The sequence below is a fragment of the Phocaeicola massiliensis B84634 = Timone 84634 = DSM 17679 = JCM 13223 genome, from assembly GCF_000382445.1.
In the GTDB taxonomy this organism is placed as follows: domain Bacteria; phylum Bacteroidota; class Bacteroidia; order Bacteroidales; family Bacteroidaceae; genus Phocaeicola; species Phocaeicola massiliensis.
The window spans coordinates 2,769,503-2,811,187 of sequence record NZ_KB905472.1; the positions used below are offsets into that span (position 1 = coordinate 2,769,503).

At 40.9% G+C, this 41,685-nt stretch carries 33 protein-coding genes, 1 tRNA gene and 1 rRNA gene; 9 read left to right on the forward strand and 26 right to left on the reverse strand.

Features of this window, described 5'->3' with window-relative positions; translation table 11 throughout:
* Position 1: 1 nt before the first annotated feature.
* Together HMPREF1534_RS07545 and trpS are read right to left on the reverse strand one after the other, a co-directional pair.
* A tRNA-Val gene (locus tag HMPREF1534_RS07545) sits at positions 2–76 on the reverse strand.
* A gap of 199 nt (positions 77–275) precedes the next feature.
* Positions 276–1,370 carry a tryptophan--tRNA ligase gene (gene trpS, locus HMPREF1534_RS07540; protein WP_005941284.1) on the reverse strand — a complete coding sequence of 365 codons (1,095 nt, stop codon included), beginning with the start codon at positions 1,368–1,370 and terminating at the stop codon, positions 276–278.
* A 100-nt stretch (positions 1,371–1,470) separates the two neighbouring features.
* On the opposite strand from trpS, the gene HMPREF1534_RS07535 reads away from it, so the two are divergent.
* Together HMPREF1534_RS07535 and carB are read left to right on the forward strand one after the other, a co-directional pair.
* Positions 1,471–2,250, forward strand: coding sequence for a hypothetical protein (locus tag HMPREF1534_RS07535; RefSeq protein WP_005941286.1), 780 nt, complete (start codon positions 1,471–1,473; stop codon positions 2,248–2,250).
* 241 nt (positions 2,251–2,491) lie between these two features.
* The gene (carB, locus tag HMPREF1534_RS07530) at positions 2,492–5,713 is read left to right on the forward strand and encodes a carbamoyl-phosphate synthase (glutamine-hydrolyzing) large subunit (protein ID WP_005941291.1); all 3,222 of its coding nucleotides are present in this window, start codon (positions 2,492–2,494) and stop codon (positions 5,711–5,713) included.
* Between the two features lie 485 nt (positions 5,714–6,198).
* Here the strand turns inward: carB and HMPREF1534_RS07520 are convergent, their stop codons facing one another.
* Complete coding sequence (locus tag HMPREF1534_RS07520) at positions 6,199–6,444, reverse strand: NVEALA domain-containing protein (protein WP_005941296.1); 246 nt, start codon at positions 6,442–6,444, stop codon at positions 6,199–6,201.
* 531 nt (positions 6,445–6,975) lie between these two features.
* On the opposite strand from HMPREF1534_RS07520, the gene HMPREF1534_RS07515 reads away from it, so the two are divergent.
* Positions 6,976–7,896, forward strand: a complete 921-nt coding sequence (locus HMPREF1534_RS07515) for an ABC transporter ATP-binding protein (protein ID WP_005941299.1) — start codon at positions 6,976–6,978, stop codon at positions 7,894–7,896.
* A gap of 12 nt (positions 7,897–7,908) precedes the next feature.
* Positions 7,909–9,162: an ABC transporter permease gene (locus HMPREF1534_RS07510; RefSeq protein ID WP_005941300.1), complete on the forward strand. Its 1,254-nt coding sequence runs from the start codon at positions 7,909–7,911 to the stop codon at positions 9,160–9,162.
* A gap of 226 nt (positions 9,163–9,388) precedes the next feature.
* Here the strand turns inward: HMPREF1534_RS07510 and HMPREF1534_RS07505 are convergent, their stop codons facing one another.
* Together HMPREF1534_RS07505 and HMPREF1534_RS07500 are read right to left on the reverse strand one after the other, a co-directional pair.
* Positions 9,389–10,990, reverse strand: coding sequence for a beta-N-acetylhexosaminidase (locus tag HMPREF1534_RS07505; RefSeq protein ID WP_005941301.1), 1,602 nt, complete (start codon positions 10,988–10,990; stop codon positions 9,389–9,391).
* A 40-nt stretch (positions 10,991–11,030) separates the two neighbouring features.
* Positions 11,031–11,531 carry a TlpA family protein disulfide reductase gene (locus HMPREF1534_RS07500; RefSeq protein WP_005941302.1) on the reverse strand — a complete coding sequence of 167 codons (501 nt, stop codon included), beginning with the start codon at positions 11,529–11,531 and terminating at the stop codon, positions 11,031–11,033.
* Positions 11,532–11,618: 87 nt separating this feature from the next.
* On the opposite strand from HMPREF1534_RS07500, the gene yaaA reads away from it, so the two are divergent.
* Both yaaA and HMPREF1534_RS07490 read left to right on the forward strand, forming a co-directional pair.
* Positions 11,619–12,386, forward strand: coding sequence for a peroxide stress protein YaaA (gene yaaA, locus HMPREF1534_RS07495; protein ID WP_005941303.1), 768 nt, complete (start codon positions 11,619–11,621; stop codon positions 12,384–12,386).
* A gap of 107 nt (positions 12,387–12,493) precedes the next feature.
* Positions 12,494–13,693: an OmpA family protein gene (locus tag HMPREF1534_RS07490; protein ID WP_005941304.1), complete on the forward strand. Its 1,200-nt coding sequence runs from the start codon at positions 12,494–12,496 to the stop codon at positions 13,691–13,693.
* A gap of 220 nt (positions 13,694–13,913) precedes the next feature.
* On the opposite strand, the gene mutL is transcribed toward HMPREF1534_RS07490, so the two are convergent.
* From mutL to tig, 14 genes are all read right to left on the reverse strand, one after another.
* A complete protein-coding gene (gene mutL / locus HMPREF1534_RS07485; RefSeq protein WP_005941305.1) occupies positions 13,914–15,794 on the reverse strand; it encodes a DNA mismatch repair endonuclease MutL in 1,881 nt (626 codons plus the stop codon).
* Between the two features lie 21 nt (positions 15,795–15,815).
* A complete protein-coding gene (locus HMPREF1534_RS07480) occupies positions 15,816–16,112 on the reverse strand; it encodes a hypothetical protein (RefSeq protein WP_005941306.1) in 297 nt (98 codons plus the stop codon).
* Between the two features lie 2 nt (positions 16,113–16,114).
* Positions 16,115–17,785, reverse strand: a complete 1,671-nt coding sequence (locus HMPREF1534_RS07475; protein WP_005941307.1) for an OstA-like protein — start codon at positions 17,783–17,785, stop codon at positions 16,115–16,117.
* Positions 17,786–17,804: 19 nt separating this feature from the next.
* Positions 17,805–19,166: a peptidylprolyl isomerase gene (locus HMPREF1534_RS07470; RefSeq protein ID WP_005941308.1), complete on the reverse strand. Its 1,362-nt coding sequence runs from the start codon at positions 19,164–19,166 to the stop codon at positions 17,805–17,807.
* A gap of 4 nt (positions 19,167–19,170) precedes the next feature.
* Entirely contained in the window at positions 19,171–20,043 is an 873-nt protein-coding gene (locus tag HMPREF1534_RS07465) for a peptidyl-prolyl cis-trans isomerase (protein WP_005941310.1), read from the reverse strand.
* A 36-nt stretch (positions 20,044–20,079) separates the two neighbouring features.
* Positions 20,080–21,450, reverse strand: coding sequence for a peptidylprolyl isomerase (locus HMPREF1534_RS07460; RefSeq protein WP_005941312.1), 1,371 nt, complete (start codon positions 21,448–21,450; stop codon positions 20,080–20,082).
* Between the two features lie 12 nt (positions 21,451–21,462).
* On the reverse strand, positions 21,463–22,938 hold the full coding sequence (gene guaB / locus HMPREF1534_RS07455; RefSeq protein WP_005941314.1) for an IMP dehydrogenase: 1,476 nt from the start codon (positions 22,936–22,938) through the stop codon (positions 21,463–21,465).
* A 114-nt stretch (positions 22,939–23,052) separates the two neighbouring features.
* Complete coding sequence (locus tag HMPREF1534_RS07450) at positions 23,053–25,182, reverse strand: GDSL-type esterase/lipase family protein (protein WP_005941316.1); 2,130 nt, start codon at positions 25,180–25,182, stop codon at positions 23,053–23,055.
* 451 nt (positions 25,183–25,633) lie between these two features.
* Entirely contained in the window at positions 25,634–27,247 is a 1,614-nt protein-coding gene (locus HMPREF1534_RS07445; protein ID WP_005941318.1) for a M56 family metallopeptidase, read from the reverse strand.
* A 17-nt stretch (positions 27,248–27,264) separates the two neighbouring features.
* Entirely contained in the window at positions 27,265–27,621 is a 357-nt protein-coding gene (locus tag HMPREF1534_RS07440) for a BlaI/MecI/CopY family transcriptional regulator (protein WP_005941320.1), read from the reverse strand.
* Positions 27,622–27,789: 168 nt separating this feature from the next.
* The gene (gene recQ / locus HMPREF1534_RS07435; protein WP_005941322.1) at positions 27,790–29,970 is read right to left on the reverse strand and encodes a DNA helicase RecQ; all 2,181 of its coding nucleotides are present in this window, start codon (positions 29,968–29,970) and stop codon (positions 27,790–27,792) included.
* 156 nt (positions 29,971–30,126) lie between these two features.
* A complete protein-coding gene (gene clpX, locus HMPREF1534_RS07430) occupies positions 30,127–31,374 on the reverse strand; it encodes an ATP-dependent Clp protease ATP-binding subunit ClpX (RefSeq protein ID WP_005941324.1) in 1,248 nt (415 codons plus the stop codon).
* Between the two features lie 36 nt (positions 31,375–31,410).
* Positions 31,411–32,082 carry an ATP-dependent Clp endopeptidase proteolytic subunit ClpP gene (gene clpP, locus HMPREF1534_RS07425; RefSeq protein ID WP_005941325.1) on the reverse strand — a complete coding sequence of 224 codons (672 nt, stop codon included), beginning with the start codon at positions 32,080–32,082 and terminating at the stop codon, positions 31,411–31,413.
* Positions 32,083–32,260: 178 nt separating this feature from the next.
* Positions 32,261–33,616 (reverse strand): trigger factor, encoded by a 1,356-nt coding sequence (gene tig / locus HMPREF1534_RS07420; protein ID WP_005941327.1) that lies wholly within the window; start codon positions 33,614–33,616, stop codon positions 32,261–32,263.
* 383 nt (positions 33,617–33,999) lie between these two features.
* Between tig and HMPREF1534_RS07415 the strand changes: the two genes are divergently transcribed.
* Entirely contained in the window at positions 34,000–34,248 is a 249-nt protein-coding gene (locus HMPREF1534_RS07415) for an RNA recognition motif domain-containing protein (RefSeq protein WP_005941332.1), read from the forward strand.
* 96 nt (positions 34,249–34,344) lie between these two features.
* Here the strand turns inward: HMPREF1534_RS07415 and lptB are convergent, their stop codons facing one another.
* Complete coding sequence (gene lptB, locus HMPREF1534_RS07410) at positions 34,345–35,169, reverse strand: LPS export ABC transporter ATP-binding protein (RefSeq protein ID WP_005941334.1); 825 nt, start codon at positions 35,167–35,169, stop codon at positions 34,345–34,347.
* A 128-nt stretch (positions 35,170–35,297) separates the two neighbouring features.
* Here lptB and HMPREF1534_RS07405 point away from each other — a divergent pair, with 128 nt between their 5' ends.
* The gene (locus tag HMPREF1534_RS07405; RefSeq protein WP_018452432.1) at positions 35,298–36,041 is read left to right on the forward strand and encodes an MlaE family ABC transporter permease; all 744 of its coding nucleotides are present in this window, start codon (positions 35,298–35,300) and stop codon (positions 36,039–36,041) included.
* Positions 36,038–36,814, forward strand: coding sequence for an ABC transporter ATP-binding protein (locus tag HMPREF1534_RS07400; protein WP_005941337.1), 777 nt, complete (start codon positions 36,038–36,040; stop codon positions 36,812–36,814). Before HMPREF1534_RS07405 ends, HMPREF1534_RS07400 begins: the two co-directional genes overlap by 4 nt.
* 217 nt (positions 36,815–37,031) lie before the next feature.
* On the opposite strand, the gene der is transcribed toward HMPREF1534_RS07400, so the two are convergent.
* From der to rrf, 6 genes are all read right to left on the reverse strand, one after another.
* Positions 37,032–38,345, reverse strand: a complete 1,314-nt coding sequence (gene der / locus HMPREF1534_RS07395; RefSeq protein WP_005941342.1) for a ribosome biogenesis GTPase Der — start codon at positions 38,343–38,345, stop codon at positions 37,032–37,034.
* A 33-nt stretch (positions 38,346–38,378) separates the two neighbouring features.
* The gene (era, locus tag HMPREF1534_RS07390) at positions 38,379–39,260 is read right to left on the reverse strand and encodes a GTPase Era (RefSeq protein WP_005941344.1); all 882 of its coding nucleotides are present in this window, start codon (positions 39,258–39,260) and stop codon (positions 38,379–38,381) included.
* Between the two features lie 82 nt (positions 39,261–39,342).
* Positions 39,343–40,347 (reverse strand): beta-ketoacyl-ACP synthase III, encoded by a 1,005-nt coding sequence (locus HMPREF1534_RS07385; RefSeq protein WP_005941347.1) that lies wholly within the window; start codon positions 40,345–40,347, stop codon positions 39,343–39,345.
* A gap of 104 nt (positions 40,348–40,451) precedes the next feature.
* Positions 40,452–40,637 carry a 50S ribosomal protein L32 gene (rpmF, locus tag HMPREF1534_RS19850; protein WP_002562387.1) on the reverse strand — a complete coding sequence of 62 codons (186 nt, stop codon included), beginning with the start codon at positions 40,635–40,637 and terminating at the stop codon, positions 40,452–40,454.
* 11 nt (positions 40,638–40,648) lie between these two features.
* The gene (locus tag HMPREF1534_RS07380; protein ID WP_005941349.1) at positions 40,649–41,182 is read right to left on the reverse strand and encodes a YceD family protein; all 534 of its coding nucleotides are present in this window, start codon (positions 41,180–41,182) and stop codon (positions 40,649–40,651) included.
* Positions 41,183–41,412: 230 nt separating this feature from the next.
* A 5S ribosomal RNA gene (gene rrf, locus HMPREF1534_RS07375) occupies positions 41,413–41,523 on the reverse strand.
* Positions 41,524–41,685 lie beyond the last annotated feature (162 nt).

The window sequence follows — 41,685 nt, forward strand, 5'->3', positions numbered from 1 at the left end:
GTGGGCGTTGACGGATTCGAACCGCCGACCCTCTGCTTGTAAGGCAGATGCTCTGAACCAGCTGAGCTAAACGCCCGTTGCCTCTTGTTTTCAAAAGCGTTGCAAAGGTATGGTTTTTTTTGATAACTGCAAACTTTTCTCCTATTATTTTTTCATTTATTTTTCAATAAAGCAGCTAACAAACTGATTAACAAGAAATAAAAAAAGTAAAGTCCACAACCTTTTCAAGATAAGAATTGCGGGCTTTACTCCATATATATATAAAAGACACTTTTTTATTCTTGTCCGAAACGCTTAGCTTGTTCAGCAATCAGTTCCGCATCATCGAAATAATTTATCTTCATCGCTTTGCGTACATCATCCAATGTTTCCGCCGCAGTTGCACGAGCTGTTTCACATCCTCTACGCAACATCTCATAAATAGCAGGAATATCCTTTTCAAACTCTTTGCGGCGTTCACGAATGGGAGTCAGCTCCTCCTGCATGATAGCTGCCAGGAATTTCTTCACCTTCATATCCCCCAAACCGCCACGCGTATAATGTGCTTTCAATTCATCCAGGTTAGGATAATCAGATAAATAACGTTCAAAATGCTCAGGTTTACAGAAAGCATCCAAATAAGTAAAGACAGTATTACCCTCAAGTTTACCCGGGTCGGATACTTTGATATGGGTCGGGTCAGTGTACATACCCTTCACTTTCTTTTCCACTTCATCGGCAGTATCGGAGAGATAAATGCAGTTGCCCAACGATTTACTCATTTTTGCCTTTCCGTCCGTACCCGGCAACCGCAGACAAGCAGCATTGTCAGGCAACAGGATTTCCGGTTCTACCAGCGTATCACCATAAATATGATTGAACCGACGGACGATTTCACGCGTCTGCTCAATCATTGGTTCCTGATCTTCACCCACCGGCACGGTTGTAGCCCTGAATGCCGTGATATCGGCTGCCTGACTAATAGGATAAGTGAAAAAACCGACAGGAATACTAGTCTCGAAATTACGCATCTGTATTTCTGTTTTCACCGTAGGGTTACGTTGCAGACGAGATACGGTAACCAAATCCATATAATAGAAAGTCAGCTCACAAAGTTCAGGAATCTGGGACTGAATGAATATAGTAGACTTAGTCGGGTCCAAGCCGACAGCCATATAGTCAAGTGCCACTTCAATAACATTCTGGCGAACCTTTTCAGGATTATCAATATTATCAGTCAAAGCCTGTGCGTCTGCTATAAAAATAAAAGTCTTATCATACAATCCGGAGTTCTGAAGTTCCACCCGGCGTTTCAATGAACCTACGTAATGACCGATGTGCAACCTTCCGGTAGGACGGTCACCTGTCAATATGATTTTTTCTTTTCCCATACCTCTTAAATATTATCTTATATTAAAAATTACGCAAAGATAGGAATATTCTAGCACAATAACTTAACTTTGAATCTGTATTTCACATATAATAATTGTTATGAATAAACTAAGACCAACCATTAAACTAGCTCTATTTATCTCTGTTGCAGGCGCATTTCTCGCTGCATGTTCCGATGACGATGACAAAAAGCCTTCTGCTCCATCAAAAATCATTACCGGAATAAGAGTATATAAAATCACCGATGTCATAAGCTATGAAGGCGACCTTGACTTTACTTATGACAAAGACAAACGCCTAACCGGTGTGCGTGGCAATGCTCCATTAACCACTATAAACTATTCCTATGGAGATAATTCACACATAAGCTATAATTACTCTTCAGAAAACTCTCCATTAGTAGAAATAACCACCACTTTAGAGAATGGCCGCAGCTATGTGTGCAAATTTTCCAATCAGGACAGTCCCATCACCTATTCATATAATAATGAAGGATATCTGAAAAGCAGTAATAATAACGGAATAGTGCTTGAATACCAATGGAACAAAAAGAACCTGACCTCTATGACTTCCACACCAAGAGGAACTTACAACAGTGATTACAAAATATCCACCATTGCTAATGACTACAGCCTTGACCTGAACACGCTGGCACAATGGATTGACGAACGACCCAATTATATAAACGTGGTAAACACATTGGGACAAATGGCAGGCATTTTAGGCAAACGAAGTGAAAATATCATAGAAGACACTTACTATACATACGACTATAGTTTCTTGCAAGACGGCAGGCTGAAAGACATTACTCTGATAGATACGAATAAAACCGGTTATTCTTTCTTATTGCGTTACGCCGACTCTGATAATATCGAATAAATATACAAAAGAAAGATGATTTCTCATTTTTTATCTCAATCTGCATTGACAAAGAGCCTGATTTATTTTGTTATCTTAGAAATTAGTAGTTACTTTGCACAAAATTTAAAGATGCTATGTATCCTACAGGAACAAAGATAATATAGACATAAAGCAAATGCGTTAGTCCTCTCACGAGGATGGACGCATTTTTTTTATATTTTAGCGACATTAAAACAACTATTATAAAAAGAAACTTTCAATGAAAAAGGATTTAAAGAAAGTCCTGGTATTGGGTTCGGGTGCCCTCAAAATCGGCCAGGCAGGAGAGTTTGATTACTCAGGTTCACAAGCGCTGAAAGCATTGCGCGAAGAAGGCATTCACTCGGTGTTGGTAAATCCTAACATCGCAACTATTCAAACTTCGGAAGGTATTGCCGACAAAGTGTACTTCCTTCCTGTTACTCCCTTCTTTGTTGAAGAAATTATTAAGAAAGAACAACCGGACGGTATCTTATTGGCTTTCGGTGGTCAGACTGCACTGAACTGCGGTACTGAGCTTTATCTGAACGGTACATTAAAGAAATATGGTGTAGAAGTACTGGGTACTTCCGTAGAAGCCATCATGTACACTGAAGACCGTGATTTATTCGTAAAAAAGCTGGATGAAATTCCGATGAAAACCCCGAAGAGCCACGCTGTGGAAAGCATGGAAGAGGCTCTGAAGGCTGCCCGCGAAATCGGTTATCCTGTTATGGTACGCTCTGCTTACGCATTGGGCGGTTTGGGTAGCGGTATCTGTCCGGACGAAGAAGCTTTCATCAAATTAGCAGAAAGCTCATTCGCATTCTCTAAACAGATCCTGGTTGAAGAGTCATTGAAAGGTTGGAAAGAAATTGAATTCGAAGTAATCCGCGATGCTAATGATCATTGTTTCACAGTAGCAAGCATGGAAAACTTCGACCCGCTGGGTATCCACACCGGTGAGTCTATCGTGGTAGCTCCTACTTGCTCTCTGACAGAAGAACAAGTCACCATGCTGCAAGAATTGTCTACAAAATGTATCCGTCACTTGGGTATTGTGGGTGAATGTAACATCCAATATGCTTTCAATGCAGATACCAACGACTACCGTGTCATCGAAGTAAACGCGCGTCTGAGCCGTTCTTCCGCACTGGCTTCCAAGGCCACCGGTTTCCCCTTGGCATTCGTTGCCGCTAAAATCGCTTTGGGCTACACATTAGACCAGATTGGCGAGATGGGTACTCCTAACTCAGCATACGAAGCTCCCCAATTGGATTACCTGATTTGTAAAATTCCCCGTTGGGATCTAACAAAATTTGCCGGTGTATCACGTCAGATCGGTTCCAGCATGAAGTCGGTAGGTGAAATCATGTCTATCGGACGTTCTTTCGAGGAAATCATTCAGAAAGGTCTTCGTATGATCGGTCAGGGCATGCACGGTTTCGTGGGTAACGACCATACTAAATTCGAGAATCTGGATGAGGAACTGGCTAACCCGACAGACCTCCGCATCTTCTCCATCGCTTCTGCATTGGAAGAAGGATACAGCATTGAACGTATCCATGAACTGACCAAGATTGACCCGTGGTTCTTGGGCAAACTGAAAAATATCGTTGACTACAAAATCAAACTTTCCACTTATAATAAGATTGAGGATCTGCCCGAAGATGTACTTCGCCAAGCTAAAGTGTTAGGGTTCTCCGACTTCCAGATTGCACGTTTCGTACTGAAATCCAATGGCAACATGGAAAAAGAGAATCTGGCCGTACGAGCTCATCGTAAAGCATTAGGTATTCTTCCGGCTGTGAAACGTATCAATACCGTCGCATCCGAACATCCCGAACTGACCAATTACCTGTATATGACATACGCTACCACAGGTTATGATGTCAATTATTATAAGAACGAAAAGTCAGTGGTTGTATTAGGCTCGGGGGCTTACCGCATCGGTTCATCTGTAGAATTTGACTGGTGTTCTGTAAACGCTGTACAGACAGCACGTAAATTGGGTTACAAATCAATCATGATTAACTATAACCCTGAAACGGTTTCTACCGACTATGACATGTGTGACCGTCTGTACTTTGACGAACTTTCATTCGAACGTGTACTTGACGTGATTGACCTGGAACAACCGGGTGGTGTCATTGTATCGGTAGGCGGACAGATTCCTAACAACCTGGCTATGAAATTACATCGTCAGTCAGTACCTGTATTGGGAACTTCACCTCTTTCTATCGACCGTGCGGAAAACCGTCATAAATTCTCGGCTATGCTCGACCAATTGGGCATTGACCAACCGGCTTGGAAGGAATTGACCAGCCTGGAAGAGATGGAAGAGTTCGTCAACAAAGTAGGTTATCCGGTGTTGGTTCGTCCTTCATACGTGCTCTCGGGCGCTGCCATGAATGTATGCTATAACGAAGACGAATTAAAAGAATTCTTGCAGATGGCCAAGGAAGTTTCTAAAGAATATCCGGTAGTCGTATCACAGTTCATGCAAGACACCAAAGAAATAGAATTTGACGCTGTAGCCCAAAACGGTGAGGTAGTGGAATATGCCATATCAGAACATATTGAATACGCAGGTGTACACTCGGGTGATGCAACCTTGGTATTCCCGGCTCAGAAGATTTATTTCGAAACAGCCCGCCGCATTAAGAAAATCGGTCGCCGCATAGCCAAAGAATTGAATATTTCCGGTCCGTTCAATATGCAGTTCCTGGCTAAGAACAATGAAGTAAAAGTGATTGAATGTAACCTGCGTGCCTCACGTTCATTCCCGTTCGTTTCCAAGGTATTGAAACGTAACTTTATTGAAACAGCCACCCGCATCATGCTGGATGCTCCATACAGCAAACCGGACAAGTCGGCATTCGACATTGACTGGATTGGTGTAAAAGCTTCTCAGTTCTCATTCTCACGCCTGCACAAGGCAGACCCGGTATTGGGTGTAGATATGTCTTCAACCGGTGAAGTAGGTTGTATCGGTGATGACTTCCATGAAGCCTTGCTGAATTCACTGATCGCCGTAGGATTTAAAATTCCTACAAAATCAGTTATGTTCTCGTCGGGTGCTACCAAGTCTAAAGTAGATTTGCTGGAAGCCAGCCGTATGTTGGCAAATAAGGGATACGAGATTTATGCAACTGCCGGAACTGCTACTTTCCTGAATGCACACGGAGTAAACACTATTCCTGTTTACTGGCCTGATGAACGTCCCGATGCAGAGAATAATGTAATGAAGATGATTGCCGAACACAAGTTCGACCTGATTGTCAATATTCCGAAGAACCATTCTAAACGTGAGTTGACTAACGGTTATAAGATTCGTCGCGGAGCAATCGACCACAATATTCCTTTGATTACCAACGCCCGCCTGGCAAGTGCTTTCATTGAAGCATTCTGCGAAATGAGCGAAAAGGATATTCAAATCAAGAGCTGGCAGGATTATAAATAATCCTTCCCAATAAATAAAAAGAGGGTGTGTCTTCAATCTGACACACCCTCTTTTTTTGATAAGATACTACTATGGGACTAATATTGGAGTACCATCCTTTTTAAAGGATACAACAGTTCGTAATGCGCTTTGGTCTAGGATATAATATTTGTTATTGTATTCTATTATTTTGTCGGCACAAGAGAACATGATGTTGTTTCCTTCGTTCAGAACAACGAATGAAGTGTCTGCAATGTGACTAGTGACGGAATCATAATAAGCTTCATCAAGAGGTATTGTTATTTTATATACATCACAATTTAAAGGAACTGTTTCAACAGAATCTTTATTCCCAGAACAAGCTGATAATAATCCTAGTAGAAATATCTGTATAATTCTATTTTTCATTTTTAACAAGCACAATCATTAATGAATAATTTAGATAAGGCTTTAATTGTCTTGTCCAAATTCTGCTCAGTATTAATACAAAGGCGTAAAAAAAGAAGTTAATAACAATCAGAGTCAGTACATGATTCGGAGTTAATGGAACGACACACCATTTTATGTCCGCCGCCATAACATTTTTTTTCTTCTCTAGGTCCCGTATTGGAAGCTCCACTTTCGCCACTTGCTAAAGCTTCAATATTTGCTAGTTGAAGTTCTGACAAGTTTCCTGTTGAATCAATACAATCCCAATAAATATTTGCACCAAGAATTAGAAATAAAGCAAATAAAACTACAATCTTTTTCATACATCATTATATTTAAAGTTAATATATGAACAAAGCTAAAAAATAAACCGTCACGCTGTTCTTCGCAACAAAAAAAAGTTAACCTATTTTATCTTACATCAACAGCTCCAACAACGTACACTTTGAAGCCGTGCCCCTCTCTTCAAAACAGGAATTTCCCCCTTCCCCCATCCGTTTTTGTCCTATTCATCGGCATTTCGAGATGAATGGTTTCCCCTTCGCATGCCTCGCCGCCCATTCACCCCGATTGTAGATGCCGGGAGTCTTGAAGTTGAAATGATAACCGTCTTGGCGAAGGCTCTCGAAATTCTGTATGCCGATGGAATAAATTCTCTATTCCATACTGATTGTCTTTAGGATTCTGCAAAAGTAAAGATAACTATTTCTTCTTGAGATAAATCCGAATCAACCTAATTATTTTCCCTTTTTCACTTATAGTTATAAGAAAAAATCCATAACTTTGCCACGAGTTAACCAAAACAAACATAACGTTGACATTTTGATTCAACAAAACAACAAACATCAAAAGCTATGAATAACTTTTTCTTAGAAACGCATCAAGTGGTCAAACGCTTTGCCAACCACACTGCGCTGAATGGTGTCAGCATTCAGGTCCCCGAAGGACAAATCTTTGGATTGCTGGGGCCGAACGGTGCCGGCAAAACCACACTCATCCGCATCATCAACCGCATCACGGCCCCCGATTCGGGAGAAGTACGCTTCAACGGACACCTGTCGCAAGCCGAAGATATTTATCATATCGGTTATCTACCCGAAGAACGCGGATTATACAAGAAGATGAAAGTGGGCGAACAGGCTATCTACCTGGCTCAATTGAAAGGTCTCAGCAAAGCAGAAGCCACTTCACGACTGAAGCTATGGTTTGAAAAGTTTGAAATCACTCCGTGGTGGAACAAGAAATTGGAAGAGCTGTCCAAAGGGATGCAGCAAAAAGTACAATTTATCATCACTATACTGCATAAACCCCAATTACTGATATTTGACGAACCGTTCTCCGGCTTCGACCCTGTGAACGCCGAACTGCTGAAGCGTGAAATACTGGAGCTGAAGAAAGAAGGACATACCATCATCTTCTCCACGCACAACATGGCTTCGGTGGAAGAGATATGTGACAATATTGCACTCATCAACCATTCTGAAGTGGTGTTGCAAGGGAATGTGAAAGAGGTGCGTTCTCGTTTCAAAGCCAATACCTATATCTTAAGCACTCCGAAAGGACAACCCTTGAAAGAATCCCCTCTGTTTGAGATTGTAGACAGTCAGCCCACCGAAGAGGAAATCCGATATACCCTACAAAAGCAACAGGATATGTCCAACTCGGCATTACTGACCCAAATAGCCCAACAAACCGAAATAATCTCCTTTACCGAATGCCTGCCCTCCATGAATGAAATATTCATACGTACGGTAGAAGGTTTGGATAAACACTAAATGCCCAAAGCCATGAACAAGATATTAATCATTATACAGCGTGAATTTCTGAACCGAGTAAGTAAGAAATCATTTATTCTTCTTACCATCCTGATGCCGTTCATCTTTGCAGCTCTCATTTTTGTTCCTGCACTGCTGTCGACGGTGAAAAGCGATGAAGTTAAACAAGTAGTAATCATTGACCACACACAAAAGTACATCGGACAATTCAAGGATGATGAATCTTATCATTTCATCGCCGGACAAGAAATGTTGCCCGAATACCGAAGTGATACTACCCGCATAGACGCCGTAGTGGAAATTACCGAAGACCTGATTCAAAATCCCACAGCAGCCGCCATCTATTCGCGCAAAGAAGTGACTAAGGGTTTGTTGTCATTGGTAAACAATACGCTGAATGAACAAATCAGACACGATAAACTGACAAGTTACAATATCCCCGAATTACAAAATATCATGCAGGATTTTGATAAGAGATACAGTGCACGTACCATCAAATGGAGTGAAGACGGCAGTGCAAACGAATCAAATGCCGGCATTGCGGTAGCCGTTGGTATGATACTTACCTTCCTTATCTATATGTTCGTTATGTCTTATGGAGGCATGGTGATGCAGAGTGTCATGGAAGAAAAGACAAGCCGCATTGTCGAGTTAATGGTATCATCGGTCAAGCCGCTTCAACTGATGCTTGGCAAGATTATCGGTATCGGTCTGGTAGGCATTACCCAACTGCTGATATGGGGTATTCTGCTTGTTGTACTTTTGGGTATCGCCGACAATACTTTCGGTGGAGATGCAGCCATTCTAAAAGGTGCCGAAGGCATGATTAGTGCCTTACAAAACCTGAATCTGCTGAAACTCGGAACCCTCTTTACCCTGAATTTCATCGGCGGATTCCTGATTTATGCCTCCATCTTTGCTGCTATCGGAGCCTCTATCAATGCCATGGAAGATTCGCAACAGTTTATGACTCCCATTATGATACTGATGGTGTTCTCCCTTTACGCCGGTATCTATAGTGGCGACAACCCGGACGGTCCGCTGGCTTTCTGGTGTTCTCTCATCCCATTTACCTCGCCTATCGTCATGATGGTACGTGTTCCGCTGGATGCACCGACCTGGCAAATTATTCTTTCGCTTTGCCTGCTCTATGCCTCAGCACTTGCACTCATCTGGATTTCAGGAAAAATATATCGTGTAGGTATCCTGATGTATGGCAAAAAGCCGACACTAAAAGAGATGATTAAATGGATTTCTTATAAATAGATTAATTCACTCTAGCCCTATCGGGCACTCTCACAAGAAACGGGGGTGTGTCAAAACTAAACCGGTCTATCAAACCTCAACTGTAGGGGCAAGGTTTACCTGCCCGAACCAACGGTCACAACCTTGGAAGTAATACACCAAGCAAACTGTTTTCGGACGAACGAACCTCGCTCCTACTAGCCAAATGACAGCATCATCAACGTTTAGACACAACCCCACTTTTTTATTACTTCCACTCACCCAATTGAATACCCAGCTTTTCCCAATGCCCGATAAATGAATTCAACGAGTTACGGAAACGATCAAAATCCTTATTGGATGGATTTGTCCAACCCACTTCGGCATATGCAGCAAGACGCGGATAAATCTTTTTATTCATACTTTCAACCGTAGGAATAAATTCACCCCACATTTGGCAACCGATACCCAACACTTTACTTTGCTGAGCCTCTGTCAGTCCCTCAGGAATCGGATTGAATTCATACGATTTTTGCAAAGGAATAGATTCATAATCATAGTCCAGATAAGTATATATATGATAAGAGTTAACGATATCATATCCTTTCTCAATAGTTTCTTTAATCAATTCAGGCTCCCCTTTCCAGAAATGAACAATTGTGCCAGGAGCCAATTGCTGTTGTGAAGCACCACTTCCGTCTCTTTGATAATCATTTACCTGAGCTCCCGTAATTTCATTCCATCCCATCATGTGACGGTTTTTAGAAGCCAAGAAATTAGAAATGTTATTTGTAAAAAAGACCTGCAAGCCACCCGGTGAAGTTATCTTGTTCTGCTTCATATAATTGCGTACCATCGGTGATTCCTTCCAAGCATTATATCGTAATTCATCTCCACCGATATGAATAACCGGAGAAGGGAATAATGCAATTACTTCCTCCAATACATCTTCCTGAAATTGGATAACACGAGGATCAGCCACATTATAAGCATTGTAATGTACCCCAAAGTTACAAGGCACCTTAATCTGCTTTCCGGTAGTTCCCAACCATGGATAAGAAGCAATAGCAGCACTGGCATGTCCCGGCATCTCTATTTCAGGAACAATCATAATATGGCGTTTGGCAGCATAATCCACTACCTCTTTGATATCATCCTGAGTATAAAAACCACCATGAGGCTTGCCATCAAACACATTGCTGTGGAAATGGTTAATCTCTGAAGAGTCACGGAAAGCACCGACCTCTGTCAATTTCGGATATTTCTTGATTTCAATACGCCATCCCTGATCATCTGTCAAATGCCAATGAAATACGTTCATCTTCAGTTCTGCCATTCTATCCAACAGATTGAGGACAACTTCTTTACCTTTGAAATACCGACCTTCATCCAACATGAAAGCACGCCAGGAAAAAGCCGGATAATCCGTCACCAAAGCTTTTTGAACTGTCAGGCGTCCTTCTCTTTCTTTAATAATCTGGCGCAAAGTCTGCACACCGTTAAACACTCCTTCGGGAGTAGAAGCCTTAATTGTAATCCGGCTTCCGGCAGCTTCCAATACATATCCACCTTTTTTATCAGGTAAAACGGTCGAATCCAATAAAAGAATAACATCTCCTTTGTCTTTCCCTTCCTCCAAAGTGACTTCCACTGCAAAATCATTCTTCAAATAGGAAGCCAGCAACAAAGCCTCATTAGACAATTCATTAGAATAAACAACCATCGGCTTATCCTTCAACTTCACAAAGCCCTGAACATAATTAATCTCTTGCGGCTGAGGAAGCACGGCATACGCTTCTATCGGCGGCTGTTCACAGGAGCTACACACAACAATGCACAACAAAACGACAATAAGTGATTTGAGTTTCATAAGTATTAGAATTAAAATTAGTTTCAATAATAGCTTTTGACTACTTCAACGCTTCTTCAATGGTATTCATCAAATGATTAAACTCCTCTTTTTCATATCCAATAGAAGTATAGATTGCTTCTCCTTCCTTATTAAACAAATACGTACGAGGGATAGATTTTTCTGCAAAAAGTGAAAAAACTTCCCGCTTAGGGTCAGGATACAACGGGAAAGTAAATTTCTTACGCTCATTATAAGCCTTCAGTTGTTCATCCGTATGTTCGCGACCAATCACCAACAATACAAAGTCTTTATTATCTTTATATTTAGGCCAAAGCATCTTTTGTACTTCTGCAAGTTCCAACTGGCATGGGCCGCACCAAGTGGCAAATAAACTGACCAATACCACCTTACCCTTTAAATCGGCAGATGAAACATCTCCATAGACTGATGATTTCAACTGAAAATCAGGTAACTTATCTCCCTTCTTCAATTCCTGTGCATGCATTGCAAAGCTAGCGCATAACAACATCAATAATAATCCTAACTTTTTCATTTTCATAATTCTGAATATTTAATTTACGATATAATGAAGACAAATATATCTGTTTTTCCTATATTTGCCGACTGAAATATCATTTTTTAGCCTATGATGACTTTTATTTCGTGTGCCAAGACAATGACGGATCATTCTAAAGTAGAAGTCCCTACCACCGGCACACCACAATTTCAAGCTGAAGCCATTCAGCACGCACTTGGTATGTCCAGGTTCTCTGCCGAAGAACTAGAACGCCTGTTACGGGTAAACAGTAAAATAGCAGCCGAAAATTATCTCCGGTTTCAAGATTTCTGTTCGGAAGCAAACAAAGCTCTTCCTGCCTTGTTAGCCTATACAGGCATAGTATTCAAACGTATCTGTCCTCAAGACTTTACAGCAGAAGATTTTCAATACGTACAAGATCATCTGCGTATCACTTCCTTTTTATATGGATTACTTCGTCCGCTTGACCTGATAAAGAATTATAGATTGGAAGGAGATGTCAGACTGCCAGAACATGAAGGAATATCTATGTTTGATTATTGGAAACCAATATTGACGGATGAGTTCATCAAATCCATCAAAGCACAAGGAGGCACATTGGTCAACCTTGCCAGCAACGAAATGAAAGACCTTTTCGACTGGAAACGTATAGAACAACAGGTACGCGTAATTACACCCGAATTTCAGGTTTGGAAAAAAGGGAAATTAACGACTGTCGTTATTTATACTAAAATGTGTAGAGGAGAAATGACACGCTATATCATCAAAAACCGCATTGAAAAGCCTGAAGAGCTAAAAAGCTTCAACTGGGAAGGATTCTGCTTTGATGCAGAACACAGCACTGAATCGCAGTACCTTTTTAGCCTTCTTTCATAAAAAAATATTAAATATTCAAGCTGCACAAACTTTTTTTCAACGCTCATGTTATTTAGTTGAAATTGGGAAGATATACCTAAACAATAATTTAACTAATAGAAATGAGTATGAAAAAATTAATGTTTGCACTGGCAATTGCCAGTATCAGTTCTGCAACGTTCGCGCAGCAGAGCAACAAATCACAAAATGCTATCGTCAGCGAAAGCGTAGATGTTATGGAGGTTCCGGTAGATAAGTACAAAGTGGAAACCAATCGTTTTTTTGATAATTGGTTCTTCTCTGTAGGAGGCGGTGCACAAGTATTATTCGGTGACCAATCCGACCTGGGCAAATTCGGCAAACGTATCGCTCCCGCTCTGAATGTGTCTATTGGCAAATGGTTCACTCCCGGATTAGGATTGCGTCTGCAGTATAGCGGTTTGCAGTCAAAGAGTTTTTCAAGCGAACCTTCTGCATACTCCAAGCCTCATATGCTGAGCGAAGGATACTATCAGGATAAGTTCAACTATATGAACTTACATGGTGATATCTTGTTCAACATCAGCAATATGCTTGCCGGTTATAATCCTGACCGTATATATGATGCCGTCCCATTCGTAGGTTTCGGTTTCGCTCATTCTTATGACAAACCTCACCTTAATTCATTGGCATTCAACTTCGGTTTGATTAATACCTTCCATGTAGCAGATGCATGGGATTTAAACTTGGAGCTTTATGGTATGGGAGCTGAAAACAAGTTTGATGGCAAAACTCTGAACAAAGGATTGGACGTTATGTTGGGGGCATCAGTCGGTGTGACCTATAAGTTTCCGCAAAGAGGTTTCAAACCTGCTCCTGACGTGGATGCAATGATGGCCCTTACAGCATCCCAAATGGATGCTATCAATGCAGCTTTGGCTCAACAAATCGAACAAAACCGTCAGTTGAAGGCTCAACTTGCAAATACTCCTAACGAAGTTGTTACAGAACAAGTTACCGTCAACCAGCTGACTCCGGTTCCGCAGTCTGTATTCTTCCAAATTGGTTCTGCTACTCTGCCTCAAAACAGCACAGTCAACTTGCAACAGATTGCCAACTTAGTAAAAGACAATCCGGGCATCAAACTGAAAGTAACCGGTTATGCCGACAGCGACACAGGTAGTGCATCATGGAATAAACAATTGAGTGAAGACCGTGCAAATACAGTTGCAAACGAATTGGTTAAACTTGGTGTAAACAAGAGTAACATGATTATTAGCGGTATGGGCGGTGTTAATACATTGACTCCTCCGGCATTCAACCGTCGTGTAATTATCGAAGCCCAATAATACTCTGCCTTAAAAAAGGTAAGCCAAAGAGGGTGTGCCAAAACGTGGATGATACTGTCATTTTACTAGTAGGGGCGAGGTTCGCTCGCCCGAAAACAACTTGCCTTGTGTATTACTCCCAAGGTAGTGACCGTTGGTTCGGGCAAGCAAACCCTGCCCCTACTGTTAACAATTTGACAGACCATTTTACTTTTGGCACCCCTCTTATCTTTTATCACATCTATTTAAAAAGCTTTTCCAGTTCATCCTCCTGAAGTACGGACAATACGGTTTTACCGTCAGGAGTATAATTAGGAGTAGCTACAGCAAACAACCCATCCACCAGGCCATTCATCTCTTCATTCGTCAAAACCTGTCCCGGCACAATAGCCGCAGCTTTGGCCAATGTCAAAGCCAGATTACTCTGTACTTCTTCTTTCACTTTACCTCCCTTCTCCATAGCAGTATGAACCATACTCTGAATCAGTTCCACCGGATTTAAACCTTCAATGCCCGAAGGTATGCCGTTAATGGCATAACTGCCACCTCCCAAATCAGTCAGTTCAAAGCCCAAGTATGACAAATCTTCCATGATTTCCTGCAATACAGGTACTTCCGAAACCGGGAATTGTACAATATCAGGAAATAACATGCCCTGCGATGCTCCCTGTCGACGTGTTATCTGTTCCAGGTATTGATCATAAAGAATGCGAATATGTGCCCGTTGCTGATCGATAATCATCAAACCAGATTTAACGGAAGTAAGAATAAAGCGTCCCTTAAACTGATAATGTTGAGATGATTTCTCTCCCATTGCCGCCTCTTCCGAATGATCATACAAGGTAGGAGTAACCGGTTGCTCCATTGAAGCTGCCGTAAAATAATCCCCATCATCCGGGTAAGACTTCTGTATATGTTGCGCCGACGAATGATGCTCCAAGCCCTCATATAATTGTTCCCAATCACGACTAGGTTTTGAGGAGTAAGAAGAAGGAGGCACAGCAGACGTATTAAAAGGATTGTAATCCGGATTATAAGTTGTTTTCGGCGGCTGTATTCCGGCATAAGGAGAACTCTCGAATGCAGGGATATCCGGCATACCTTCCGTATCAAAATCAATAGAAGGGACAGCATTGAATTTACCTAATGTTTCTTTGACAGCTGCTGCCAATATCTGCCAAATGGCCTGTTCATTTTCAAATTTGATTTCTGTCTTGGTAGGATGAATATTTACGTCAATATTGCCGGGGTCCACATCAAAGTAAATAAAATAAGATACTTGCTCACCCACCGGTATCAGATGCTCGTATGCATCCATAATAGCTTTATGGAAATAAGGATGGCGCATATAGCGTCCGTTTACAAAGAAGTATTGACGAGCTCCTTTCTTACGGGCACTTTCCGGCCGACCAACAAAACCCGAAACACGTACCATGGTAGTATCCACATCAAGTGACAAAAGATCCTGATTTATTTTCTTTCCAAACACACCCATTATACGTTGACGCAACTGAATGGCAGGGAGATTAAACAACTCGGCATCATTATGATACAAAGTAAAAGACACATTGGGATTGACCAACGCAATGCGTTCAAACTCAGTCAATATATTACTCAACTCCGTCTGATTGGATTTTAGGAATTTACGCCGTGCCGGTACATTAAAAAACAGATTTTTCACACAAAAATTGCTACCCTTAGGACATGATATGGCTTCCTGGCTTTCCACCTTAGAACCGGCAATAACCAGTTTGGTGCCCAACTCCTCTCCTTCTACACACGTGCGCAACTCTACTTGTGCCACCGCCGCAATAGAAGCCAAAGCCTCTCCACGGAATCCCATTGTCCGCAAAGCAAATAAATCAGCCGCTTCCCGTATCTTAGAAGTTGCATGGCGTTCAAAAGACAGACGTGCATCAGTTTCGGACATCCCTTTACCATCGTCTATCACTTGAATAGAACTCTTTCCGGCATCCGTTACCAGTACATCTATATGTTGCGCTCCGGCATCAATGGCATTCTCCACCAATTCTTTTATAACAGACGCGGGACGCTGTATCACCTCTCCTGCCGCTATTTGATTAGCAACAGAGTCCGGCAGCAAACGTATGATATCGCTCATAATACAACTACGAATGATTCATTAAAAACTTAATTCTCCGGTCACCAGATAGTGCAGGATAAAAAGTAAAATACCAATAGCTATAAACAAAGCCCCATAAGTCAATGGCTTGCGTCCACTCTCTTTTCTGCGCTTCAAGTGCTTGGTTCCTTCAATAAACTTTCCACGAATGTCTTCGGGAGAAAACTCTTTCGGAGGAAGCATACCCAAGTCACGCTTGGCATTCTCTTCCATCTTCTGCAATTTCTCTTTGCGTTCATCCACATATATGTATTGGTGGTTGAAACGACGAGGTTTTTCCATTTTAAACATTCCCATAGTTATTTCTTCTTTTTATTAAACAAGTCCTGATTTGGCAGAGGCGCGGCACCTCGATTACTCTTCTTTAACTCCTGCCCGGCTTTCTTTCCGCGCCAGTTAAAAATATCCTCTTTGTTGAGCGGACGAATATAGTCAAACCAATTAAAATTTTCCAGTTTCATTTTATCGGGTGGAAGTTGAAGCATCGGATAAAGAGTACCATTTGATTTCGGACTCATGACCATCTTTTTCATTTTCCGGTTTTCCAAATATATATTCAAAAGGCTTGTCTCCGATACATTCATGCCAATCAATGTGCTGTCGCTCTCCATCGGATAATAAACAACACGAACCGAACCGATAACATCTACCTGATGCATCTCTCCATTCTTGAAATATGCCTTGATATCTTTTCCTGTTACCTGATTATAATTAACAGAATCCAATTTTTCGACAGATAGAGTCTGATTGTGAATATGGGCCCAATCAATAGTACTGTCATTCATGTAAATCATAATTTCCTCACCCAACAACTGCTGATTATTATTCCAAAGAATCGGATCATAATACATAGTCAGACAACTGTCTTTAGACGAAAAGACTAGTGAATCACATACTCCCTGCACATCCGTGCGGTACATGCGCACTTTATGATATGCTCTTGTTTCACGGAAGGTGGAATCTGTATTCAGATTAAAAGTATACATCTGCAACGTATCGGCATGCATAAATAAACTATCGCCCTGTGAATAATCTACCGCCACCGCCTTTTGGGTCGCAATGGCATATTTAGTCAGTTCATTGTAATAACAATAGTCACCGGTAAGCATGTTTTTATTAATGGTATCGTTAAACAATACATTGTCAAAAGCTTCTCCATATCCTTTCACACGGTCATAAAACAAACTGTCACCCGTCAACTGCTTGCCTTCATTGGTTAATACAGAACGATTGAGTAACTCTGCCTGACCAATCTGGGTATTATAGAAACCCAATTCCGAATAAATATGGTTATTATCACTGTCGATATCCGACGGACCTACAATATTGGCAATCTTACTGGCTGTATTATAACGCAAAGTATCCGAAGTCAATGTAAACTTAGGATTTACAAGTTTCACATCATAATTAAAAACCGACTGTTTAGTAGCAGGACTATACTCTCCCCATTCCGAAGTCAACACGTTTTCTTCATCCATCAGCGTACCGCCATCGAAATAATAACCAAGGTTATAAATACGGTCATAGTTCAGACTATCGGTCAGCAATGTAGTATTCTTGTTCTCCATGCGCACATTATTGCGCACTTGGGCTATCTGTGTGTTTCCATCATAAAAAAGATAATCCCCATACAAAAACAGCGTATCTCCCTGCACCATTTTTACATTATCAAAAGCCTCCAGCGAATTGGTCTTTTCATAAAAGCAGGCACTGTCACAATACATATAAACACTATCATGGCGAAAAGTCACATTTCCAACCAATATCTGTGCATCAGGGTCAGGATTTAAAGGACTTTTTTTCAATACATCGGAATGCAACAGATACACTTTACTCTTGGCAGGCTTCGGTTCAGCCTTTTTAGTGGGATTAACCTGAGCCAACAAGCAAAAGACAAACAGGCACAGGACACTAAACAAAAGTATCCTATGCCTGCTCGAAGAGTTATTTTTTTTTCTTTTTTCAAGCATACGGTTCAATATACTACATTTATTCTTTTATCCAACCCGGATATTTAAAATCACATTTCTGCCACTTCTCATTAATACGCACATAGGTATGTTTTTGCTTTTCTTTGATCCACTTTTCAAGCTTATCTTCACTACGTTTTTCCATGACGATAGCCTTCAGCCGCTGATAGTCTTCCGAAATGGTCGCCTTATGTCCGTTAATACGACTTTTCAGCTTTACAATGGCGCACACCTCTTTTCCTTTATCGTTTATCATAGTGAATGCTCTTGATATCTCACCTACGTTCATATTTTCCACCATCTTGGCCACTTCCTGAGAAACTTGTGCCAAGTCCTGCATTTCAAAACGCGCCGTACCGGTATTCTTGTTAGCCATCAAACCATGGTTATTCTTTGTATCCTTATCCTGAGAAATATAAGTAGCAGCATCATCAAAAGTAAATTTCTGGTTGCGGATGTCATCAGCAATAGAATCCAAACGAACTAAAGCTGCCTCCAAGTCTTTTTCCTCCACTTTCGGCTTCAACAAAATATGGCGGGTATTAATACGGTCACCGCGTTTTTCAATCAATTGGATAATGTGAAAACCAAACTCAGTTTCTACAATCTTTGAAACCTTATTAGGATCCTGCAAGTTAAAAGCGACATTGGCATATTCGGGCACCAATTCTCCTTTGCCCATAAAGCCAAGCTCACCGCCACGACGCGCCGTTCCGGGATCTTCAGAATAAAAACGGGCATATGTGGCAAATGACATTTTACCGGAATTAATACCATCTGTATAGTCACGCAAAGTTTTCTTCACACGCTCTACTTCTTCCAACGGAATTTTAGGTTCCAATGTCACAATCTGCACCTCCACCTGAGTGGGAACAAAAGGAATACTGTCTTGCGGCAAATCCTTAAAATAACGGCGCACTTCGGCAGGAGTTATCTTAATCTCCCCCACAATATGCTGTTGCATTTTCTGCACAGTCAAGCCATCGCGGATATTCTCACGAAGCATTTCGCGTATCTGGGTAGAAGTCTTATTATAATACTCTTCCAATTTCTCTTTAGAACCTCCTACTTGTTCGATTAGCCAATTGGTACGTCTTTCCACTTGACCAATCACTTCCTGTTCAGAAACTTCAATACTATCGATAGCTGCCTGGTGAAGGAACAACTTCTGAACAGCAAGCTGTTCAGGAATAATACAATACGGATCTCCGTCAAACTTGCGTCCTTCATACTGAGCATTCAACCGCTCACTTTCTACGTCAGATTTAAGGATAGCCTCATCGCCTACCACCCACACAACTTCGTCTATAACGTTGTCTTGTCCATATACAGAAACAGCAGCGAACAGCATCAGTAACAGTGCATAAACTTTAGTACACATCAATTTATTCATCTGAATTCAAATAATAATAAATAATCTTGTTTCTATCCGAAGCCCGTTGATACAAGTCCTCTTTCACCTTGTTAATAAATTCCACACGCTTCAGATTAATTAAAATCTCTTTTATTTCATCTCTGGCAAAGTCCAACGGCTTTTGTTTATCCTTGCCCAAGAAATCTTCTATATGTAAGAAATAGCAAAAGGCCGTGTCCTTGACTTCTACATTTCTATTTTTATCCAAATAGTTTGCATCCGTATCAAGCACCTTCAAAGGTATCTTGGCAGCCACATCGGGCACAGATGTCCAACGGTCATAAAAATAATCATAACTCACTGCATTACGCAAACTATACTTCTCCAATTTTTCAATAACGTCCTGATTATTCTTCCGATACCACACCCGCACATTTCCCAAATCAGGAGAACTGAGAGGAACCTTTATAAAAAGCCCTTTGACCAATGGATTGTCCAACCGGAACAGTTCTTTGTTCTTTTCATAATAAGCATTTATTTCCTCTTCACTGATATCGTTTGCCAATTTCTGATTCACCAACTCCTCTTGATAAGTGTGCATAATCAATGCACGGCGATAATTTTCCACCAGTTTGGAGATTTTATCATTATCGGGAATATTCCCCTCCGCCTTATCAAACAGCAGCGCATCCTCTATCCAGTTCCTGATATAGTGTTCGGCAAACAATACACTATCATCCTTCGATATATTGAGAGGAAGAGCCGCCTGCAAATCTTCCTTATACAGAAATTCGCCGGACACTTCCACCAAAGGAGTTTTTCCTTTATGGTTATGCTCCTGACCGCATCCAGTCATGGCAGCGGCAATCACAAGTATTACTCCCCAGTTTTTCACGATACTCATAAAGCATTAAAATAGTGAACGAAGATACTGCAATAATTAATTACTTCCGTTATTATTAACTGTTTTTAAAACCTCTTGGTTAATTTCAACCTTATATTTTCGTTTCAATTCTTTCATCCAAGAGTCCTCATGTATAGCCTGATAATCACGGATTACCGATTCTTTTACATCCAAATAGCTCTCCGGTCCCTTTTTCAATTTCTTACCCATCACAAAGGTATAAGAAAAACCGGGAACTTGTTCAAAACTTCCACACTTAAAAACTAATTTATCGACATATTGATTCTTCCCTATAATAAATACGCCCACTTCTATGCTTGCTTGCGGAACCGCCGTGTGCATCATCAACTTTTCCAAAGCGGATTTCCACTCCTCCATCGGCTTTTTCTTTAAATATTTCTTAATGACAGAAGCCATTTTCTTATTCCTGCAATGAATAACAGCTCCTTTATATCGAGGCAAATCCCAAGCATAATCCGATTTATGCTGCTTGAAATAGTGTTCCAAGTCGGCTTCGGAACAAGCATATTCTGTCTCCTGATACTTCCGCGTGAGATAAGAAACCAATAAACCATCATGTACCTCTTGCAAACGTAACGCCCAATCGGGATATTTCCCGGCCAAAGCCCCTGACCGGTAAAGGGCTAAAACATCTTTTCTGACCGAAGAAGAGCAAACTCCTCCATGCTCCATATATGCTTGTATTTCCTCCTTTTTGTCGTGATATGAGGCAAAAGGCTTACGCTCTACCCACTTGACGATATGAAGACCTAAAGGAGAATAAAAAGGAACCGAGATTTTGTTCTTTTCCAGCACTGTCAATTTATTCACCCATTCCTGCATGTTCTTATTGACAGGCATCCAAGGCAACAAGCCTCCGACTTGCCGGCTGTCTGCATCGTCTGAATAACGGCGTGCCAACAACGAAAAATCAGCCCCACTCCGCAACGCTGAATAAATAGAATCCATTACAGCTTGCGCCGCCTGTTCTGCGGCCGGAGTCGCATTTTGAGGCAAATATTTACTGATATGAGCGATCCTCACCCAATCATTCGTTTGAAGTCGCTGTTTGTTCCGTTCATAAATAAAACGGGCTTCCTGTTCCTCCATACCGGCATCCACCACATACGATTTCACCAAACGACCTTCATAAAACGAAAGTTGCCTGCGAAAAGCAGAGACAGTGTCCAAACCACTATCCATAGCGTATCTTACCTTCAGTTTATAATTGATAAAAGCAGGTAAATAAGCCTCGGGAGTCTGCTTGGGAGCTTTTCGATAATAATACTCGAATTCGGAACGATAGACAGGCTTACCCTCAATATACAACACGACATCTCCTTGCGCCTGCATTTCGGACACAGACACAAGGAGAAGCAAGAGAACACCGAGCAAATAACGCGGCATTATTTTTTCATTTTATTGAGGACGGCTGTAATTAGGAGCCTCACTAGTGATAGCTACATCATGCGGATGGCTTTCCAATACACCGGCGTTAGTAATACGAGTAAATTTGGCATCATGCAGTTTCTCAATATTAGCTGCGCCACAATATCCCATACCTGCACGCAAACCACCTACCAACTGATAGATTACTTCGTACAAAGTACCTTTGTAAGGAACACGTGCAGCAATACCTTCCGGCACCAATTTCTTCACATCGGAAGTTCCACTTTGGAAGTAACGGTCTTTAGAACCATTCTCCATCGCTTCCAAAGAACCCATACCGCGATATGACTTAAACTTACGACCATTGAAGATGATAGTATCACCCGGAGATTCTTCTGTTCCGGCAACCAATGAACCAATCATTACACTATATCCACCGGCAGCCAGAGCCTTTACGACATCTCCCGAATAACGTAAGCCACCATCGGCAATCAAAGGAACACCTGTACCCTTCAAGGCCTTAGCCACGTCATACACAGCAGACAACTGAGGAACGCCCACACCGGCAACTACACGGGTTGTACAGATGGAACCCGGACCGATACCAACTTTCACTGCATCTGCACCGGCTTCAACCAATGCTTTTGCAGCTTCTCCGGTTGCGATATTACCTACTACAATATCAATGTTCGGGAAGCGTTTCTTTGCTTCTTTCAATTTCTCAATAACATACTTGGAATGTCCATGAGCTGTATCGATAACAATAGCATCGGCACCGGCATCCACCAAAGCCTGCATACGGTCGAGTGTATCCACCGTCACACCGACACCGGCAGCCACACGCAGTCTTCCTTTGGCATCTTTACAAGCCATTGGTTTATCTTTTGCCTTTGTAATATCCTTATAAGTAATCAAGCCTACCAGTTTACCATCTTTGTCCACTACAGGCAACTTCTCAATCTTATGTTCCTGCAAAATTTGTGAAGCAGCTTCCATATCGGTAGTCTGGTTGGTAGTAACAATATTATCTTTCGTCATTACTTCATCGATACGCTTATCCATATCTTTCTCAAAACGAAGGTCACGATTGGTGACAATACCGACCAAATATCTTTCATCGTCCACTACAGGAATACCACCGATTCTATACTCAGCCATCAGCGCCAAAGCATCTCTCACGGTAGAACCTCTCTTAATAGTTACGGGATCATAAATCATACCATTCTCAGCACGTTTCACGATAGCTACCTGACGTGCCTGCTCTTCTATAGACATGTTTTTATGAATAACACCGATACCGCCTTCACGAGCGATGGCAATAGCCATTTTAGCCTCAGTGACTGTATCCATGGCGGCAGTCACAAAAGGTACTTTTAACTCGATGTTGCGTGAGAACTTAGTCGAGAGTTCGACTGTTTTGGGTAAAACTTCAGAATAGGCTGGGATTAACAATACATCATCGTAAGTCAATCCGTCCATTACAATTTTATCTGCAATAAATGACATAGGGCTTAATGCGTTTTGAATTTATTGCGTGCAAATATACGAGTTTTATTCAATACCGGAAAATGATAGAATATTTTTTTGTTAGGGTGAAAGAAAATTTAGCAAAAAAAATAATCAACCCCGCTCTAACAAAGCCTTCATTATTTTATCAGCCATTAATTTATATCCTTCCTCCGTCAAGTGTGTATAATCACCGCTATAAAGTTCGTCACGTATTCTTCCATCTGCATCCAAGAACCATTCGGTAGGATTCACATATTCAGCGCCAGCCAATTTCTTTTTTTTCAATATGGCATGAATTTTATCACAACTCATGCGAATTGCACTTCCTTTCTCCTTACCTGCGGGGAGAAGACCTAAAAGAAGGATACGAGAATCGGGGAAAGCAATAACCGCTTCCTTTGTAACAGCGACAATACCTTCCGCCACTTCTTCCGGTGTATTTTCACCTGATATTAAATTATTAATGCCGATAGCTATCACAACAACCTCCGGTTTACAACAATTATAATCATCATTGCGGATACGCCAAAGAAGATTCTGAGTACGGTCACCCGATATTCCCGCACTTTCCCACGTCTTCTCACCAAGTACCCTATCCATTGCCTCTTTGCCGGGCTTATAGGCTACAGCTTTTCGGGTGCCTCCCCATCCCTGAGTAATGGAATTACCCAACAGCAATAATTTCAGCTTCCTGTTTGCCAAAGTTGCTTTAATATCAGCATCCACCTCATGCCATTCAACGCCTTTTACCCATCCGGCCCCGGAACGGAACTCATTCCCGGGAACAGCATGGATACATTCATTGGGGAGACGATGTAAAGCCGATAAAATAAAATGTACGATAGGTTCGGGGTTATTCAACGAATGAGGATGATGCCCTACTCCCGGTTTATGTATCACAGTAACAGGAACTCCCAAACGTTCCATTTCTTCTTCAAATACAGCTGTATTTTCACTAACCGGAACAACCTTGTCCGCATCGCCCACAACGTGCAAGCAAGGAATACCGGCTTTTGCTATTTTCCCGGCATGATTCACCGGATTTTTCCGCCACTTTAAAGCTGCTTCTTCATTTGAAAATCCATATGCTGAAAGCAATTGCCGAACATCATCATCCGACCCCTCCGAAGCACCTCTCCCCATCGGCCAGCTTTTAATATCCATCACCGGCGCATCCGCATAGATACAGGCAACTTTATCAGTATTTTGTACAGCCCAGTTGTAGACAATCAATCCTCCCCGGCTCATACCTTCCAAAACAACTTTCTTATGGAAGCCTTCTTTTACCATCTTTGCATACAATTTATTCCAACGTTTGACAGCTTTGTCCGCCCCATACATATCAGCCACATCACAATAGGCAATATGAAATCCCTGTTCCAACAACGCAATATCCGTTTGAGGTTGATGTCCCCAAAATCGAGCACGCATCACCCACGGCTTTCCTTTCGCCTCCTTATAAGGTTTCACAATCTTGCAAGCAGCCCCGTCACAATCAAACTGATATCCACAGAAACCATGAAAATTAAATTCTTCTTTACCTTGCAACCAATCAGCTTTATCTTGTTCTGTACACCCTGCAGTAAGAATCAAATAAGAACCTATTTGACGAGCCATTTTTCCGGCACCGATAGAAGACGGATGCAAGCGATCCGGTAAAAGATGTGATTCCCATTGGTCACCCAACAAATTAAACAGGTTGAGTATTTCTAACTTGTTTTTCCATGCAATCTCTTCTATCATAGGACGAACCGAAGCAGCTATCCGCTCTGCACTGATGGAGGAATCATCCGTCAGAAAGCAACGGACAGGAGTCAGCAAAATGATACGCGGATGTGAAGGTAATGATTTATAACTATCAATAAGTCGCTGATAATCTCCTATAAAATCATCTTTATATTGCCAGTTTTGAGGTTTGGTATCATTGGTTCCTAATTTTATGAGCACAATATCCGGCTGAAATGTATGTGAATCTGCAAATGCACGGGTCTTTACATAAGGATAATCCCCTTTTGACAAAAGAGTGCAACCCGAAATTCCATAATTCCTGACCTCGTAATCACTTCCCAAATAAGCTTGCAACTGAGCCGGATAACTATTTTTATTGCGATTGGGAATGTTAGCTCCATAAGTAATACTATTTCCAACGCAAGCTACTTTAATAACTGCTTTTTGAGCAAAAGCATCCATTTTTACTAAGAAAAAGGATAAAAGCAATACACAAATCAGATTCGTTTTCATTCGTATTTTAATAGATTTAATTTAGTCCTAGAGTACTCATTTTAGCAAATATCTGAACGGGACAAAGTACCTATTGTCATTTCCAAAAACAAAAATAGTACAAATTCTCTATATTCAAAAAAAGTGGGGAAGATGATTGGAGATACAGACAAACAAACCCAATTTAATAAATCAGTATACAGTCCCTTAAAAAGAACAAGAAGTTTTAAAAAAAGACCTTGAACTTTTTTAAAAACTCCAAGGTCTTTTCGGAGTGGCAATGGGCACAACAGCAAATAAGACATCCCTGATTGCACATCCAAATAAAGTTTGTGAAATCTGCCTTCACACATAGCGTATAGTACATTTCACCTCTCTACACTATATATCAACAAGTTACGCCTCGTTTTGTGTGAAAGCAGTTTTTTTCTAAACTTCATTACTATCACCGGCAGAAGTCAATTCTCAAGATTTAATGAGCTACATCGACCTTCAAAAGATACAACTTACGCAACACCTGCTTGACATCATACACCATACCTTCTTGCACATCCTTCGGCACATTCAGACCGATGGATATCACGTTTTTCGATATGTCCACCCTTTCAAGCAAGGAAGCTATTTCAGATTCCAATTCCTGTAAAGTAAAATCTCTCAAACTTCTTTTCTCTTCTCCTTCCATGAAAATCGTGATGCCAAATCCTTCCAAGCGCTTGTTTTTATCCGCCACTTTTGCAACCGGATTTCCATAAGACCGGGGAGGATTATAAACAATCCGGTTGGAAAGACTATGCTGCAACAGTTCGGCAGAATACTCCGCACTCAACTCACGCAAAGCCAACTCATATCCGCGACTTATCTGCTGCTTAGTCTCGTAAACGCAACCCATCTTCGCATTCCGGTCGGCTGTGATGCAAGCCACTATCTGCGGCACCTCCTTGTTCTTGGCATATCGGGAAGAGAAGTCGGCTACCAATCTCTTCGATACAGCATCTGCCAATCCTTCCAACTTTACCACATCCATCTTGTCAAAAACGCCAATCATCAACTGGTTGCGCTGGTTAACATACACATCAAATGCAACGGCATCCGGCGCCAGTCCAGCATAATCAGCCGCCGAAACCGACATATTCAGCGAACTGCTGTCGCACATGGCCGCCTGTCTCACTACTACTGTTTGTAAAGCCGCATCTACTTTAGGCTGGGCGAAAACGAACACGGCTCCCGCAGCCAACGGAAACGCTATCAAGATATACAAGCGCTTCCATCCGGGTGTTTTTCTTTCCATCATCATAGTTATACGTTTTTTAAGTGAACAATGGTCGAAACCGCAGGCCATAGAGTAGAGCCTTGTGCCCACAGCTTTTTCCACCAATAATAATTGATATGTTTTTACATCAATACCACAACTGATTACTCCATGGTCTGCCTGATACTCATGCAGGTCACGCAACTCTTTCTGCCACAGCCATACCACCGGATTGAACCAGTGGAAAACCTGTAATAACTGCATCCAAAGGCTATCCCACGAGTGGCCATAAAATACATGCATCTGTTCGTGCAAGCGTATCAACGGATAGGCTTCATAATCCTTACGGTTCATCACAATATAATTTCCCCAACTAAAGGGGCTTACCTGCCTGTCCGTCACTATCCAACATACACCACTTTCGCGATATACAGAAGCGCTTTTTATCAGATGCCACATACGGATGTATGCCGCCAAAAACAGGAGCAAAACAAAAGAACACCCCCCGACATAAAGAAAAAAGAAAAACCGGGAATAAAGAAATGTACTTTCTCCGGCATCGGCAGAAACAACCGCTCCCACCTCAGCCTGTCTTGTTTGGGGCAAAGTAACTTTAGTCAATGCCTCATCCAACATACGCAACGAACGATGCACAGGTAATTCTTCCTCTAAAGTGAAATGTACCAAAGGAAGTAATGAACACACCAACAAGCCCAACAACAAGACCCGGCGATTAAACCGAAAATGAGTGGTTCCCCTGAACAGCAGTCGGTACAACAAATAAAACGCAGACAGACAGAGGGTGCTTTTCAATATATAAATAATAAAAGCAGTCATAACGATTTCTTTTATTCCTATCCTTTTTCAATTTTTGCTATCAACGCCTTCAGTTCATCCAGTCCCATTTTCTCCTCCTCAATGAACTGTGACACTACCCGAGTATAAGAGTTGTCATAATATTGCGAAATAACATCACTCAATGCCGCCCCTTTGTATTCTTTCTCCGAGACTATCGCATCATAGCGATAACTATTACCCCACACACGAAAAGTTACAAATCCTTTCTCAACCAACAGTTTTACCAATGTAGCCACGGTATTATAATGAGGCTTAGGTTCCTTATAAAAGGCCAGCATCTCACGAATAAACATTGGTCCGTGTTGCCAAAAGATATTCATAATCTCTTCTTCCTTTGCTGTCAGTTTTTTCATTTTTTTCTTTGTTTATCAGTTAGATACACTACAAATATAAGCAAAGTTTAATACAATCTACTAAATAAATTAGTAGAAGTATTATATTTAATAGTAATTAACGATACAATATAAAGAAAGCCGGATTCTGCTTAGAAACCCGGCTTTCTTTGTATATTAATCCTTTGCTTAGTTTGCCATTTCAGAAATGAACTTGATACGAACCAAACGGATTTCGTCCTCAGTATAGTCATCACCCAATTCTTCCATTGCATCGTCTATTTTATCGGTTGTAGACTCTTTGAAATAATCATAGATATCATCCAAGTGGTCTTCATCCATAATTTCTTCGAGGAAATAGTCAATATTCAACTTAGTACCCGAATAAACGATAGCTTCTACCTCATCCAACAGTTCACTGAATTCCAGTCCTTTGGATACGGCAATATCATCAAGAGCAACCTTGCGGTCGATAGCCTGAATGATAGATACCTTCAACTTAGATTTGTTAGCAACAGTACGGACACGCAAATCTTCCGGACGTTCAATCTCATTTTCTTCGCAGTGCTTCTTTATTAATACACAGAACTCCTGACCGTAACGTTTAGCTTTGCCTGCACCCACTCCCGGAATATTCTGAAGTTCTTCCAGCGTAACGGGATAGATGGTTGCCATTGCCTCCAGAGAAGGATCTTGGAATATAACATAAGGAGGAACATCCAGCTTCTTCGACAGCTTCTTGCGCAAATCTTTCAGCATGGAATAAAGCACAGGGTCTACTGCGCATGAAGCACCTCCCCGAACCGGAGTTTCTTCTTCTTCCTCTTCAAAATCATTATCTTCCACTATCTTGAACGATTTCGGATTCTTCAGGAACTTATGCCCTGCCGAAGTCACCTTCAGTAATCCGTAGTTCTCGACATCTTTGCTTAAATAACCGGCTATCAACGCTTGGCGAATGACAGCATTCCACGTTTTATCTTCTTCCCCCATGCCCGAGCCGAATACTTCAAGCTCTTCATGTTTATGAGCAAGTACTTCCGTAGTTTCCTTACCCAGAAGAATGTCTATTATATAATCTGCTTTAAAGTTTTCTTTTACCGCTATGATTGTTTCAATCACGGCACACAATGAATCCTGAGCCTCCACTTGCTTTTTAGGATTTAAACAGTTATCACAATTTCCACAATTATCTTCTGTAAACTCTTCACCAAAATAATGTAATAACGATTTGCGACGACATACCGACGATTCGGCGTATGCTGCTGTTTCAAGCAACAGCTGTTTGCCTATTTCCTGTTCCGCCACCGGTTTTCCCTGCATAAACTTTTCCAGTTTCTGCAAATCTTTATTGGAATAAAATGTAATGCACATACCTTCTCCCCCATCACGTCCGGCTCTACCAGTTTCCTGATAATAGCCTTCCAGACTTTTAGGAATATCATAGTGTATCACAAAACGCACATCAGGCTTGTCAATGCCCATTCCAAAAGCGATAGTAGCTACAATTACGTCGATGTCTTCTTTCAGGAAACCATCCTGATTGGCGGTGCGTGTTGCCGAATCCATACCGGCATGATAAGCACGGGCATTGATGCCGTTGGCTTGCAATATTTCTGCCAGTTCTTCTACTTTCTTACGGCTCAGGCAGTAAATAATGCCTGACTTGCCTGAATTTGCCTTGATAAACTTAATAATGTCACGGTCGATATTATTCGTTTTGGGGCGTACTTCATAATAAAGATTCGGACGATTGAATGAAGATTTAAATTCTGCCGCATCCAGCATTCCCAAGTTCTTCTGAATGTCCATACGAACTTTCGGAGTAGCTGTAGCTGTAAGCGCGATGACAGGTGCCTTTCCTATTTCATTTATAATAGGACGGATCCTACGGTACTCGGGACGGAAATCGTGTCCCCATTCCGAAATACAGTGTGCCTCGTCTACTGCATAAAAAGAAATCTTCACGCCTCTCAGAAACTCTACGTTTTCTTCCTTCGTCAATGACTCGGGAGCCACATAGAGCAGTTTGGTCTTCCCGCTCAAAATATCTGATTTTATCTGGTCGATAGCCGACTTGTTTAATGAAGAATTGATGAAATGAGCCACTCCGTCTTCTTCGCTGAAGTTACGCATGGCATCCACCTGATTTTTCATTAATGCAATTAAAGGAGATATAACAATTGCCGTTCCTTCCATGATGAGTGAAGGCAACTGATAACATAATGATTTTCCGCCACCTGTAGGCATTAATACAAATGTATCGTTTCCCGCCAGCAAATTACGGATAATTGCTTCTTGGTTTCCCTTGAAAGTATCAAATCCAAAATACTTTTTCAGTGCGTTAGTCAAATTTATATTCTCCTCCATTGTCTCAAATAGTTTTTCGCGGTTCCCCGTTCTTGTTTTTACATCTTTTGTTGTCTAACAAAGTTATAAACAAGTTCTCAAATTACACGAATATTTCGAGTAATATTTTTCAGAAGAATTGCATTTTTCTTTCTCTCTCCCTTTACTATATTGATACTAAGCATTTTGCAACCGTGAGATATTTGCTTTATCCATCTGTTTTTGGGCGTAATCCAACGTCACTTCGAAGCTTTTCACCTTCTTTGATGGTAATTCAAACATCATATCCATCATAATTGTCTCTACAATGGAACGTAATCCACGGGCTCCAAGTTTGTATTCGATAGCTTTGTCAACTATGTATTCGAATACTTCGGGCTGAAATACCAATTCTATTTTATCCATTTTAAACAGTTTGACATACTGCTTGATAATAGAATTTTTTGGCTCCGTAAGAATGCTGCGCAATGCATTTCTATCCAACGGATTCAAATAAGTAAGAATAGGCAGACGACCGATTATTTCGGGTATCAGTCCGAATGACTTCAAATCCTGGGGTGCAATATACTGCATCATATTACCACGGTCTATTTTTACCGTTTCTTTGGCTGCACTGTAGCCTACAACATTAGTGTTGAGACGCTGGGCAATCTTTCGTTCAATACCATCAAACGCTCCGCCACAAATAAACAGAATATTTTTGGTATTGACCTGAATCATTTTCTGATCCGGGTGCTTGCGTCCTCCCTGAGGCGGAACATTGACAACCGAACCTTCCAACAATTTCAACAAACCTTGCTGTACTCCCTCACCGCTTACATCACGGGTAATGGAAGGATTGTCTCCCTTACGGGCTATCTTGTCGATTTCATCTATGAATACAATACCTTTTTCGGCTTCGGCCACATTGTAGTCCGCCACTTGGAGCAAACGAGTCAGAAGGCTTTCAATATCTTCCCCCACATACCCGGCTTCGGTCAAAACAGTAGCATCAACAATGGTAAAAGGAACATGCAATAGTTTTGCTATCGTACGTGCAAGCAGTGTTTTTCCGGTTCCTGTGCTACCCACCATGATGATGTTGGATTTTTCAATTTCTACATCATCCTCGTCTGCATTCTGAAGCAAACGTTTATAGTGATTGTAAACAGCTACCGAAAGATATCTTTTCGCATCATCCTGACCGATAACATACTCGTCCAGGAATTCTTTAATCTGTTGAGGTTTAGGCAACTCTTTCAAGTTGAGTTCTTCAGCCTTTCCTTGCGACTGACGAAGGGCTTCTTTGGTAATTTCGTATGCCTGCTCGGAACAACTGTCACAAATACAGCCATTCATGCCGGTAATAAGAAAACCTACCTCATTTTCAGAGCGTCCGCAAAAACTGCATTTTCTCTTGTTTCTTGGTGTTTTACTATCTTCCAATTTTCTCTTAATATTAATGTAATTATACCTTATATATTATAGAGCCGGTTTACGAGACAGCACTTCGTCAATCATACCATACTCTTTTGCTTCCTGAGCCGTCATCCAGTAATCGCGATCTGAATCAGCCCACACCTTATCAAAATCAGTATGCGAATGCTCTGCTATGATTGTATAAAGCTCTTTCTTCAGCTTCATTATTTCACGTGCTGTAATTTCAATGTCCGAAGCCTGACCTTGAGTGCCTCCCATCGGCTGATGAATCATAACACGAGAGTGTGTCAGCGCCGAACGTTTTCCTTCTGTTCCCGCAACCAGCAAAACAGCAGCCATCGAAGCAGCCATACCGGTACAAATAGTAGCCACATCACTATTGATAAATTGCATGGTGTCATAAATGCCCAATCCGGCATAAACAGAACCACCCGGCGAATTAATATAAATAGATATATCTTTTCCTGAATCTACAGAATCCAGATAAAGGAGCTGAGCCTGAAGAGTATTGGCCGTATAGTCATTGATTTCTGTACCCAAAAAGATAATTCTGTCCATCATCAAACGCGAGAATACATCGAGCTGTGTCACATTCAACTGACGTTCTTCCAAAATATAAGGGTTCAGATATCCGCCTTGAGACTTAATGACATCATCCAGCACCATGCTGCTCATTCCTAAATGCTTAGTAGCAAATTTTCTAAAATCATCCATAATTTAATGGTTTAGTTATTATTCACAAAAAGAGGCTTTCAACCCCATTTTTTCAAACAAACAAAAGTACAAAAAAATACGGTCGACGTATCGAAACTTTTGCTTATAACGAAAATTTTTGGTCAAAAGCCCCCTTTTTTAGTAAGATTTAGCAATCAATGCTTATCTCACCAAAATATTATTCAAACATCTTGTTGAATTCTTCCATTGTAACCGACTTGTGGTTCAATGTTGCTTTTTCTTTCAAAGCAGCAGCCAGTTTGCTTTCTACGGCGCGGTTCACTAAAGATTCTACTGATTCTTTTTTCTTCAGCATTTCTTTTGCATAGTTTTCGAGCATTTCTTCAGGAATGTTCAACATGCCATACTGAGCGAACTGAAGACGGGTAGCTTCTTTAGCCATATTCAAGACATCTGCTTGCTCTACCTTGATTTCATTTGCAGCAATCAGCTGTTCTTTAATCAAATGCCAAGTCAGTTCTTCGATGCTCTTTTCGTAATTTTCAGCAACGAACGCTTCTCCCTTTTCTTCATTATTCAGCAACATGATGCGCTTCAACAAAGCATCCGGGAACTCAAGTTTGCCTACTCTCTTAGTCAGGTAATCACGAACATCCATCAAGAACTTGTAGTTGCTGTCTGCTTCAAACTGAACGGCAATTCCTTCTTTGATTTTTGCACGGAATTCTTCTTCACTCTTCACTGTGTCTTTGCCAAACACCTGATCAAACAATTCCTGGTTCAATTCTGCAGGAACCATGCGGGTGATTTCTTCCACTTGGAAGCTGAAGTTACCTTTAACGTCCGCAACTTCTTCTTTCTTGATTTTCAACAATGAAGACAGTTCTGCTTCGTTGTTATCAAATGCAGTAGCAGGGTTGAATACCAAAACGTCATTAACCTTAGCTCCGTTGAAAATTGCTTTTTGGTCATCGTTCTTCATGTAAGTCGGCATCATTACAGCACCTTCTACCTGAATTCCCCCTTCTTTAGTATTACCGTTTTCATCCAATTCAGCCAACAGACCTTTAATCATGTCTTTGTCTTCATAGGCTTCTACCTTATCATATTTGCCTGCACGCTGAGTGTACATCTTCACTTGCTGTTCCACCAATTCGTCAGCCACTTCAATCGTATAATAATCTACTGTATCCTGATTTGTGATTTCAGCATTGAATTCAGGAGCCAAAGCGATATCGAACACAAACTCAAAGTTTTCCTGAGTATCAAAATCCACCGGTTGCATCTTTTCAGCATTCGGCAACGGCATACCCAGCATATTCACTTTGTTTTCATGGATATATTCGTTTACTTTTTCCTGCATCAGCTTATCAACTTCTTCAGCAAGCACAGCTTTACCAAATTGCTTTTTGATAAGACTCATAGGTACCATGCCTTTACGGAAACCCGGTATGTTGGCTTTCTGACGGTAAGTCTTCAACACTTTTTCTACTTTTTCCTGATAATCGGCCTTTTCGATATTAACAGTAAGCAATGCACTTACCTTGTCAACGTTTTGCAATGAAATATTCATTCTGACTTATTTTATTTAATTGTTACTTCTTTCAGATTTTCTCATTAAAGAGGTTGCAAAATTAGTGTTTAATCTTTCAATTACCAAATACACAGGCTAAAAAAAACTAATTGACAACAGAAAGTAGCCTGATAAAAGATAAATAAAATGGCACAAATAAAAAAAAGAAAAAAAAGTCGCTTTTTTTCTTGCTTATTCAAATTTTATGCGTTCCTTTGTGGTCGAACTGGTGATAGATAATATAGCTAGTGATTTTTATTACAAGGTTTTACTTCTGTACGCATAGCACTTACGTAAACTCTCTGTCGTTCTAATCCCCCTATCTCATTCATAATCACCATTCAGAGAGTATTTTTTATTTTATTTATTTTTATTTTTTCACTATGAATATGTATGTTGGAAACCTTAACTACCGTGTTAAGGAAGGAGATTTGGAACAGGCAATGTCTGCTTACGGAGTAGTAACTTCTGTAAAGGTTATCAAAGACCGTGAAACAGGTAAGTCAAAAGGATTTGCTTTTGTTGAAATGGAAGATGATCAGGATGCTGCTAAAGCCATCAACGAACTGAACGGTTCTGAATTTATGGGCCGTCAATTGGTTATCAAAGAAGCATTACCGAAACGAATGTAATTACTGATTGATACAGACTAAAAAAGGCTGCGAATTAACTATTTGCAGCCTTTTTTATTTGGTATTTATTAAGCCTATACGTAACTAATATATCTTTTAGCCTTGCATCTGCTGTTTTCGGTTGGCTTCTTCCAATTGGAAGTCTTTACGGCGAAGTACAAAATTGGTTCCCAAATACTTTTCGCGAACAACCGGATTCTCTGCCAATTCTTCGGGCGTACCTTGAAACAGAATCTTTCCTTCAAACAATAAATAGGCCCGGTCTGTCAAGCGCAGAGTTTCCAATGCATTATGGTCAGTTATCAGAATGCCAATATTCTTATCTTTCAGTTTCCACACAATATGCTGTATATCCTCTACTGCGATAGGGTCTACACCGGCAAACGGTTCATCAAGCATAATAAACTTAGGGTCGATTGCCAGACAACGGGCTATCTCCGTTCGACGGCGCTCTCCTCCCGACAACTGGTCTCCCAAATTCTTACGCACTTTTTGCAAGCGAAACTCTGCTATCAAACTTTCCAGTTTCTCTTTTTGATATTCGGGACTGGTCTTTGTCAGTTCCAAAACAGAAGCGATATTATCTTCCACACTCATCTTGCGGAATACAGACGCTTCTTGTGCCAAATAGCCGATACCGTTTTGAGCCCGTTTATACACAGGATAGGAAGTGATATCCAAGTCATTCAAATAAATATGTCCTTCATTGGGTACGATCAAACCGGTAGTCATATAAAAAGAAGTAGTCTTACCTGCCCCGTTCGGCCCCAATAAACCGACAATCTCCCCCTGCTTCACATCAAAGGAAACATGGCTCACTACAGTACGTTTGCCGTACTTCTTTACCAGATTTTCAGTACGCAATACCATTTTACCATTTTCGGGCATTGCATTTTGTTGTTCTATTTCCAGCTCTGACATATCTACGAATTTTGGAACAAAAGTACTAAAAAAGTTTAGGAAACGCATAACAGAACAGAAAATCAGAACATCTTTTGCATTTATATAGACAAAAAAGGCTACTTTTGCAGGAAATTGTGAAAACTATGATGATAAGACCCATAACAACTGTAGGAAAATACATCATACTGATGGGACGTACTTTTGCACGTCCGGAACGTATGAGAATGTTTTTCAAGCAATACCTCAATGAAATGGTGCAACTGGGAGTAAATTCTATCGGCATTGTGTTGCTCATTTCATTCTTTATCGGTGCAGTGATTACCATTCAAATCAAATTAAACATCGAAAGCCCTTGGATGCCACGTTTTGTAGTTGGTTACACTACTCGTGAAATCATGCTGTTGGAATTTTCGTCCTCCATCATGTGTCTCATCCTTGCCGGTAAGGTAGGTTCCAACATTGCTTCGGAGATAGGAACAATGCGGGTGACTCAGCAAATCGACGCTCTTGAAATAATGGGAGTCAATTCGGCCGGCTATCTTATTCTGCCCAAAATTGCAGCTTTGATGACTATGATTCCCTTTTTGGTAATCTTTAGCATTTTCTCAGGTATCATAGGTGCCTTTTGCACCTGTTGGTTCGGCGGCGTGCTGAATGCGGAAGATTTGGAATACGGCTTGCAATACAGTTTCCAAGAATGGTTTGTCTGGTGTAGCTTTATTAAATCACTGTTCTTTGCCTTTATCATTTCCAGCGTGTCGGCCTATTTCGGCTATACGGTGGAAGGCGGCTCCATAGCCGTGGGCAAGGCTAGTACAGATTCTGTGGTCATGAGCAGTGTACTGATTTTGTTCTCTGACTTAGTATTAACACAACTTTTAATGGGATGATAGAAGTTAAATCATTATATAAGTCATTCGAAGGCAAAGATGTATTGGTAGATATCAATGCTATTTTCGATAACGGAAAAACCAATCTGATTATCGGTCAGAGTGGTTCGGGAAAAACAGTATTGATGAAATGTATCGTGGGGCTGCTGATACCCGAAAAGGGAGAGATCCTCTATGACGGGCGTAACTTCCTAAGCATGAACAAGAAAGAAAAAAAGACATTACGCCGCGAAATGGGAATGATTTTCCAAAGTGCTGCCTTGTTTGATTCACTGACAGTATTGGAAAACGTGATGTTTCCCCTCGATATGTTTTCTAATGACACCTATCGCGACCGACTGAGACGTGCTCAATTCTGCCTTGACCGTGTCAATCTGATTGAAGCTCAAAATAAATATCCGGGCGAAATCAGTGGTGGTATGCAAAAGCGTGTTGCCATTGCACGTGCCATCGCACTGAATCCGCAATACTTGTTCTGTGATGAACCGAACTCCGGCTTAGACCCTAAAACATCGTTGGTAATAGATGAACTGATTCATGATATCACTACCGAATATAATATGACCACGATTATCAATACCCATGATATGAACTCCGTAATGGGCATCGGTGACAGTATTCTCTACATCTACCAAGGACATAAAGAGTGGGAAGGCACTAAGAATGATGTATTCACAGCAACAAACGAACGCCTGAACAACTTTATTTTCGCTTCCGACTTATTGCGCAAAGTAAAAGAGGAAGAGATTAGGGAAATGGAAAAGAAAAAATAAGGAAATTATCCACCATAGGGAGGAACCTGTATGTTCATGTTCATCTGAATTGATGATAAATCTGTTTGCATTTTTCCCGTTGGGACACTCTGATTTCCAAAAAAGATTTGCTTATGCATTCGGATAGAAACATTCCGTCCATGTAGTAATAAAAACAATGAGACTGTCTCATACTCTTATTCTGAAACAGTCTCATTTGATTTTAATATTAAATACTTTATTTCTGTCTGATATAAATATTTATCGGAGTACCTGACAGCTTCCACTTCTCACGCATCTTATTCTCAAGGAAACGCTTATATGGCTCCTTTACATATTGAGGTAAGTTGGCAAAGAACACGAAAGAAGGAACTTGCGTGTTAGGCAACTGGGTACAATATTTAATCTTAATGTATTTTCCTTTTGTTGAGGGAGGCGGATACGCTTCAATCAACGGCAACATCTCTTCATTCAGACGAGCTGTCGGAATACGGGTTGTGCGGGCATGATAAACCTCCTTAGCCATTTCCAACACCTTAAAAATGCGTTGTTTAGTCATGGCAGAAGCAAATATGATGGGAAAATCCACAAATGGAGCAAAACGTGAGCGGATAGCCTCCTCGTATGACTTCATTACCTTGGCGTCTTTATTCTCTACCAAATCCCACTTATTGACCACTACCACCAGCCCCTTTTGGTTACGCTGGATAAGCGAAAATATATTCAAGTCCTGCCCTTCTATACCACGGGTAGCATCAATCATCAGAATACATACATCCGAGTTCTCAATGGAGCGGATAGAACGGATAACGGAATAATACTCCAAGTCTTCCGTCACTTTATTCTTCTTGCGAATACCGGCAGTATCCACCAAATAGAAATCAAAACCGAACTTCTCGTAACGAGTATAGATAGAGTCACGCGTAGTACCGGCGATCTCTGTCACAATATTACGGTCTTCACCGATAAAGGCATTCACGATAGATGACTTTCCTGCATTCGGACGGCCCACAACTGCAAAACGGGGAATATCCTCATCCAACAGTTCTTCTCCTTCTTTATTAAACTTACTTACAATCAAGTCCATCAAGTCTCCTGTACCGAATCCGCTCAAAGCAGAAATGCAATACGGGTCATCAAGTCCCAATGAGTAAAATTCTGCTGCATTATATTGCAAATCATTATTATCAGTCTTGTTTGCCACCATAATAACAGGCTTCTTGGTACGACGCAAAATGGCAGCAACCTCCATATCAAGGTCTGTTACTCCATTCACCACATCTACTACAAACAAGATTACATCTGCTTCATCAACAGCCAACAATACTTGTTTACGGATTTCCTCTTCAAAAACATCATCCGAGTTTACCACCCATCCGCCGGTATCAACGACAGAAAACTCACGTCCCAACCATTCCGACTTACCATATTGACGGTCGCGGGTTGTTCCTGCCTGCTCATTTACAATAGCCTGACGAGTCTTAGTCAGACGATTAAAAAGTGTAGATTTTCCCACATTGGGACGTCCTACGATTGCTACTAAATTTCCCATGTTCTTTCTTGTTTACGGCTATCACAGTCGATTTTAATCCAATTGATACCCAAAGTTTTTCAATTCTTTGTCCGAGCTTCTCCAGTCTTTATCCACCTTCACAAAAGTTTCAAGATAAACAGACTTCTGAAAGAAATGCTCTAAAGTCTTACGTGCTTCTGTTGCCACTTTCTTCAATGCCTTGCCTTGCTTACCAATGATAATACCTTTCTGTGAATCACGCTCCACATAAATCACCGCATTGATATGGATGCTCTTTGCATCTTCTTTAAATTGTTCTACAACTACTTCGACCGAGTAAGGAATCTCCTTGTCATAATAAAGCAGAATCTTTTCACGAATTATCTCCGTTACAAAGAACCGGGCCGGTTTATCCGTCCATTGGTCCTTACCAAAATAGGGAGGTGAATCGGGCAACAATTCCTTGATGCGTTTCATCACTACATCTATATTAAACTTCGAAGTAGCCGAAATAGGAATAATCTCTGCTTGTGGAATCAATTCATGCCATTCTTCCACCAGCTTTACCAATTCTTCCTGATTAGTCAAATCTATTTTATTAATCAGCAATAAGATAGGAACTTGCAGTTTACGAACCTTTTCGATAAACTCCAGATTCTTGTCAGGTTTCTCTATCACATCCGTTACATACAATAACACATCAGCATCCGCCAGCGCCGACTCCGAAAAATTAAGCATACTTTCCTGCAACTTATAATTCGGTTTCAATACTCCCGGAGTATCCGAGAATACAATCTGCATATCATCTGTATTCAAAATACCCATGATACGATGACGCGTTGTCTGTGCCTTGAACGTAGCGATTGAGATACGTTCACCTACCAGCAAATTCATCAATGTAGACTTACCCACATTAGGATTTCCTACTATATTTACAAACCCTGCCTTATGCATAATTTTTATAATTTATTGGTTACAGACAAAAAAACGCATCTGAATATGGATGCGTTCATTTGTATTTGTAGTTTAATGATTATTATCTCTTACTACCATCGTAACCCCATTTCACATAAACGGCTCCATAGGTGAAACCTGCGCCGAATGCTGTAAATATCAGGTTATCTCCTTTCTTCAGCTGTTTTTCATAATCCCAAAGGCACAACGGAAGCGTCGCTCCACTGGTATTTCCATAACGCTGAATATTTATCATTACCTTATCCAAAGGCACTTCCAAGCGAGATGCAACAGCATCAATGATACGCAAATTTGCCTGATGAGGAATTACCCAGTCGATATTATCTTTATTCAACCCATTGTTTGCAGCAATAGTTGCAGTAATATCCGACATATTTGAAACAGCATATTTGAATACTGTTCTACCTTCCTGATAGAGATAATGCATTTTATGATCTACTGTGAAATAAGAAGGAGGACACACAGAACCACCTGCTTTCATATGAAGGAAAGGAAGACCTTTACCATCCGTACGCAGAATAGAATCCATTATCCCGTAATCTTCTGTAGTAGCTTCTACCATACATGCCGCAGCACCATCACCAAAGATAGGGCAAGTGGCACGGTCTTGGTAGTTTACCATAGACGACATCTTATCAGCACCAACAATAATAATCTTTTTATGTCTACCAGATGCGATGAGTGAAGCAGCTGTTTCCATTAAGTATAAGAACCCGCAACATGCAGCCTGCAAATCGAATGCAAATGCATTCTTCAATCCCAACTTATCGCACAGAATAGAAGCGGTTGAAGGGAAATGATAGTCAGGAGTAGTTGTTGCTACGATTACCGCGTCAATGTCGTCAGGATTTGAACCGGTTTTCTGCATCAGTTGTTTGGCTGCTTTACGCGCCATATACGATGTTCCCAATCCTTCCTCATTAAGGATACGTCTCTCTTTAACTCCAATTCGAGTCATAATCCATTCATCATTGGTATCTACCATTCTTGAGATTTCTTCATTCGTCAAGACATAATCAGGTACATAACCTCCGACTCCTGTTATTACTGCATTAATTTTTTCCATCATTCCAAATTATTAGTTTGTACTCTTTATAAAAAAACAGCCGACAGAGCCGAAGCTCGCCGGCTTTATTTTATAAAACGTACAAACGTGTTTAAAGCTACTGATTAAACAGCAGCTTCTTTTTCGATTGCTAACTTACCTCTATAATAACCGCAAGCTCCACATACAGTGTGGTAAACATGCCATTCGCCGCAGTTAGGGCAGATAGCTAAAGTAGGAGCAACTGCCTTGTCATGAGTTCTTCTCTTTGCAGTTCTCGTTTTTGATTGTCTTCTTTTAGGATGTGCCATTTTTCTAAACTTTAATTATTATCTAATATTTTCTTTAATTCATTCCATCTCGGATCTATTTCTTGTGGCTCTTCATTGCCAATTTCCTCTTCGGGTAATTCAACTGCAATATCATCGTCATCATCATCACCTGAAGTGCGCAAATGCTTACTCAGCTTACCTACCATACCCTTATTACATTTACCCGGAGCATGCACATGTTTCATAGGAATATTCAATGCTATGAACTCATATAAGAACCATGCAATATTTATGTAACCGTCTTCCTCAGGAACCACGACAATATCACCTTCTTCGGTAAATGAAGAGCCTAATTTGACTTTCAACTTATCTGATGTCAAAATGGGTAACTCCATTTCATCCAAACAACGGTCACATGGTACAATGACAAAGCCTTCTGTCTGGAACTCTAACAAGAAAACACCGGATGTTTTTTTCACATTCAGCTCCACTGTTAGTTTTCCTTTTTGCACTTCTGGTCCATCCAGATCTACAAAGAATTGATTATCCAGCGTAAACTCATATTTAACAGAGTCCGCCTTCATATTCTTCAATTCTATCTTATATTTATCAAACTTTCCCAAAGCAATACTATATAAATCGGGCAACAAAGATACAAATAATATTCCATTATCATACCATAATTGGCAGATATTTTTGAATTTAACTCCTTTTTCGACCGTTTTTATCTATTACAAAGACTTTCTTCCTACCTCTATCAAAGGAGGAGAAAAATAAAAAAGCCTCCAGTTCGTAAACTGGAGGCTTTCATCAAAAACGGCGGCTACCTACTCTCCCACTGTTACGCAGTACCATCGGCGTGACAAGGCTTAACTTCTCTGTTCGGAATGGGAAGAGGTGGAACCCTTGTGCTATAGCCACCTGAAGAAGGTTGACATATTGATAAGCTGTAACCGTAATTTCATTTCATAGCAACCGCTAAACGTATACAACATCCGGCATATAAAGAAAGTGAACGGGCAATTAGTAATGCTCGGCTTTGATGTCTCCATCTTTACACCTGCATCCTATCAACGTTGTAGTCTAC

What these genes read in the sequence shown, in the direction of transcription:
- HMPREF1534_RS07445 (WP_005941318.1), bottom strand. Translation starts at nt 27,247, where the DNA reads ATGACTGCTTTTATTATTTATATATTGAAAAGCACCCTCTGTCTGTCT.
- HMPREF1534_RS07380 (WP_005941349.1), bottom strand. Translation starts at nt 41,182, where the DNA reads ATGAAGGCGGACTCTGTTAAATATGAGTTTACGCTGGATAATCAATTC.
- HMPREF1534_RS07480 (WP_005941306.1), bottom strand. Translation starts at nt 16,112, where the DNA reads ATGGGAATGTTTAAAATGGAAAAACCTCGTCGTTTCAACCACCAATAC.
- HMPREF1534_RS07505 (WP_005941301.1), bottom strand. Translation starts at nt 10,990, where the DNA reads ATGAAACTCAAATCACTTATTGTCGTTTTGTTGTGCATTGTTGTGTGT.
- HMPREF1534_RS07460 (WP_005941312.1), bottom strand. Translation starts at nt 21,450, where the DNA reads ATGCCGCGTTATTTGCTCGGTGTTCTCTTGCTTCTCCTTGTGTCTGTG.
- HMPREF1534_RS07515 (WP_005941299.1), top strand. Translation starts at nt 6,976, where the DNA reads ATGAATAACTTTTTCTTAGAAACGCATCAAGTGGTCAAACGCTTTGCC.
- trpS (WP_005941284.1), bottom strand. Translation starts at nt 1,370, where the DNA reads ATGGGAAAAGAAAAAATCATATTGACAGGTGACCGTCCTACCGGAAGG.
- tig (WP_005941327.1), bottom strand. Translation starts at nt 33,616, where the DNA reads ATGAATATTTCATTGCAAAACGTTGACAAGGTAAGTGCATTGCTTACT.
- carB (WP_005941291.1), top strand. Translation starts at nt 2,492, where the DNA reads ATGAAAAAGGATTTAAAGAAAGTCCTGGTATTGGGTTCGGGTGCCCTC.
- HMPREF1534_RS07535 (WP_005941286.1), top strand. Translation starts at nt 1,471, where the DNA reads ATGAATAAACTAAGACCAACCATTAAACTAGCTCTATTTATCTCTGTT.
- rpmF (WP_002562387.1), bottom strand. Translation starts at nt 40,637, where the DNA reads ATGGCACATCCTAAAAGAAGACAATCAAAAACGAGAACTGCAAAGAGA.
- HMPREF1534_RS07500 (WP_005941302.1), bottom strand. Translation starts at nt 11,531, where the DNA reads ATGAAAATGAAAAAGTTAGGATTATTATTGATGTTGTTATGCGCTAGC.
- HMPREF1534_RS07450 (WP_005941316.1), bottom strand. Translation starts at nt 25,182, where the DNA reads ATGAAAACGAATCTGATTTGTGTATTGCTTTTATCCTTTTTCTTAGTA.
- HMPREF1534_RS07475 (WP_005941307.1), bottom strand. Translation starts at nt 17,785, where the DNA reads ATGCTTGAAAAAAGAAAAAAAAATAACTCTTCGAGCAGGCATAGGATA.
- der (WP_005941342.1), bottom strand. Translation starts at nt 38,345, where the DNA reads ATGGGAAATTTAGTAGCAATCGTAGGACGTCCCAATGTGGGAAAATCT.
- mutL (WP_005941305.1), bottom strand. Translation starts at nt 15,794, where the DNA reads ATGAGCGATATCATACGTTTGCTGCCGGACTCTGTTGCTAATCAAATA.
- HMPREF1534_RS07470 (WP_005941308.1), bottom strand. Translation starts at nt 19,166, where the DNA reads ATGTGTACTAAAGTTTATGCACTGTTACTGATGCTGTTCGCTGCTGTT.
- lptB (WP_005941334.1), bottom strand. Translation starts at nt 35,169, where the DNA reads ATGTCAGAGCTGGAAATAGAACAACAAAATGCAATGCCCGAAAATGGT.
- HMPREF1534_RS07520 (WP_005941296.1), bottom strand. Translation starts at nt 6,444, where the DNA reads ATGAAAAAGATTGTAGTTTTATTTGCTTTATTTCTAATTCTTGGTGCA.
- HMPREF1534_RS07400 (WP_005941337.1), top strand. Translation starts at nt 36,038, where the DNA reads ATGATAGAAGTTAAATCATTATATAAGTCATTCGAAGGCAAAGATGTA.
- yaaA (WP_005941303.1), top strand. Translation starts at nt 11,619, where the DNA reads ATGATGACTTTTATTTCGTGTGCCAAGACAATGACGGATCATTCTAAA.
- HMPREF1534_RS07490 (WP_005941304.1), top strand. Translation starts at nt 12,494, where the DNA reads ATGAAAAAATTAATGTTTGCACTGGCAATTGCCAGTATCAGTTCTGCA.
- HMPREF1534_RS07415 (WP_005941332.1), top strand. Translation starts at nt 34,000, where the DNA reads ATGAATATGTATGTTGGAAACCTTAACTACCGTGTTAAGGAAGGAGAT.
- HMPREF1534_RS07440 (WP_005941320.1), bottom strand. Translation starts at nt 27,621, where the DNA reads ATGAAAAAACTGACAGCAAAGGAAGAAGAGATTATGAATATCTTTTGG.
- HMPREF1534_RS07465 (WP_005941310.1), bottom strand. Translation starts at nt 20,043, where the DNA reads ATGAGTATCGTGAAAAACTGGGGAGTAATACTTGTGATTGCCGCTGCC.
- HMPREF1534_RS07510 (WP_005941300.1), top strand. Translation starts at nt 7,909, where the DNA reads ATGAACAAGATATTAATCATTATACAGCGTGAATTTCTGAACCGAGTA.
- HMPREF1534_RS07405 (WP_018452432.1), top strand. Translation starts at nt 35,298, where the DNA reads ATGATAAGACCCATAACAACTGTAGGAAAATACATCATACTGATGGGA.
- clpP (WP_005941325.1), bottom strand. Translation starts at nt 32,082, where the DNA reads ATGGATGATTTTAGAAAATTTGCTACTAAGCATTTAGGAATGAGCAGC.
- HMPREF1534_RS07385 (WP_005941347.1), bottom strand. Translation starts at nt 40,347, where the DNA reads ATGGAAAAAATTAATGCAGTAATAACAGGAGTCGGAGGTTATGTACCT.
- guaB (WP_005941314.1), bottom strand. Translation starts at nt 22,938, where the DNA reads ATGTCATTTATTGCAGATAAAATTGTAATGGACGGATTGACTTACGAT.
- era (WP_005941344.1), bottom strand. Translation starts at nt 39,260, where the DNA reads ATGCATAAGGCAGGGTTTGTAAATATAGTAGGAAATCCTAATGTGGGT.
- recQ (WP_005941322.1), bottom strand. Translation starts at nt 29,970, where the DNA reads ATGGAGGAGAATATAAATTTGACTAACGCACTGAAAAAGTATTTTGGA.